Origin of the sequence: Limosilactobacillus rudii (assembly GCF_014145455.1) — a bacterium.
Lineage (GTDB): Bacteria > Bacillota > Bacilli > Lactobacillales > Lactobacillaceae > Limosilactobacillus > Limosilactobacillus rudii.
In genome coordinates, this window is the sequence record NZ_JACIVB010000060.1 from 1 (window position 1) to 57,671 (window position 57,671).

The window sequence follows — 57,671 nt, forward strand, 5'->3', positions numbered from 1 at the left end:
TATCATATGTTGATTTAACTTGTCAAGAAGAAATTTTAAATAATTCAGAATTTCTTTTGATCGATAACTCAATCAGCAACTTTATTAATATATCATGTCATCATCTTCATGTCAACAACTTTTTTAATTTAATTGTTAAACTCTTGGGCAACAATCAATTGCCTTGACAACGATAACTACTATACCGTGTAACATCATACTTGTCAACAATTTCTTTAAGATTTTTTTATTTATAAAAACTGATGCGAATTTATAGTTTAACTTTCTTCTTTGAAGTTCGTATTTAAAACAAAATAAACAATGGATCCCTATCGATATTAGCTACTTATTAAGTAATTCCAAACAATTAATTTTAAAAACTTCGCCTTAAAATTATTACCAAGTCATCAATCGATATTGTAATATCTTGTTTAAAAATTTAGCTGAATACTTCACAACAAAAATTTATCTTGATACACTTTAACAGTATTATCTTATATTTAATATAAAAAGGAGAATTAAATTGGCAACCCTTATTGACTTTATATTACACATCGATGTTCACTTAATTCAAATCGTTAATCAATTTGGTGATGCAACATACTTAATCCTGTTTGCAATCATCTTCATTGAAACCGGAGCAGTAATTTTACCATTTTTACCCGGTGATTCACTTTTATTTGCAGCTAGTGCACTTGCTGCCGATCCTCGTTACAATCTTAATATTTGGCTTTTCATTTTTCTCTTTCTTTGTGCTTGTCTCGGTGGTGACTCCCTTAACTTCCTAATCGGTCATAAAGTAGGAAAGAGCTTATCTAACCATTCCCTATTTGGAAAACTCATCAATAAAGAAAGCTTGGCACGCGCCGAAGCTTTCTTTGAAAAGCATGGTGCACCAGCAATAATTCTTGCTCGATTTATCCCGATTATTCGGACGTTTGCTCCCTTTGCTGCCGCCGGCTCAGGTTTTCCATATCGACAGTTTTTTAAATACAGCATAATTGGTTGTGTAACATGGGTACTACTATGTTGTGGCTCTGGCTTCTTCTTTGGAAATCTGCCATTTGTTCAAGAACACTTTTCAGTAATCATTATCGGAATTATTGTCGTAACACTAATTCCTGCAATCGTTGGGGCAATTAGATCACGATTTGTTAAAGAAAGCGCGTAAAGTTAACTTTACCCATCCCCATATCAATAAGAAGATTAGCAAGGCTATCACAAGCCATAAGCTAAAGAGCAATTCAAAAAAGCTTTCTGGCATCAATTCAATAATTGGATCAGCTGCAGGATTAAATACCCAGTCCATATTAGAAAAAAATAAATAATGAAATTCAATAAAATAGCTACTGAAATTTGTTAATCCAACAAAACCACCAAAAACTAATAAGATAAATAACATTTGAAACGGCAAAATTAAGCGCCATAGCTGATTTTGCCGTTTTTGTAATTTAAACATATAAAATAATAAGGGACCGATAGTAACTATTAACAATTCATTAAATAACACAAGCCTTTTCACGTCTTTAAAGTGATCAATCGCTGTCCCAGTAATAGGAACATACTTCAGTCTCAATGGCTGTATCCCCGGAAGTTGGAGATAAGCAATTATCCTTGAATAATCAGCTAATAAGGCTGGTCGTGAAAGTCCTAATAAATGATTAGGAATTGTTACAAAGAGCGGTGACATATTTATAACAATGAAAAAAGCAATACTAATCGCTATTACTAAACTTAATAATGCTAATAATATTGCTTTTCCTTGTTCAATTACTTCATATTTTCCATTCATCAAGGCTCTTCACCGTATACGTAGGTTGTATTCTTTCTCTTAACACCTCATCAGGACGTGATAATCCGGTATATACCAGCAAGCTATCCATCCCTACATTAATCGCAGCTTGAATGTCCGTATGGTAATTATCTCCAACCATAATTACACTTTCTTTAGGTAATTGAACTTTCTTTAACGCCATTTTCATAATAATTGATTCCGGCTTACCAATCATTATCGGTTGCTGTTGGGTAGCATATTCTACCAATTTTACAATTGACCCGGCGCCAGGAACCATCCCCCGTTCATTAGGGAGGTTACTATCAGCATTAGTTCCAATAAAGGTAGCTCCATTGCGGATTAATAAAACTGCCTTTTCTAATTTCGCGTAGGTAACATCTGTATCTAATCCTACTACTACATAGGCTGGATCATTATCAGTAATGACAAAACCATTATTTACTAATGCTTGCTTCAGCCCCGACTCGCCGACAACATAAACTTTACTCATAGAAGGAGCAACAGACAAAAGATAATCGGCAGTAGCAAGTGCTGTCGTATAAATATTTGCCGCTGTAACGTTTATATTATGATTTTTTCGAAGATTTTCTGCCACAAATTCTGGTGTGCGCGTACTATTATTTGTCACAAATAAAATGTCCTTTTGTGCGTCCTGAAGATGTTTAATAAATCTAGCAGCGGCAGGAATTTGCTGCTTACCCTTATATGTAGTTCCATCGAGGTCAATAAAATACCCTTGATAATCCCTCATCGTTTTACTTCGCTCCTCTTCTTCCGTTGATGAATTACAAATTTTTGATGATGTCCATTCTTTACACGTTCTGCATGTTGGTTATGCCGCTGACGAACACTCGGCTGGCGTACTTTTCGATATCGTTCATGAATTATCGGTGTCCGTCGTCGCGCTGTCCGCTGTCGTCGATTATGCTGACGCGGAATACAAACATCATCATTATGAATAATAAAGTATGCACATCCAAAATTACAATACTCAAATAAGTAATCTTCAATAGTGTCTACACCTTGATCAGGTTCATACAACGGATTATGTTCGTCATAAAAGCCCTTCAACCGTAACTGATCGTATCCCCAGTCTCCTACAATATAGTCATATTTGCTTAAAATACTGCTAAAGCGCTCTGCTAAACTTTCCGAACTAAAACCATCACGATAATTCTTAACTAACTCATATGGATGTCCATTTATTTCAAAATGTGTATCATCAATCTTTTCAACATGATAAATTAAAGTTCGTTGCTCCTCGCGCTGGTCTATATAATCCTGTATTTTTGCTCGATTCATCTACTTACTTTCCTCCTCTAAAATTTTATTTCTGCCGCGGAAACTTAACAGCTTTTTTTGCTGCTATTTCTTCTATCTCGTGAAGATTCAACGGTTCCCCAAACGACGGCTTGGAATTAAGATAATCTAGTTCTGGTGCGTCAATGCCTACATTAATATTTTCCTTTATTGGCACTGAGTAATGATGAATATGTCCATGAAGATTAATTATCTGCGGAGCAATTCCTAACATCATCGGATAATGCGTTAAATAATACTGACAATGGTTGTATTTCATTAGTACACCAACATCATGAAACTGAAATTTAGGTATTCCAGCAAACGTATAATTTTTACTCTCCAAGTATTTAAAAAAAGCCCGACTATCATGATTGCCCTTTACTAAAATTAAATGCCCATTCAACTGGTTAAGTACCTCAAAAATAGCCTGGTAAGCTTTTTTCTGCGGCTTAATAAAATATAGCGCAATATCTCCTAAATGATAGACAATGTCATTTTCATCAACCTTATTGTTCCAATTATTAATTATTGTCTGGTTCATCTCATTAACATTAGCAAACGGGCGCGGTGCAAAATCACTCATTCCTAGCAAGCTATCATGAAAAAAGTGTGTATCAGATGTAACAAATTTCATAAACATGCCTCTTTTTCTTAATACATGTATCAATTATTCTAAATTCTAAAATAAAAAGTGACTAGAGACAAATTTTTATTGCCAACTAGCCACTTAAACTGATAACTACTATGTTTAGTAATTATTACTTGTTTTTCTTTAAACGTTCAATATCCCGAACAATCATTAATTCTTCATTTGTTGGAATTAACAATGTCTTAATCTTAGCATCAGCTGATGATAAGTCACGTTCAACACCATGACAATCATTCTTTTCCTGGTCAATTTTAATGCCAAAGTAACCTAATTTATCAGTAACCATCTTCCGAATTGGCGCACTATTTTCACCAACACCAGCTGTAAATACAATCGCATCTGCACCGCCCATTTCAGCAATGTATGCACCAATATAACGAACAATACGGTTTACATAAATATCAAGTGCTAATTGAGCACGGTCATTCCCTTTTTCTGCAGCCGCAAGAATATCACGCATATCTGGAGAAATTCCGGAAATACCAATTAATCCAGACTTGTGGTTTAAAATGTCAATCATTTCATCCGAAGATAAGTTCAGTTTACCTTGCATAAATGAAACCAATGAAGGATCAACATCCCCTGACCGAGTTGCCATTGTAATCCCTGCAACTGGAGTAAAGCCCATTGATGTATCAAATGATTTACCATTCTTTACGGCAGTAATTGAAGCTCCGGCACCAATATGCATTGTAATTAATTTAAGATCCTTCAATGGCTTACCTAACATTTCAGCAGCACGTCCCGCTACATAACGGTGGCTAGTACCATGGGCACCATATTTCCGCGCACCATATTTTTCATACCAATCAAAGGGTACACTATATAAAGCATTCATCTCTGGCATATCAACGTGGAAAGACGTATCAAATACCGCAACCGCAAACGCATTTGGTAATACTTTTTGGAAGGCCTTAATGCCGATTAATTCAGCTGGTTCATGAAGCGGTGCATACTCTGACAATTCGTCAATTTTCTTAATGACATCATCATCAATAACAGTCGAATCCTTAAAGAACTCTCCACCAGCAACAATCCGGTGACCAACGGCAGTAATTTCATCGTAGTTTGCAACGATATTTAATGCAATTAACTTATCTAGTAAATAATTAACTGCTGCCCCATGATCTTCAAATGGTTGTTCTTCCTCATGCTTTTGTCCATCGCCAAATTTAATCTTAGCATGGCCCATCTTTTCACCGATTCGTTCAATTGTACCTTCAGCGACTACATCTTCATTAGGCATATCAAATAGCTTAAACTTTAGTGTTGAACTTCCGGCATTAACTGCGATTGTTTTTGACATTGAAAATTTCTCCTTTAACGTAAATTCGTTGCTACCCATTGGTTAATATCATCCATAAATGAAGCAAATTTAGGCTTATCTTTGAATGAAGGGAACTCACCCAATAGTACCTTTTTAGCCTGTTTACTATTACCACCTTGACGCTGCAATAGTAATATTGACTTTTGCGCATTAGGGTTGGCAAAAAGCTCAGCCGGTAAATTAATAAGTCCTTGTAAATAGGCAACAGACTGAATCCATTTAACAAATGATTGTGATTCTTTTGTTTGAAAAAGACTACTAGGAACTAAAAATACACCAAAAGCACCAGGCTCAAGATAATTCATTGCTTGCTCAATCAACAAATGATGTACATATGAATGCCCCTCTTTTGCCCTCGTTTGATAATTTTTAGCATTTTCATCTAGTGGATAATAACCAATTGGTAAATCTGAAACTGCTAAGTCACATTGAGGAATATCTAGCGCAGTAATCGCATCCTGGTGATACAACTTAATATCAAGGTGCTGCAATTCAGTACTTACGCTAGCAACTTGAAGCATTGCATCATCATTATCAATACCGAATCCTCTAATATCCTTATCTCCATCAGTTTTTAATTGGTTAATAACCGTAGTCAATAAATTAGCCGTCCCAACTGCTGGATCAAAGATAGTTTTGATTTCCTTGGCCTTAGTAACTTTTTCAATTAAGAAAGCCATAATCAACCCAATAGTATCAGGTGTCATCTGATGATTAGCTTGAATTGCATCTTTACGAATTACTTTCAAAAAACTAAGCTGAATGATTTGCCGGATAATCTCTGGCTTCACATTTTGTAAATCTAATTCTTGATATATTGTTTGCAATTCATGTACAGCTTTTTCATTAGGAATTCCATTATCTACACGGACAGTATTATTATCAATAATATTTTCAGCGTTTTCTAAAAATGCATCTAAATACGAACAGTTTAATGCTGCCTGCAATATTTCGGTTGCCTTATCAAAAAGCTCAAACAATTGCTGTGGTGTTTTCTGTGTCAGTGGTAGTCGCCTCCAAATAATACAATCATTACTTTATTAGTTTAACTATTATTCCAGTCAAATTCAAGGTAACACTCCTATTGGTCTACCTAAGATTATCTTTTATTCTAGTTACATAGACTGATGACAAATCTTTTACCAATTGTTGACTCTCTTGGTAATAATGATACTGATATAAAAGTACTGAGCTTATGATAAGCAGGACTGCAATACTTACAACCAAAACATAACCATCCTTCTTAATGTTTTGATTGAGAATAAAAGTTAACAATTGCGCTATCTGTTTTTCCATTTGTCCGCTCCACCTCTATTAAAACTCTCCGCGAATCTAATTGCGTAAAAGAAAAACTATGAGCTTTTACATTATCTAATAATGGTAAATATCCGCCACTACGTACACACGTTAAAAATAAATTGACGCTACCTTTCAATTCATAATTTCGCTGAGCTACTTGACTATATAAAAATAAATGGCGTTTTTGAACCTGTACTACTTCAAAACGATGATTGGGAGATTCTAATTCTTGAATGAATAAGTACCAATCGATTGATGAATCTAAATCTACCCTATTAGCTTTTTTCACACTAGTCATTACTAAACTAATATTGATAACTACTAGCGAGGCAATTATCAATGCACAAATTCCCTCAACTAATGTAAATGCTGGCTTTTTTATCTTGTTACTTGCCATAAACAATTATCCTTATAATAAACACTTACTTTTTGAGCGGTAGCATTTGCAACTAATCCTTTTCTACTCAAGGATACCTGTTCCTTTTTTATAGCATATAAGTCACTTACTTCTTTTCCTAAGCGAATGACAGCTAATTTTTGCTGACTAACCTGATACTGATGTTGCAATTGCTGCTCACAAATAAAAAACAAATTGACACCTAAGGCAATAACCATCGTAGCTGCCAGACCATCAGCCATCATAAATGCTCCCTGCGTCTTTTTCTTCAACTCGATATCCTCCCCATGCTAATTGAATTTTCATTAAAAATAAATGATGGTTTATAGCCGACTGGAAAACTTGTGTACGTGCCCTAGTATATCCAGTTGGTGAAATTACGACTTCACTAAAAGACCGTACCCGCAATGTAGCGGGAATAACTATTTCATTGCACCCATCACTCCAACGAAAATACATTGTTTCTCCTACCTTGTTGTATCTAATGACCGTAAGTTGCTGGCTGACTTCAGCTCGTAATTGAGCTTGGCGCCATTCACGCCGAAATAATCGCCAAAAACGCTCCTCTGCCATTACTTGTCGACTTCTCGTAAACGACGGAATTGTAACAGTTAAAATTAGCGCCGTTATTCCTAGAACAATAATTGTCTCAAAAAAAGTAAAGCCCGTTCTCTTCCCATTCATCGTTGGATTGCCTTTCCATCCACAATTACTATTCGCTCACGATGAGCTTGTTGAACCTGAGCTGCTGTTAAATAATTTGCATTTTTTAGTTCATCAAGCCCGACATTATCCGTACCATTTTCATTTTCATAAGCATCAATCTGCGTTTGAATTACTGAAACCATTGCTTTTCCATGAATACTGTTAGCATGTTTTCGTTGTTGCGATAGATTTGGCAGTATTATTAGTACTAACAAACTAATAATAAATAATACAATTGACATTTCTAATAACGTAAACCCAGACTGTTTTCTTTTTAAAAATTTCATCAATAAGCTCCTTGAAACGAGTGATAAATTGGTAACAAAATACTTAAATATAAGCAGACAATTATAATTGCAATAATGCAAAAAATAATCGGCTGAACATATATTAATAATCGTTCAATAGAATTGGTCAGTGTCTTAAATCTTAAACTTGCAAAAGCCGTTAAATCTTGTCCCATTTTTTCTAAAGTCATCCCTTTATTCATAAACACAATTAATTCATTAGGTAAAAAAGGATAAGCGGCAACCATATTAGTAAGGTCTCCTCCTTGTTGAAGGATCCTCATTGCTTTTTTGCCAAAAATGTACAGTATCGAATCCTTATGAAATTTTTGTGTTAATTGACAAATTTCAGCGATCGACATCCCCTCTTGAACCATCATTCCCAAAATACTTGTTAAATAGTATTGATAATAATAGCAATAACATTTTCCAATAATCGGTGTCCCACAAATTTTTATTATTTGTTTCTCTTTAGGCAGTCTTCGCCAATGCCACCACCGACAAAATGTCCAGATAAAAATAAAAGTTAATAAATAACTTCCTAAGAATTTGATCCAGTTCAAAAAAGCCAAAGAATCGTTTCCTTCCTGCCACATTTTTAATTCCGGAAATACAAATAAAATTAAACTAATAATCACAATAACTAACATAATTAATAAAATTAACGGATATTGAAGAAGTCCTAATAATTTTCTTCGTTGTCTTTCTTGGGCCGTCATTAATTTTCCTGTTTCTGTCAATGTTTTTGTGAGGTTGCCATGCTTTTCAGCTAATAATAACTGATAATATAAATCTGCTTTAACTTCATTTTGCAGACTCTGCGCAAAACTAGAGCCACCTTTCATTCGTTGATCGATGAGGGTAACCCATGGAGCCATCTTAGAATTTACTGTGCCAATGAATTTTAGGGCGTGGCGAATTGAAAATCCAACCGCCAATAAATCAGCCAATAGTAAAAATACTACTGCTTGTTGGTGTTGATTGAGCTTAGCCTTGGGCAAATTCTTCTGCAACTTTAGGCGATATTTTCCCTTTTGCCACCGCATTCTTAAGATTTTTTGTCCATTCATCTGACATTCCTCTTTCTCCATTATTAATAATGCTATTCATTAAGTGTCCTTGGTATAGCAAATCACATAGAATTGCTTGTTTCCCATTCGTTAAAGGCAGAAGTCGCTGATAAGAAATTGCTGTTAGAACTTGTTGTAGATAATAACGGTCAATTCCTAATTGTTGTAAACGCGCAATAACCCCTTTAGCGTTTTGAGCATGGATTGTCCCTAATACTAGGTGTCCACTCAGCGCTGCCTGAACGGTCATAGCTGCTGTTTGTGCATCCCGGATCTCTCCTATAATAAAAACATTAGGACGATGCCGTAAGCCAACTTTTATCAAGCTTTGATAATCCATTCCTGCTAAATCATTTACCTGTAATTGGATAAATCCTGGTTCTTCTATTTCCACAGGATCTTCAATTGTCAAAACAACTTTATCAGGGAGCAGTGCTCGTGCAAGCTGATACATTGTCGTTGTCTTTCCGGCCCCCATTGGCCCTGCAAATAGTATCAATCCGCGTTGCTGACAGCACTTTTGCAAGGCTTCCCAATGCTGTGGGACTAAGAAATTAAATTGGGTATCAATAAGCTGGTAAATAAAACGAATAACTAGTGATTCGCGACCTCGATAATCACCAACACTAGATAACCTCAAATTTACATTCTGTTCTTCACAAACAAAATTAAATGAGCCTAATTGTGGACGACGATGCTCGCTAACAGCCATATCAGCCTGATATTTTAAGTATGAGATAAAATGTTGACCATATTTTTCTGATACCTTTCGTAAAGCAATAATTTCTCCATTCTTTGCCATCAATAACTGGTAATAATTATCCCTTGGCAATATATATAAGTCGTTAGCAGCTTCTTTAATAACGGTTGTTAATTGTTCTTCAAAACTTGTCATTCTTTAACCTCCCTAATTATTTAAATACGTATAAAAAATAGAAATGCACTAATAAAATCTTAAAAATAATAATTTTTAAACAAAAAAAGGCCCAAAATACTATCAAAATAGTACTTTGAGTCTTTCTAACTTTATTTAACAAAGTCTAACTATAATATTAAGAATTTAATTATTCTTCGTCATCATCATCTGGTAAGATCCCAGTTTCATAAATATCAGCAACATCATCATTTTCTGTTAATTCGTCAATCAAATGACGGTATTGCTTTGCTTTATCAGCAGGTACTTCCGTCCGATTTTGAGGGATCATCGTAACTTCAGCAGTATCTAACTCATATCCTTGTTCTTGAAGGGCATCACGAACTGCTGTCATGTTACTTGGATCAGTAAAGATTTGGAACTTCTCGTCAGTAGCCTTCATATCTTCAGCTCCTGCATCTAAAGCATCCATCAACATATCATCTTCACTCTTATCAAGGCCATCACGAAGGACTTCAATTAATCCTTTCCGATCAAACATGTATGAAACTGATCCGCTAGCACCCAATGAACCACCAGAATGACTAAAGGCTGAACGAACTGCCGATGCTGTCCGATTCTTATTATCGGTAAGAGCAGAAACCATTACGGCCACACCACCTGGAGCATAACCTTCATAAGTAACCTCTTCGAACTTAGCTCCACCAATACCTGAAGCCTTAGCAATAGCACGGTCAATATTCTTCTTAGGCATGTTAGCAGCATGTGCCTTGTCGATTACAAGCCGTAATTGAGCGTTGTTCGCTGGATCAGGATCACCTGCTTTAGCTGCTTGGTACAAATCACGTGAAATTTTTTGGAAAATCTTACCACGCTTAGCATCTTGGGCGTTCTTACGTCCCTGAATGTTATGCCATTTTGAATGTCCTGACATTACTGACTCCTCTTTTCTTTATTAATGTAATACAAACAGATAAATTTTAGCAAATATTTACCGTTAATTCAAGGTCAACGACGTTCTTGCCATCTTCTCTTGCCAAATTGCAAAATAAATAAAACAATTCCAAATCCAATCGTCAACAATGAATAATTAAAGCCACGCTGTTGAAACGCATCCGCAACTTGCACAATAAACGGACTAAGATCAGGCTGTTGCTGACCAACCTGAATGGCAATCCCGTGAATCGCCATTAAAACTCCTGTATAAAGGATTCCACCAATCAGGCATATCCAACTAAAACTTGAAAGAACATGGTGTTGCCAGATACCCTTAATTATCAATATGATCAAGCTAAGCAAACTAATAACCAGCACTGCATTAGCAATACCTTTGGCTAATTTTATTTCAGAAATAACCTGCGTAACTTCTGGTGTATTGAGCTGACTGTTAACCATTGAATTAATATTACTTGTAATGGCTGACGAACCATTAGCAGGAAGCATCGATGTCGATAAACCATACTGTGCTAATTGTGAATTAACAGAATCATTAACACTATTTACTACTGTTGATAAATCCAGATTAATTTTTTCACCAGCATATACTTGATCAACTGCCTGCGTAATTAGCTTATCCGTATCACTCTTTTTCAAAACTGACGTTGAAATTCCATACTGTGTCAAACTGCTATTAATTTGATTCAACATTAATGACTCTAGTGACGAATTAGTTATCTCATCTTTTACAAAACTTGCATTTAATAGCGTTGAATTAAGTAAAATGGATAGCAACATTAAAATTAAACAAATAATCCCCCACAATCGAAAAATAATGTGATGCTGAGGATGATTATTTTGTTCTGCTGAAGTAGCTTGAATTGCTTCTTCACGTTGTGCTCGTAATTCACTACGGGTTGTCACAGCTAATCACAACCTATTTACGTGTCGATTGCCGTTCAACAAAGCCGTGATCGAGGATAACATTCTTCTCATCGTCGTTATTGTCATCGCCATCCATCAACTTTGTTAATAATCGCATTGAAATAGCACCAATATCATAAAGAGGCTGCGTGATTGACGTTAACATTGGCCGAACAAGCTTAGTATAATTCGTATCATTTGAAGACACAATCTCAAAATCTGCCGGAACATTTACACCTGCATCCGTCAATCCATTAAGCAACCCAGCGGCCAAACTATCATCGGTAACGTACACCGCTTTAAGTCCATTAGCTATAATATCCTTTGTCTTAGCATAACCTGCTTGATATGAGCCATCTGTTTCAACGACTAATGACTGTTCAAACTTAACATTATGGTCTGCCAATGCGTCTTTATAACCATTAAGACGTTCTGTACCATTAATTGAATACCGTAGTGGCCCTGTAATATACCCAACCTGTTGATTACCATGCGTTAATAAAAACTCGGTTGCTTCTTTAGCCGCGGCACGATAATCAATTCGGACACTTGGTAAGTTATCATCGTTAGCAATTGATCCGGCAACAACTACCGGGGTATTGGTACTTTCAAACTCGTTACGCAAGTCATCAGAAACATCGTGACCCATAAAGATAATCCCATCAACCTGCTTGGCGAGTAAGTTCCGAACTACCTTTAGGATCTTTTCGTCATCTGAATCGGAGTTAGTTAAAATAATATTATATTTATACATTGATGCAACATCGTCGATCCCTAACGCTAACTCAGCAAAATATGGATCAGTAATGCTTGGAATAACTACGCCGACTGTCGTTGTTCGCTTTGAAGCGAGCCCTCGTGCAACTGCATTAGGGCGGTAATTCAATTGTTTAATTACATCTAGCACTTTTTGTCTAGTTTCGGGTTTAACATTTGGATTGCCATTTACTACTCGTGAAACTGTCGCCATTGAAACACGAGCTTCGCGGGCAACCGTATAAATTGTAACTGATTGTTTTTCCATAAGATAGCCCTTTCTTTATTGATATAATCTGTTTTCATATTTTTTCATAACCTAGTTAATATAGCAGATTTACTTCCAATTGGCAAACGTTCCCACATATTTTTTTATTTTTGTAACAATATGATATAATATTCGCAATCTTTTAAAGGAAGTGAACGTGATGACAAAGCTTGCGCAATTACAAGCAGCCCTCAATGATAAAGGGCTCGATGCTGCTTATATCAGTGATCCCATGACCATCAATTATTTAACCGGCTTCTTCAGTGATCCGGTTGAAAGAGTACTAGCATTGGTTATTTTTGCTAATGATGATCCATTTCTATTTGCTCCCGCACTTGAAGTCGAAGCAATCAAGGATACTGGCTGGACATATCCCGTATATGGTTATCTTGACCACGAAAACCCGTTTGCCATGATTGCTGACCATGTACAACATCACGCTGGCACACTCATTAACTGGGGAATCGAAGGAGAATCATTAACTGTTGACCGTTTGCGTTCTTTGGAAACAGCGCTTCCGCATGCTCGCTTTAATACTGACCTTTCGCCACTTATTGCTCAAATGCGAATGATCAAAAGTCCTGATGAAATAGCAAAATTAAATAAGGCTGGAAAATGGGCTGATTTTGCTTTTAAAATTGGCTTTGAAGCTGTTCAAGTAGGTAAAACTGAACAAGAAGTTGCTGCTGACCTAGAATACGCGCTTAAACAACATGGGATTAATAAAATGAGCTTCGATACTCTTGTTCAAGCTGGACCCCACGCTGCTGAACCGCATGGGGCAACCAGTGATAATAAAATTCAAAATCATCAACTTGTTCTTTTTGATCTTGGAACAATCGTTGATGGTTACATTAGCGATGCCTCTAGGACGATTGCTGTAGGATCCTTAAACGACAAACAAAAAGATATTTATAAAGTTTGTCTTGAAGCCCAGTTAGCTGCTCAAGATGCTGCTAAACCAGGAATCACGGCTGAAGAACTCGATCAAGTTGCTCGTAATATTATTACGGCGGCCGGTTATGGAGAATACTTTATTCACCGCTTAGGACACGGGATGGGTAGCAGCGAGCATGAATTCCCATCCATTATGGAAGGGAACAAATTAGAGTTGCAACCTGGAATGTGCTTTTCAATTGAACCAGGTATTTATATTCCTGGCTTTGCGGGGGTACGAATAGAAGATTGTGTACACATCACGGATACCGGCTGTAAACCATTCACCCATACCACAAAGGAATTACTAACCTTTCCTAAGTAGTTCGAGCAATTTTCTTAAAATACACCTAGAATAATGGGCATCTCGATTGTTAGACTAATCCAACGATTGATTTCGCATTACCTTTGTAATAAAAATAAACACTCCTCTTAAACCATATTGATTTAGGAGGAGTGTTTTTGAATCCTTACGAACCTAGTTTATTACTTATTTTCTTCTTTCTTAGTTTCAGTATCATCCGTCGTGGATTTTTCCTGATCACTCGTTGCATCGATGATAATATCGTTACTATCATCTGCTGTCGCTTTGTCCTTTGCTAATTCTGCACGAATATCAGCAGTTTGCTTATCAAAATCATCGTTAGTCATCCGGTTAACAACCTTGTTGGCACTATCTTTTACTTTGCCAGTAACATTATTAACAGCATCAGCTGCACCACTAACTTTATCATTAATGTTAGAATCACTTACTAAATCATCAACAATATCTAAAGCATCCAAAGTATAATCGGTCACATAATCCGCAACCTTATTGAACTTTTCATCAAGGTTTTGTTTTAATGCTGCCTTTTTAGCTGGAGCCATTTTTTTCCATGCAGCATATGTAGCCGCACCACCTAATAACATTCCAGCAAGTAATTTTTTACTCATTATTTGTCATTCCTTTCTTCTGCTTACGGTGTTGTCTAAACTTATTAAACGCCTCTAAAACAATTGTTTTACCGGCAAACTTAAAAATTCCCCGATCAAATTGTCGTTTTTCACGCCGCATCCGAACCTTTTCTGCCATCTCCTGAAGTGAACTATTTACTTCAGATACGCTTCTACTAACATCAGCAACTGCCTTTACAGCAGGATCCAATTGCTCTGACTTATGATTAATATCATCTAGCAATGTATTCGTATTACTTAATACATCTTCCATTTCCTGACTAAGATAATGAATGTCACGCGTTAAAGTGGTAATACTCTTATTCGTTTCTTTCATCGTCTTACTTAAGTGATTCAACAGGATACATGCAAAAATGACTAAGATTAAAAATGCGATTGCCGCAATTAACCCTGCCAGTTGGCCAAAAGTCATCTGACAATCCCTCCTTTGGTTTCGAAATTACTTATTCAATACTAAGAATATCATAAATTAAAGAAAAACAACAATTTAGTGTAGTCGACAAGAGTTTACTTTCCCTGTTAAAATATTTATTAGTATTTTTTAGGAGGTAAGTAATGATTATTGGCGCAACTTCATTTACATCAAAACAAATGGAACAGGTAAAAAAAGCATTTACCGATTTATCCTGGCATGAAATTTCACAACAAATATTAAGCAAATTCTTGCTAATCATTGTTACATTTATATTATTTCTACTTATCCTGTGGGTTGGGCGGGTCATTATTGTACACTTATTTCAAGAATCAAAAAAATATAATGTCCTTAAAAATAGCAACCGAATGGCAACCGTAAGGACCCTGGTGTTAAATATTTACCGTTATACTTGTTACTTTTTTCTTTTATATGCAATTTTATCTGAAATTGGCGTTCCAGTTGGTACCTTGATCGCTGGAGCCGGTATTTTCAGTTTAGCATTAGGGCTTGGTGCGCAAAGTCTTGTTAGTGACATTGTTACTGGTTTTTTCATTCTGCTTGAACAACAGTTAGATGTTGGTGATACTGTCCAAATTGGGCAAATAAAGGGAACAGTAACAGCTCTTGGCATCCGAACCACTCAAGTCACAAGTTCAGACGGTACACTTAACTATATTCCTAACCGTAACATCGTTATTGTTCAAAATTTTTCGCGAAATAATATGGTTACTAATATTGATATCCATATCACTTCTAAAACGCCGCTTAGCAAGGTCGAACAAGTTATTACTCAGGTCAATAATAAGTTAGTACCACAAATAAATGCCCTTCAACTAAAGCCAGTCATCGTTGGCCCCGTTGTCACACCTGATGGGGCCTTAGTATTTAGGGTTACAATAACTGCCACAAGCGGCAAGCAGTCAACCGTTGCCAGTCGTTTTCTGGCCGCATACCTCAAAGAATTACGAATAAATAATATTCCAATTGCCTGGGAGGGAATGAACAATGAGCATTAAATTAATCGCTACAGATATGGATGGAACGTTTTTAAATGATGATCATACTTATAATCATTCACTATTCAAAAAAGTCTTTCATCAACTTGAACGCCATAACATTTACTTTGTTGCAGCAAGTGGATCAAGTTTTCCTCGTCTCCAACGTGAATTCAAAGATTATGTCAATAAAATGGGCTTCATTTCCCAAAATGGCTCGGTCATCCATCTTGGCAACCAACTATTTAAATCATTTTCTATTAATCAAGAATCATTAGCACGCGTTATCCATGTCCTTGACCGTTTTTATGGGCCTAATGACATCAATCAGTTAGTAATTTCAACTAGTGAAAAGTCCTATGTTGATCAAGGAATGAGTGCTCACGATTTTGCAATTGTTAAAATCTTTTACGAACAAGTTGAACGCGTTCCCGATATCCGAACTATCTTTCGGCAACGACCTAATGAAAACTTTACTAAACTTTCGATTAACTTTGCTAACCACATAAGTCTCAAAAAGGTTGCTACAACCTTAGATGGCTATTTACCCCCTTCATTAATTATGGAAAATTCAGGTTTCAACACGGACCTAATTGGCAATGCTGTCGCTACTAAGCAAAATGCTCTTTCCATTTTGCAAGACCACTTTAATCTACAAGCTAACGAAATCGTTACTTTTGGGGATAACGAAAATGATCTTGGAATGCTTGCAATGACTGAACAAAGTTACGCAATGAAAAATGCTCAACCAATCATTAAAATGCAAGCTGCACATACTACCCAAAACGATAACAATCACGATGGTGTGTTACAAACGATTAACACATTAATTAAAAATAATCACTAATGAAACGGTTGGTAGACGATTGTCAGTCCAATCAGTAATTGAAATTTTATCGCATAGTAACAATTAGGGCCTTAGTGCTCGGCTTTTACCGACTACTGAGGCCCTAATTGTTGTTTATCCAAACTTGACAAATACCTTTTACTATTTACCAAATGTATGAACCGTAAAATTTACCGCTTTTAATATCTCTCGTCGCGTAACAATACCACAAAAATTATTATCTTTGTCTATCACTGGTAAAAAGGACTGATCAATTAGCAAGTGCAAATTTTCTTCAATATCGACCGGATCAGTAATGGCTGGTGCATCGGTCTGCATAACATCTGCTACCGTTAATTTATGAAGCCGGTTAACATTGATTCGCTGAGTGTCTAATAGTCGATCCGTAATCATTGCCAAAGAAATTTGACCACAGTAATGATTCTTATTGTCCACCACAACAATTTTAGCGTACCGATCTTTAGTTAAAACTAAAAAAGCATGGTCTAGACTATTACTTTGATTTACCGTTGCCACTAAGCTTGCCGGAATCATAAACTTATGCTTATTTTTCAGCAATAACGTTTGTAATCGCTGATCAATCACAAAAATACACTCCTTTTTAACGATCAAACTCTCGATGCAACTGGGGAACCGGCTTCATTTGTCGATCATAAAAGTCAACGATAAATTGGGTCGGCTGTGCTTTAATAATTGCAAAAGTACCACCAATCTGTGCATATTCACCACGGGGAAAACTAATACTGCCCGGATTAACAATCAACATCTTATGATCATAAGCTACTCCTAATTGATGAGTGTGACCATAACAAATAATTGAAGCGCCCTTTTCTTCACCGGTAAGCATCAAGGGAGTAAGTGAAAAATTCACTTGCTGTAAATGACCATGTGTAACAAAAACATTTTCCGTTCCTTGATTTATCATTAATTCTGTCGGATACGGAAGACGGTAATCATTATTTCCCTTTACTGCCTTAAATCTATTCATCGGTTCTCTATCAGGCAGCAATTCTGAATCTCCACAATGGACCAGTAAGTCAACTTTGTCTCCTACCTGTTGAATAATCTTTGTTAGTATCTTTTCCTCACGATGATTATCACTCACAACGAGTATTTTCATAAAATTACCACCAATCATTAAAGTTACGCATGAACGACCGCAATGCTTTTCCTCGATGACTAATGTTATTTTTCTGATCAGCAGTTAATTCAGCCATCGACTTTTTTAACTCATCTACATAAAAGAGCGGGTCATAACCAAAGCCATTTTCTCCAGTTGGTCGATGAAGGATGTGGCCGTCAACGCGCCCTTCTGCTACTAACTTTGTTCCATCAGGTTTAACGGCTACAATTGTCGTATGAAAATGTGCAGTTCTTTTAGGGTCGGGAACATTAATTAAATTTTGTAATAGTTTTGCATTATTTGCCGCATCATCATGGTCTCCTGCGTATCTTGCAGAATGAATGCCTGGTGCCCCGTTCAATGCATCCACAACTAACCCCGAATCATCTGCCATCACTGGTAGTTGCAATTTTTTAGCAACGGTCATTGCCTTAATCGTCGCATTTTCTTCAAATGTTTTACCATTCTCATCAATTTTAATTCCCGGAAAGTCAGCAAGAGTTTTAATTTCAATTCCTTGTGGTTCAAGCATCTTCTGGTATTCGCGTGCTTTGCCTTCATTTTTAGTTGCAATCACAATCGTCTTCATCGTTGATCCTCCATATCTAATTGAATATGCTCACATTTCGTGTATCCATTAGGCAACCATTTTTGAGCACCATCAACTAAGTCTTCAACTTCACCGGTTGAATATAATTCAATTCTTGGGCTAGCGTCATCACTTAGTAACCGTTGATTAGTCAAGAATTCTTTTACTTGGCGAACCGTTTCATAAGCTGGGTCAATCAACTGGACATCTTGACCAAGTTTCTGGGCAATTTCTTTTTCTAAAAATGGAAAATGCGTACATCCTAAGATTAAAGCTTGAATTGGTTGATTATCAAATACACTTAATTCCTTATTCACTGTTTTTTGGGCAATTGTTGTACCAGTTTGACCGTGTTCAACAATTGATACAAGCGGTTGTGTAGAATGGCTAATAACCTTAAGCGTTGGATCAACCTTATCCAATGCTTTTTTATATGCATTATTTTTAATTGTGGATTCTGTTCCAATAACACCAACTACTTGATAACCATGTTTTGCAACAGCTGCTGCTCCCGGCTTGATAACGCCAATCACTGGTACTGGCAATTTTTCTTGTAAAAGCTGTAATGCTGCTGCTGTAGCAGTGTTACAGGCAATCACCATTAGCTTTATATCATGAGTTAAAAGGAAATTACCAATTTTTAAAGATAATTGTTGAATTTCTTTTCTGGTCTTTATTCCATATGGAAAGTGTCCTTGGTCACCAACGAATACAATTGACTCATTGGGTAATTGATCGCGAAGTACACGGGTTACAGAAAGTCCACCTAGGCCAGAATCCATAACACCAATTGGTCGCTTATCCATTTTTACACCCCTTTAATCTATTAAAACGTTTAAAGCTTTGAAACTATATTATCCGTTTCTAATCAATATTTTGCAAGTTTTTCAAGTTTACCACTATTAAGATCTTAATTTTTAAGTATAATAATAATGATTGTTAAAAAGGAGCGAGTTGTTTATGAGTCAAAAATTATATAACCAGTTATTAGCAGGCCATCAAGGATTAGCAACGGGAACAATGCGCGATGTTATTCTCCCGGCAATTCTCGGTAAAGAGACAGATGAGATGCTATATTGGATTGGTAAAGACCTTGCCCGCGTATATCCTGTAGCAACTCCAACGGATCTGGTATATTTGACAAATCAACTCGGTTTTGGCCGGTTAGCATTACGTAAAAAAAGTAATACTACTCAGTTGTGGCGGTTGTCTGGAGTAATTGTCAAAGAAAGAATTCAACGTGACGAAGAAGAAACGTCCTTTGGGCTAGAATGCGGTTTTCTTGCTCAAGAAATCGAATTTCAATTAGGGACGGTTGCTGAAGCAAAAATCTTTGATCGTCATCGTGACTATGTTGATATTTTGGTCCAAAACGACCCCCAAAATGCGGCCGACAATGAACGTTCGGAAATGGTTACCTTTATTCATCTTGATCGTCCTAATGAGGAAGACGCGCCTAAAAAAGCAACTCGCCATTCAATACTAAAGCGCAAAAAGAAAGATAAAAATTAAAAATAAAGAGGTTAGTAAGAATAAAACTTTCTTACTAGCCTCTTTTAATTCTCAAATATTTTTACTAGTCAACATATTGTTGCAAGATCTGCTTTAATTGATCCTCGCTATGATAACCAACTATCTGGTCTACAACTTCTCCATCTTTTTTAACCATTAATGTTGGAATACTCATAATCCTAAATTTCTGTGCCGTCTCTGGATTTTGGTCAACATCTAGCTTAAAGAATTTTACATTAGGCATCTTCTCTGATAATGCATCAACAACTGGTGATTGCATTCGACAAGGTCCACACCATGTTGCCCAAAAATCAATTAAAGTGACACCTGTTGCAGTATCCTGTTCAAAAGTTTGATCTGTAGTTACATTTACTGCCATATTCATTCCTCCTCATTACTTCTTATCGTTATTCTAACAAAACAATTCTTAGATGTCATTTAGTTTGCTTACTTTTTTATAGTAAGTGCTATAAATTAACAATTGTTGCGCCATCTCCACCCGCATTAGGGGCTGCATAGGCGAATGACTTAACGCGTGGGTTACTTTGTAGGTACTGTTGGGTTCCCTTTCGTAAAGCTCCTGTTCCTTTTCCATGAATGATCGTCACCGTTGAAAGGTTATTTAAAATGGCATGGTCAATAAAATTACTCAATTCGCTCATTGCTTGTTCATAACGATGACCACGAAGATCAAGCCGTGCTGATGTACGCCGCGTTTGGGTTGTATGAACAGCTGCTCGTGGGCGGCGTTGCGCATCTTTTTCACGCGGTAAGTCCTTTTTAGCTACCTTTTCAAGATTATTCTCATCAATTTCCATCTTAAGAATCCCAATTTGAACTTCCCACTTGTGATTTCCGCGTTTTGCTAATAGTTCACCATATTGTCCATATGATTTAACTAAAACAGCATCCCCTTTATGCAAGTCATGCTTTTGCTTAGCTCGTTGTAAAACAGAGTTATGTTGTAAGCGAGGATTATCTTGGTGAAGAGCGTTAAGCTGCCCCTGTGCGTCAATCAATTCATTTTCTTTTACATTCTGTCCTTGCTGAATTTCAAGCTGCCGTAAATGATGAATTATCCGGTCAGCTTTTTTCTTTGCCATTGACACCTGGTGATTAGCCTTTGAGCGCGCCTGCTCGTACAATTTATCTCGTTGTTCGTTAAATCGTTCCAGCTTTTCATCAAGCTCGCGTTGTGTTCGTTGATTAGTAACTAATAATTTTTCTAATCGTTCACTTTCTTCCCGAGCTTTTTTACGTTGTGCAACTAAATCACCAATCATATTATTAAGGTCTTGACTATCATCACTAACAAGTGACTGGGCCTCATCAATAATTTGCGAATTAATTCCTAACCGCCGTGCAATCTCCAGTCCATTTGAACGCCCCGGAATTCCTAGCAGAAGTTTATACGTTGGTTGTAAAGTCTCTTGATCAAATTCCATACTAGCATTTATCGTCTTTGCCCGGTCATAGCCATAAACCTTAAGCTCTGGATAGTGTGTTGTAATTACTACCATCGTTCCCTTATTACCGATTTCATCTAGGATCGCCATCGCTAATGCTGCCCCTTCTTTGGGGTCTGTCCCTGCTCCTAATTCATCTAATAGGACCAGACTTTGGCTCGTAATTTGATCAAGGATTGCCTTTACCCCGTCCATATGACCAGAAAACGTACTAAGATTTTGCTCCAGCGATTGCTCATCACCGATATCAGCAAATATATTATCAAAAATACCAATCGTACTACCTTCTTCTGCCGGAATAAACAAACCAGATTGGCCCATCAATTGGATAATACCAAGGGTTTTAAGGGTAATTGTTTTCCCACCAGTGTTAGGACCAGTAATGATAATTGCCTGGTAATCCTCACCAATTTTAATATCGTTTGTAACAACTCGGTGCATGTCAATTAATGGATGACGTGCCTTACGTAGCATGACATGATTTTGGCGACTTAACATCGGTAAAGTTGCCTTAATATCATGAGCCCATTTTGCTTTAGCATTAATAAAGTCTAAGTGCCCCAATATTGACTCATTTTGCCCAATATCATGACGGTACGGCGAAATTAATTGCGATAATTCAACTAAAATTCGCTGCATTTCTTGTCGTTCTTCAATTTGTGCTTGCCGTAACCGATTGTTGGTCTCAACGACAGCAGCCGGCTCAATATATAAAGTCTGTCCACTTGCACTCTGGTCATGAACAACGCCACCAAATTTATTCCGATATCTTGCAATTACTGGAACAACATAGCGATCATTTCGTAAGGTTACGATGGGTTCACTCAAATACTTAGCGTTTTTTCCTCGCGTATATTGTTCCATCTGTTGGTGAATCGCACTTTCAGTTTGAACAATTATTTGACGAATTCCATGTAATTTAGCCGAGGCTTCATCATTTATTCGGCCATCTGGATCAATTGAGCGAATTAAGCGCTGAGTAATTGACGGAATAGTTACTAATTGATCTACTTGATTATTTAATACTCGCAATTTAATCTTTTTTTCCCTCATTTGGTCAAAAAAGTTTTTTATACTCATACTGGTTTGCAAGACTTTAACAATTTGTGCTAATTCTGTCCCATTTAAACTTGCTTGTATTTTTAATCGCTTTAACTGGGGTTTAATGTCCGCAAGCTGTGGAATAGGTATCCCATCTTCTAATCTTAAAATATCTGCTCCATCTGTAGTTTCGGTTAGAAGTTCTTGCACTGTTTCATAATCAGTTTGCGGAACGAGACGTTTTAATTCCCGGTGTCCTGCGGCTGATACAAGATATGGGGCTATTTGTTCCTTTACTCGATTAAATTCTAATGTTTCTAAAATTTTATGATTCATATTATCCTCCTTGAGTCAGGGTATCAATCACTAAATGTGCTATTCCTGGAGTTTGATTGATAATAAATCGTGCCAACTCCGAAGTCGCTATCTGCATTTGCCACCAACCAACTGGCCACAACTGCATAACAATTAAAACAACAAAGATTATCATGTAACCAATTAAAAATGAAACAACCCCGCCAGCTAATTTATCAGCAGTACCAATAACGGGAATTTTCTTTATCCAGTTTAACTGGTGAATTCCCCAATGACAAAGAATTGATACAATAGTAAAAATTATCATAAAGGCAATTCCATTATAAAAGAATAGGTTACTATTCACCTCTGTCAATAAGTTAGCTGAAAAAGTTGCCTCAGTTCCAATATTAGGTAATAAAGACTTTAACCAACCACCGATAAGTTGCGCTCCTTGACGCGCTACTAGCCAAGCGATAATATATGTTCCTAACATTAACACCATCGTAAGTAATCCGCGACGATGGCCATTAACAAAGCACCCAATTAAGATAAGAATAATAAAGGTTGTTAAAATCATTCCAGTATTCCCTTCGTTTTTAATAGTAAATAAAAGGGACTGCGACAAGATGTCCACAGCTCCCTTAAGTTAATAATTTAATTATCCTGTCTAAATAGACTCACTAAAATTATCAGGCTTTGAAGTTACCATCGTTATCAAGAAAAGTATTTAATACTTCTTCTACCATGTCCCATTCCTTGTCGTCTTCAATCGGAACAAGGTCCTGCCCGTCACCATCTTCATTATCAGCAACAATGTAGGCTTGAATATCAACGGATTCATCATTTTCCTGTTCGGCAGGGTAAATAAAAATATATGATTTTCCATAATCATCTGAGTCAAATGTAAATAATTCTTTGAATAATTGTTCATTACCATTCTCGTCAATTAACGTAATCATATTTTCGTTGTTTTCTTGTTGTTTGCTCATATTAATTCCTCATTTTAGTTTAGCGACAAGGCGACCATGCCGATCTAAATAACTTTGTAGAATAAATGTCGCTGCCACCTCATCAATTACCTTTTTTTGTTTAGCACGTGAAATATCTGCCTCTTCGACTAGCATTCGATGTGCTTCTACTGTCGTCAACCGTTCATCTTGAAAGTCTATTGGAATATCTGGAAAACGTTGCTGTAATAGCTTGCCATAGTGTTGAGAAGCCTCAACGCGGGGACCTTCAGTATTATTCATGTTCTTAGGAAGACCAATTACAAAACCAGCAACTTGTTCTTTCTTTACTAGTTGCGCGACACGTTCAATGCCAAAAACTTCATTTTCTTCGTCAATTGGAATAATCTCAACTGCCTGAGCTGTCCAGCCGAGAGGATCGCTAACAGAAATACCAACTGTCTTGGACCCAACATCTAATCCCATTAATCTCATTTAGTTTCTCCATTATTCTTTAGATACGACCGCACAAGCTCTTCAATTATTTCGTCACGTTCATGTTGACGAATCAAGTTACGTGCATCATTTAAGCGGGGAATATACGCAGGATCACCAGATAAAAGGTAACCCACAATTTGGTTAATCGGATTATACCCCTTCTCTTCTAGTGATTCATAAACTGTCTTTAGTGTCTGCTTAATATCTTCCTGACGTTCTTGATCAAAGTCAAAAAACATCGTCTTATCATTTGTAGCCATCAATCGTCACCTCCAGACATTCTCTTCAAACACCCATTTTACTATATTATCGCTAAAAGCACAATTTACATTTGTCAATTGTAAGTAAACAGTAATATGAAAATAGACCTAGCAGGCAACACCTACTAAGTCTAGTTAACTTAATACTATTTATCTAAATATTCTTTTGCTTGGCTTAAAGCATCTTTAATTCCAGCAGGGTTCTTTCCGCCGGCTTGTGCGAGATTAGGACGGCCGCCTCCGCCACCATTAATAGCCGGCGCGATTGCCTTAATTAAGTCACCAGCCTTTAAGCCGGCCTTTACCTTATCATCACTAACAGCAACTAGTAAGTTTACCTTACCATCATTAGCTGTTGCTAAAACTAAAACATCAGATAGGTTCTTTGCACGCCAAGTATCCGCTAATTGACGTAATTGACCCATTCCTGCTACTTGAACTTCTGCAGCAATCAAGTTACCAGCTTTAGTTTGCAGAATATTATCAAAGACGTTATTAGCTTGTTGAGCAGCAATCTTTGCTTGAAGTGCTTCATTTTGTTTTTGAGCTTCTTTTAATTCTGCTTGTAGTGTTTCGACTTGGTGAGGAACCTCTTTAATTTGTGAAACTTTCAAGCTAGCTGCACTCTGGGTTAGCAAGTCATCCCGATCTTGAAGGAACTTGAAAGCATCGCTTGAAGTTACGGCTTCAATCCGCCGAACACCGGCACCAACGCCCCCTTCAGATACGATCTTGAAGAGACCAAGTTCATTAGTATTCTTAACGTGATCACCACCGCAGAATTCGGTATTGAAGTCACCGATTTTAACAACGCGTACTTTATCCCCATACTTATCAGAGAAGAGGGCAATTGCACCCATTTCCTTAGCTGAATCAATATCCGTTTCAACAGTCTTTACTGGGATTTCTTTCCAAATTTGCTCATTAACCATCTTCTCAACTGCTTTCAAGTCTTTAGCGGTTACTTGACCAAAGTGGTTAAAGTCAAAACGAAGATAATGCTCCTCAACTAATGAACCAGCTTGTTGGGTATGACCACCGAGGACATTGCGCAAGGCTTGGTCAAGAAGGTGAGTTGCCGTATGGTTCTTTTCAATCTTTAAGTGCCGAATTCGGTCAACAACCAACTTATAACGGGCACCCTTTTTAATTGGTGCTGTTAATTCTACCCGATGAAGATTTTGTTGGTTTGGAGCGTGTTGAACGTCAACTACCCGTCCAACTTTTTTACCATAGTTGTCGATAATATCACCAGTATCAGCAACTTGACCTCCCATTTCAGCGTAGAATGGCGTCTTGTCAAAAATTAATTCAATATTTTGATCACCCGGCTGAGCTTCATCTGCCTGCTTTCCGTCATGGGCTAAACCAATAACCTTAGCATTATCAACTGTCAAGTCAGTATAACCAACGTATTCGCTAGCTTCTTTAAAGTCAGTCCACAAGTCGGTCTGAACACCCATTCCGTTATCCATGTCACGTGCATTTCGTGCCCGATTTTGTTGTTCCGTCATTGCAGCCTGGAAGCCTTGCTCGTCAACCGTTAGCCCTTCATCAGCAGCATATTCTTTAGTTAATTCAATTGGGAAGCCATACGTATCATAAAGCTTGAATGCCGTGCGACCATCAATTTCATTAGTCTTATTTTCCTTTGCTTCTGCAATCACATTATTCAAGAGGTTTAATCCACCGTTTAAGGTTGCACTAAACCGGTCTTCTTCAGACTTGATAACCGAAGCAATATAATCAGCATTTTTCAAAACATCTGGATAGTAATCTTCCATAATCTTACCAACAGTTGGAACCATCTTGGCTAGGAATGGATCATCAATACCTAACTTCTTACCGGCAACAACGGCCCGCCGAAGTAACCGACGAATAACGTAGCCACGACCAACATTAGATGGTAAAGCTCCGTCTCCAATTGCAAAGGTAATTGTCCGAATATGGTCCGCGATAATCTTAAATTGGATATCGTCTTCCTTATCCTCACCATATTTCTTTGTGCCGCTAAATGCTTCTGCTTGTTTAATTAACGGCATAAATAAGTCGGTTTCAAAGTTTGTCGGTGCATTTTCAAAAATTGAAACAACCCGTTCAAGGCCCATTCCCGTATCAATATTTTTATGTGGTAATGGTTCATAAGTATCTTCGGGGGTGTGGTTGAATTGACTAAACACGATATTCCAGATTTCAAGGTACCGTTCATTTTCACCACCAGGGTAATTTTCTGGATCATCATCAGCTAAATTATTGAACTCTTGTCCCCGATCGTAGAAAATTTCCGTATCTGGACCAGACGGACCTTGACCAATATCCCAGAAGTTATCTTCATCAGCAATTAAGTGGTCCTTAGCTACTCCCACTTCACGCCAACGATTATAGGCATCATGATCTTTAGGGTAATAAGTAATATAGAGCCGTTCCGGATCAAAGCCAAACCAATCATCACTTGTTAATAGCTCCCATGCCCATGGAATAACTTCATTTTTAAAATAGTCACCTACTGAAAAGTTACCAAGCATTTCAAACATGGTATGGTGCCGTGCTGTTTTACCAACATTTTCAATATCATTTGTCCGAATACTCTTTTGCGAACTAGTCATCCGTGGATTATCCGGCACGACTTTTCCATCAAAATACTTTTTCATCGTGGCAACTCCAGAATTGATCCACAGTAATGTCGGGTCATTAACTGGAACTAGGGATGCACTCGGCATAATTTTATGACCATGTTCTTCGAAGAACTTTAAGTACATTCGCCGAATTTGTGCACTATTTAGCTTTTTTAACTCTTTCATCAAATCGCCCTTTCTAAAACAAAAACCACCATTGCGATCAGAGACGCCAAACTGACGCGGTACCACTCTGCTTGCAACGATGGAATTCGTTTACCTCTTTTATTCTTGGTTGCCCAAGGTTAATTATCTAATTGTCCGAATGGGGAGCACTATTACCGAAAAATCAGCCATCACACTAACCTGACTGTCTCTGAAATCTTTTAGTGGTATTAGCATGTCCCAAACGTGTCATATTATAGCGAACAATTACTTTAAAATCAACGGGAATTTCGCTCACGGCGATGTTGACGTTGGCGAGCACGTTTGGCCTTTCGAATTTTATGGCGTACCTCAAGTTTTCGCTTTTGCTGCTCGTCTTCTTTGATTGCTTTCTTAATCCGTTTCTTGTATCCCGGTTTAACCTTTTTCTTCGTCTTTTTTACATACCCCTTCATTGATGGGTCAAGTTCATTTTGACGGCGTTTATAGTGTTTCCGCCGGTTACGGTCATGGGTTGTAACGATTTGTCCATTACGAAGTTCCTTTGGTACAAACTTAACGCCCCGTTCTTCTAACTTTGCAATTAAATCATCTTCCGCTGGTTCATACAGGGTAATAGCAGTACCCTTCATCCCATTGCGCCCTGTCCGGCCAACACGGTGAATAAAGTATTCTAAATCAGTTGGTAAATCATCATTAATTACCAATGATACCCCATCAATATCAATTCCCCGTGCTGCCAAGTCAGTTGCTACGACATACTGGTAGTCAAGATCGCGAATCTGTCGCATTGTCCGCTTTCGGCGCCGCGCCTCAAGCCCACCATGAATCAATGCTACTTTCAAGCCTTGGCTCTCAAGATATTGAGTTAACTCAACCGCTCGTTCCTTAGTATTAGCAAATACTAAGGCAAGGTACGGCTCACCAAGGGTCAATAACCGATAAATTAATTGATTCCTATCTTGTCCCTTCGTCGACATCAGCCAGTTATCAACATCTGGGTTAATTACTGCCTCTGTTGGGATTTCTTCAACAACCGGGTTTTCCATATATTTTTTCAAAAATGGCCGCAGCTTTTGAGGAATCGTTGCTGAAAAGACCATCATTTGTAAATTTTCTGGAAAATGGCTGGCAATCTGGTCTACTTCATGCAAGAAACCCATATCAAGGGTCATATCAGCTTCATCTACAACAAACATCGTTGCAGTATGGATATCAAGTGCTTGACTCTTAATCAAGTCTAAAACCCTCCCCGGTGTCCCGATAACTAACTGGGGTTGCTTTCGGTTTAATTGTTCAATCTGGTGCTGCTTATCTGTACCACCTACATAATTATGAATTGTTAACGGATGGGAGGCATATTTATTTAATTGTTTTGCTGCACTATAAATTTGATATGCTAGCTCCCGACTAGGGGTTGTAATTACCGCTTGGACTGATTGACTAGCCGGATCAATCTTCGAAAAAAGCGGCAATAAAAAGGCATGTGTCTTCCCACTACCTGTTGCCGACTGACCAACGACACTTCGGCCAGCCATGATTACAGGAATCACCCGTTGTTGCACTGGTGTTGGCTGCCGGAAATTTATTTTGTGAATTGCTGTCAGCAAGTACGGCTGTAGCTGAAAATCAGCAAAAGTTTTATTACTCATTGTCTTTTCCTTTCACTTTTACAAACTTACTCTTGGGCTAACTGATCTAATTCCTTAATCACTTGTTTAATTTCTGCCTCATCTTGCGCCTTCGCTCCACTAGCAAGTGGGTGACCGCCCCCATCATGCTTCTTAGCCAATTCGTTAATCGTTGGTCCCTTAGAACGAAGTCGTATCCGATAGTGGCCATCTTCTTGTTCAACAAAGATTGCCCATGCAGTAACGTCATGGATTCGGCCAGGTAAAGAAACGATTGCCGAAGTACCTGCTTCTGTCAAACCAAACTCTGCCAAAATTTCATTAGTCAAAACAACATAGGCAGCTCCACTATCAAGAATGGTTAAGTTTTGATAGACATATGCAGATAAACGGGCCACCGGAAGGGTAATTTCATTTTCATGCTGGCTAATCTCAGCAGCATTAGCACCCGCTGCCATTAGTGCCCCCGCTACCAGCATCGTCCGCGGAGTAGTCGCTGGATAGAGGAAACGACCCGTATCACCAATAATTCCAGCATAAAGTGCATGAGCAGCCTTTTTCGGCAAGGTCAAATCCTGCGAAAAACGTTGGTAAAAATCATAAATCATTTCTGAACAACTAGATGCATCCGGCTTTACCCACATAATATCGCCGAATGGCTCATCGTTAGGGTGATGATCGATCTTAATTAATTCATCCCCATTATCAAAACGACGGTCGTCTATCCGCGGAGCATTAGCAGTATCAGTCACAATAACTAGAGCATCATCAAACGTTTCATTATCAACTTCATTCATCTCACCAATCCAGTCAAAGCCCGGAATGTGCTTTCCGACTACATATATCTGCTTATAGGGAAATGATGCACGTAAAATCTCCGCAAGTCCGATTTGTGAACCAATGGCATCCGGATCAGGCCGCTGATGCCGATGAATTATTATCTTATTATATTTTTTGATTTGTTCAAAAATTGCTATTAATGGATCTGCCATTATGCTATTCTCCTTACCCGAATAAAATTTAACATTAATTTCTAGTATAGCAATAAAAGGGATTAACAACCAAGATTTATACAACAAAAAAGATGAAAATATTCGCCTACTCTGCGATTATCTTCATCTGCTTTAAATAAATTATTTTTCTTCGCTATCCTTAGGTTCACTAGCAGTTGAGGCAGCCTCGTCAGCACTTGATTCAGCTACACTGCTTGCAGGGTCAGCTGTACTCTCAGCAGCTGTGCTAACTGGTGCGGCTGTACTCTGTGCCGCGTCGCTAGCGCTAGCTACTGTCTCACTACCAGCACGTTTAATAACACGGGCAATTGCTACCATGTCAAAGGTAAGGTAAATTCCCTCACAATCCAGCGTTACAGTCCGGTCTGCCTTATTAATCGAATCAATCTTACCATGCATCCGTCCAATTGTAACAACTTCATCACCTGGATGTAATTCATTCATCATTTCCTGGTGTTCTTTCCGTTGTTTCTGTTGTGGACGAATCATAAAGAAATACATTAACGCAACCATTAAGATAATTAAAATAATGCCTGAGTAGCCACTTGCATTATTAGAAGCAGCACCGAGGACAAAACCATTTAAGCTATTCACAGTCTATCCATCCCTTCAAAAAGATAACTAACATTAACTTTAACAAACTTTAGTTTAAAAAGCCATATCCTCTAATGATTCTATAACAATTCTTGAATAAAACTTTTAATTTGTTGACTTGCGATTGCTTGTCGAAAGTTAGTCATCATTTTATTTAATGCAAAAAGATTATGTCGAAGAAGTAGTTGTTCACCCCAAAACTTACCATCAATTATTAAGCTATGGATTAATGCCCGCGAATATCCACTCTGACAAACGGGACAATCACATCCAGGTTCAATTGGCTGTTTATCAAAGCTAAAATGTTGCCGGCCTAAATGAAGCGATTCTAAATTTTCACCAACTAACGCTATTCCCTTTGCTGCCTTTTTTGCTGCCAAATTACTATCAATCAAATCAACTCCCGCTAAAACAGCAATTATCAGCTGCGCAAGGGTCGTTGATGTCGGGAGGTATCGTGGTTGATTACTAGGTAGCATTGTAAGAACTTCATTAATAATCCGGATGAATTCCTGATTACTAAGTGTCGCAGGAATTCCACTAATTTGATAGCCAGCAAGGTTATTAGCAGCAACTGCCTTAATACTATTCTTTCGTAGTTTTTTCAAGCCGCCGCCTACAACAGTCCCCAAGGTCATCCCTGCAACGCTTCTATTTATTTCTAACCATGCCTGTGTTTGATCAACTCCCACGGCCAGGTCATCAACTGGAGCGTAATAATCATCCGCACGATTAAAACTCTGTAATATATCAGCACCAAGTATTTCTTGAACCCTTAAGGCTGTTTCAGGCTGCCAAAACTTTAATTGCCCTGTTTTAGGATCATGAAAGCGAACACCATCCTGCTTTTTACCACGAGGCTTGGCTAATTGATAGGCATAATCAGTCTGTAAATCTACCAATAATAAACCATTCCATTGGTATAAACGGTGAAGGTCGCCAATTTCAGAAAGCTTTTCTCCATACTTTAGCCACCACGCCAACCCATTAATTTTAACAATTGTAGTACCTGCTTGACTTACTTCAAAAGGTGTTAATTTAGTCAGTTCAGCTCCTGTTTGAACAAGAGCAGGTGTTTTTACCAAGTGACCATTAATCTTTAGCGTCCCCGTCCGGGCATTTTCGGCCATGTCATTAATAAAGAATTCTAAAGTACTCATCATATTCCCCTATTGTTTTTTATCTGTTGGATAGGCAATACCTAAATGATCGTAAGCAGCCGGGGTCACAAGGCGTCCACGTGGAGTTCGGCTAATAAACCCAATTTGTAGTAGGTATGGTTCATACATTTCTTCAATTGTATTAGTCTCTTCACCAATATTTGCGGCAATTGTTTTTAAGCCAACCGGTCCTCCATGGTAAAAGTTAATCATAGTCAATAACATTTTCCGATCAATTTCATCCAGTCCATGATCATCAACTTGGAGAAGGGTTAATGCTTGTTTTACAATTGCGGAATCAATACTTTGTTTACCGGCCACCTGAGCAAAATCGCGAACTCGTTTTAACAGCCGATTGGCGATTCGCGGCGTTCCTCGTGAACGTAAGGATAATTCATGTGCTCCCTCGTCTTGAATGTTAGTACGAAAAATTTTGGCAGAACGGAAAATAATCTTGGTTAATTCATCCTGGGTATAGTAATTCATATGTTCAACAATTCCAAAACGATCGCGTAACGGTGCTGACAGCATTCCAGCACGGGTTGTTGCGCCAATCAACGTAAAAGGTGGTAACGGGAAATGAACCGGGTGGGCGGTTGGCCCTTCCCCAATGACAATATCAATATAATAATCTTCCATTGCCGAGTAAAGCATTTCTTCCACGACTTTCGGCAAACGATGAATTTCATCAATAAATAATACATCACCTGGTTTTAACTCGTTAAGTAATGCAACAAGATCGCCAGGCTTTTCAATCGCGGGGCCGCTGGTTGTTTTGATATTTACCCCCATTTCATTTGCAATTACCATCGCTAAAGTCGTTTTTCCCAATCCGGGAGGCCCATAAAGCAAGACATGGTCTAGTGCTTCTTCACGCGCTTGGGCTGCCTTGATATAAACTTCTAATTCATGTTTAATCTTCGGTTGACCAATATACTCGCTTAACCGTTGTGGACGAAGAGTCGTTTCAATTTCGTGCTCTTCTATCCCGGCTGAGTGGTCAGATAAAACCCCATGATCTTTTTCCACGACTACTACACCTCCTAGTTAAGCAAACGTAATGCATGACGTAAGTATTCGTCCGTCGCCATTTGATCTTCTTTAATCAAACTTTTCTGTACCTTTTTAATATCACGTTCCTTATAGCCTAAAGCAGCTAATGCATCCAGTGCATCTTTTAATTCATCATTAACTGTTGCGTCCTGACCCGCAGCAAATAATGTCCCGGTCGATTCTTTTGCTAATTTATCACGAAGATCGAGGACAATCTGTGAGGCGGTTTTCTTACCAATCCCAGGGAATTTTGTCAAATAAGCAATATTATTATTAGTTATTGCATCAACAAGTCCTTGATGATCAGGATTAGCTAAAATTGCCAGCGCACTCTTAGGCCCAATTCCCGAAACATTAATAAGTTTCATAAATAATTGCTTTTCTTCTTGATCGATAAAGCCAAACAATGAAATATCATCATCCCGCACTGCCTGATAAACATACACTTTAACTGTCTGTTCAGTATTTTCTTGGTACCGATAAGGATTAGCAACTAATAATTTATAGCCAACTCCATTTACATCAACAACAATATATTGGGGGGTAACAACTGTAATAGTCCCGGTTAAATATTCGTACAAGACTGTTCCTCCTTAAATTAAAAATCATGATCATCAAAATCATCAGCATATGGTTCATGAGAATCTTGAATTCGCTTAAACATTTTTTCCAGATCTTGGTCATTAAAATGAACGGTCACAGGACGGCCATGAGGACAATTAAATGGATTTTCACATTGTGGTAACCTCGCTAATAAAGCCTTAGCCTCCCGTTGATCTAGGTGATGGTTGGCCTTAATTGCTCTTTTACAGCTCATCATAATAGCTGTTTTCATCCGAAATTCCCGAACCGTCAATTTACCATTTTTAATTAACCAATCAATCATTTCCTTTGCGGTATCCTCTTCTTGTCCCTCCTTAAACCAAGTCGGGTGCGAGCGAAGAATAAAGCTATTTTGTCCAAAAGGTTCTAAGTTGATCCCTACCGCTGTTAATATATCCAAGTGTTGTGTGATTGTTAGTGCATCAACCGTTGAATAATTTAATACTAGTGGTACTAAAAAATTTTGCTGGTCTGCACTAACCTCCCCAATCTTCTTTCGGTAATACTCATAATTTATCCGTTCTTGGGCAGCATGTTGGTCAACAATATAAAGGCCATCACCCGCTTGAGCAAGCAAAAAGGTTCCTTGAAGCTGACCAATGTATTGAAGCTCAGGGAAGCGGCGCGTTGCTTTGTCAGACTTGTCATGAACATCTAATTCAATATTCTTCGCTTTTTTTACTTTACCTGTACTTGCGGGTTCCGTTGAAAATAATGAAACACCACTTTCATTTTGATATCGCTTATCAAACTCCTGCATTAAAGAGTTATTTAAATCGGTAACATCATGAATCACAATTGGTGCAACTAATTCGCTGTCATTAGCGTCGGCTTGGGCTGGACTCTGAGCGCCTAAGTTATTATTATTTGCAGCCACTTCTTCTTTTGCTGCCACCGCTGACTCAGGAGCAGCGTGATAAGTTGGTGCCGCTTCTTTTAAACGGCGGTCTAAATTGGCAATGTCATCTTCATTAGGAATAAACTGATTTGCATCTACTTCTGGAATTAAATTTTCAACTGAAATACGTTTACGAATAGTTTGTGAAAGCAGGTGAGTTAATTGTTGTTCCTTACTTAAACGAACTTCACGCTTCGCAGGATGAACATTAACATCAACTAATACGGGATCCAAATCAATATTAACCACTGCCAAGGGATAACGACCAACCATTAATTTTGATTCATAGCCTTGAATAATTGCCTTTGTCAGTTCAAAATTCCGAATATACCGGTGATTGATAGTTATTGTAATATATTGACGTGACGCACGGGTTAATTCAGGTAAAGATACATACCCGTTAATCCTAAAATCATTATCTTCACCTTGTATCGCTAGCATTTTTCGCCCTGCTTTCACCCCATAAATAGCAGCTACTACCTGTTGAAGATTATCATTTCCAGCTGATCGAAATAATTCACGACCATTGTGTGTAAAACTAAACGCTACTGCTGGATTAGCAAGCGCAAGTCGGTTAACAATATCTGTTATTCGCGCTAATTCGGTTTGTGGAGACTTAAGGTACTTTAACCGCGCAGGCGTATTGAAGAAAAGGTCGGTCACCTTAATATCTGTTCCTTGTCGTGCGGGCGCCGGCTTGGTTACTAGCGTTTTACCACCACGGATGTGAATCATTGTACCTTCATTTTGTTCAGCCTGTGCCGTTGTCAACGTTACATCTGCAACTGAAGCAATACTTGGTAATGCTTCTCCACGAAACCCCATCGTCTGAACCTTAAATAAATCGTGTTGCGAACTAATTTTACTGGTTGCGTGGCGACGAAAGGCAACGGCGACATCTTCTTTAGCAATTCCGTCACCATCATCAATTACCCGAACACTATCTAGGCCAGCATTTTCAACAATAATATCAATTCGGTGACTATGAGCATCAAGTGAATTTTCGACTAGCTCCTTAACAATAGAGGCTGGACGTTCAATTACTTCACCAGCAGCTATTTGATTCGCCAGTACATTATCCAATTCATGGATTTTTCCCATTGATTCTCACTCCTATTTCAATTTTTGCTGCCACTTATATATTTGGTTCATTACATCCATTGGCGTCATCCCCATCAAATTGAGTTCTTTTAATTGATGAATAATCCGCCGGTCAACACTGGACTTGCTCTTAGCAACTGGTGGTTCAAATAATTCAAGCTGTCCATTCTGCTCGACTTTTGGAGCATCTTCTTCCTCATTCTTAACCGGTTCACTTACCTTTGCTGAAATTGGTTCTGCATGGTAATTACTAGGTTTTTGTTCTGATAGTGATGGCAATTTAACATCTTTTTGTTCTAATTTTTGTAAAATAACATCAGCTCGTTTTAGTAATGATGTTGGCATCCCCGCCAATTTTGCCACATGAATACCATAAGATTTGTCAGCTGGACCAGCGCTTACTTTATGCAAAAATACTAATTCACCATTTTTTTCAGTTGCACCAACATGCACATTTTTTAAGTGTTCAAGACTATTTTCTAATGCTGTTAACTCATGGTAGTGCGTAGAGAATAATGTTTTTGCCCGAACATGACTGTGAACATATTCAATTATTGCTTGAGCAAGTGCCATTCCATCATAAGTAGCGGTTCCACGTCCAATTTCATCAAATAAAATTAAACTCCGATCGGTCGCATGCATCAATGCATTATTAGCTTCCATCATTTCAACCATAAACGTACTCTCACCAGAAATTAAATCATCGGCAGCACCAATTCTAGTAAATACCTGGTCAAAAATTGGTAATTCCGCAGACTGTGCTGGAACAAAACATCCAATTTGTGCCATTACTGCAATTAAAGCTAGCTGACGCATATAAGTACTCTTACCGGACATATTAGGCCCAGTAATAAGAAGAATATCAGTCTTATCATCCATCATAACATCATTAGGGACGTATTCTTGGTGGCCCATAAATTTTTCAACAACTGGGTGACGCCCATCCTTTATCTTTAGTGAGTGTCCCGTATTCATTTTTGGACGAACAAAATGGTAATCTTCACTAACAACTGCAAAACTTTGCAAAACGTCTAATTCAGCCAGTTGCTGAGCAAGATTTTGCAATCGCTTAATCTGTGCTTTAACCTGTTCACGAATCTTTACAAAGAGATCGTACTCTAATGCGGTCGATTTCTCTTGGGCGCCCATTATCAATGCTTCTTTTTCCTTTAATTCAGGAGTAGAAAAACGTTCGGCATTAACTAATGTCTGTTTCCGTTCGTAACGATCCTGTGGCAATTTATCAAGGTTTACCTTTGTTACCTCAATATAATAGCCAAAAACATGGTTATAACCAATTTTAAGATTATTTATACCAGTTAACTTCCGTTCGCGTTCTTGCATATCTGCAATCCATTGCTTTCCATTGTTCATTGCATCGCGGTACTGGTCAAGCTGGTCATTATACCCATCCTTAATTACACCACCATCCGTGATAGCAATTGGCGGCTCTTCAACAATTGACCGCTCAATCAGTTCAGCAACATCGCTTAACGGGTCAAGTTTTCCTTGTAATTCTTCAAACACCGGCGAATCAAGCGTTTCTAAAACATATTTTATTTTAGGTACCTGTTGCAGAGAAGTTTTTAATTGAATTAGGTCACGACCACTAACACTTCCGTAGGCAACACGACCTGCTAAACGTTCAAGATCATATACTTTGATTAACTCTTGTTGTAAATTACTCCGTTCAAAATAATGATCTAGTAATTCCTGTACCTTGTCTTGTCGTTCACCAATTGCTGTTGGATCGATCAACGGACGGTCAATCCACCGTTTTAGTAACCTGCTTCCCATTGCGGTCTTTGTTTCATCTAAGAGCCATGCTAATGTCCCTTGACGCTTGCCACTCCGCATATTTGTCATTAATTCGAGGTTTGTTTTAGAGTAATGGTCGATCTTCATAAAAGAGCTTGGCTGATATGAGATTGCCTTTTGCATATGCGCAAGTGAACGTTTCTGGGTTGTTAATAAGTATGATACTAATAGTGCAACTACATGTTGTTGGGCGCTTGCTTCAAGATCTTGCGTAAGATAGCTTATTTCTGCATTTTTTAAGATTGTTGGCTGATGTGATTGAAGAATATTTCGCTGCTTGAATTGTGTGGTCAACTGTGACGACAGATCACCATCAACAACGACTTCTTTACTCTGCAGGTTCACTAACTCATTGATTAGTTCGTTAGTACTTGCAAGTGTGGTAGTCTTCAATTCTCCCGTTGATAAGTCGGTGTAAGCAAGGTTAAATTTTCCTTCTTGCTGACTCACTGCCGCTAAATAGTTATTATCACGCGCTTGTTCTCCATTAAGATCCATTTGCGTTCCCGGGGTTATCAGTCTAGTAACCGCTCGCTTTACCATCCCTTTGGCCTTTTTAGGATCTTCCATTTGCTCACAGATTGCAACTTTATATCCCTTATCAATTAAAATATCGATATAGTTATTAACTGCTCGATGGGGAACTCCGCACATTGGAATCGGATTTTTAGCACTGTGGTTTCTAGTAGTTAACGTTAATTCTAATAGTTGTGCTCCTTTAACTGCATCATCATTAAATAGCTCATAAAAATCACCAAGACGGTAAAATAAAAAAGCATCTGGATACTGATCCTTTACTTTTTGATATTGTTCCATCATTGGTGTTGTTTTTTTTGCCACTAATTTCACCCCGTTAGTAATTTTGATCTATTCGTTCTAAAAATTGCATAAACTAATTATATTTTCTGTATTAGTTTCACGCAAGTTTCTTAATTTTAAAATAATAAAGAGACTGTAGTGCGTACCCAGCCTCTTTATGGAAACTAAAAATTCAGCTTATTTAGCATAATCAACCGCCCGAACTTCTCGTATAACAGTAACTTTAATATGACCTGGATATTCTAATTGCTTTTCAATTTTGTGCTTAATATCATGCGACAAAGTTGATGCTTGCAGATCAGAAATCTTCTTTGGCTTTACAATTACACGAAGTTCTCGACCAGCCTGAATTGCGTAACTATGGTCGACACCATCGTAACTGTTTGCTATGCCTTCTAGTTTCTTTAAACGTTGAATATACTGCTCTAATGATTCACTCCGCGCACCAGGCCGTGCACCAGAAATTGCATCTGCAGCTTGAACTAAGACAGCAATAACAGAAGTAGCCGGAACATCACCATGGTGAGAAGCAATTGTGTTAATAACTACTTTATTTTCTTTGTACTTCCGCGTTAATTCAACACCAAGCTCAACGTGCGAACCGTCAACCTCATGATCAATTGCTTTGCCAATATCATGCAAAAGTCCTGCACGCTTTGCTAATGTCACATCTTCACCGAGTTCAGCAGCCATAATTCCAGCTAATTTAGCAACTTCAATTGAATGATCTAAAACATTTTGACCATAACTTGTCCGATATTTCATTCGCCCAACCGTCTTAATAAGGTCAGGATGCATCGAATGAATTCCCAAATCAAATAACGCTTGTTCCCCAGTTTCACGCAATTGCGTATCCATTTGTTTGCGTGCTTTATCAACTGCCTCTTCAATCCGCGCAGGATGAATCCGACCATCTTGAATTAACTTTTCAAGCGCGATCTTTGCAATTTCACGACGAACAGGATCAAAGCCACTCAACACAACCGCTTCAGGAGTATCATCAATGATTAAATCAATTCCGGTTAATGTCTCTAGAGTCCTAATATTACGACCTTCACGACCAATAATACGACCCTTCATCTCATCATTAGGAAGATTTACAACCGAAACTGTTGTCTCTGAAACAACATCTGCAGCACTCCGCTGAATTGCCTCAACAATTAGTTTTTTAGCATTACGTTCTGCTGCAAGTTCAGCCTCTTGTTCACTATCACGAATCATCACTGCTCGTTCAGTCTTTAATTGTTCTTTTACTTCAGATAATAATAACTGTTTAGCATCTTCTTGAGACATCTGAGCAACCTTTTCAACTTCTTGTTTTCGTTGATCAATTAACTCTTTTGCTTGTTTCTTTGACTGTTGTAATTGCTCTTTTTCTTGATCTAGTTTTCTTTCACGAACTCCAACAGCACTTTCACGTTTTTCGAGTGCACTATCCTTATGGTCTAAAGAACTCTCACGTTGTAATAAGCGATCTTCTTGCCGTTGAACCTCATTTCGGCGTTGCTTAAGTTCATCTTCAACTCGTTCCCGATATTGATGGCTCTCTTCTTTTGCCTCAAGGATTGCCTCTTTTTTCGCCGTTGCTGCATCTTGTTTTGCTTTAGAAATAATACCTTTAGCATCATTATGTGCTTCTGCAACTTGTTTTTCATATGAAACCTTACGAATTACATAGCCAACAATAATTCCGATAACCATAGCAAGCGCGGCGAATATTAATAAGTTCATTATTTCACCTCCGCTTCAACTATCATGTTGTTGGTATGAGTAAATTAATTTTACCGTGTCATGCAAAAACATCACACAAGTTAAATTTTAAGCTTGCCACACTATGGTGTCAACTGTTGAATTTAGCAATTCGTATAATTTACTAAACAAATGAAAAGTGTTAACTTATAAGACTTTATCATTAAAACTGTTACAGTCTTGTATATAAACGAGCCCAAATACTTGAAAAACTCCAAATACTTGGGCCCTTGTTTACATCTAACTATCTAAATAAGCTAGTTTTTGTTCATACCTAATAGTTTCAACGCATAAATTAGCTATTTTTTACTTGCCTCTTCAATTGTTTCTTGTTTACTTTCGCCTTTTTCTTTCTTTTCTTCGGCGGTTGTTTTGGCATTCTTATTTAATGGTTCCATCCCATTAGCAACGCGAACCTTATCCATTAATTCGTTCATGCTATCAGGGTGTTCTTTTAACCATTTCTTAGCATTTTCACGTCCCTGACCAATTCGTTCGCTACCATATGAATACCAAGCACCACTCTTATCAACTAGGTCATTTTCAACGGCCATATCTAATAACTCACCAGTCTTAGAAATTCCTTCGCCGTACATAATGTCAACTTCACACCGTTTAAATGGTGGCGCAACCTTGTTTTTTACAATTTTTACTTTTGCCTTATTTCCAACAACATCCGTTCCATTTTTGATTTGTTCAGCACGGCGAATCTCCATCCGAATAGTGGAATAAAACTTAAGTGCCCGTCCACCAGTAGTAGTCTCAGGGTTACCAAACATTACCCCAACTTTTTCCCGAATCTGGTTAATAAAAATGGCAATTGTCTTTGTTTTATTAATCTCACCAGATAGTTTACGAAGTGCTTGAGACATCAAACGAGCTTGCAAACCAACATGGGCATCACCCATATCACCATCAATTTCTGCTCGAGGAACCAATGCTGCCACTGAATCAACAATTACTAGGTCAACAGCTCCACTAGAAATCAAGGCATCGGCGATTTCTAGTCCTTCTTCACCACTATCAGGCTGAGAGAGAAGTAAGTCATCAATATTAACTCCTAATGCTTCAGCATATTGGGGATCTAAAGCATTTTCAGCATCAATATAAGCAGCTGTCCCCCCTTGCCGCTGCACCTCAGCAACAGCATGTAAGGCAACTGTCGTCTTACCAGAACTTTCTGGGCCATAAATCTCAACAATCCGTCCACGTGGGTACCCACCGATACCAAGTGCCTTGTCAATCGCTAATGATCCACTAGAGATCGAAGCAATCTTCATATCTGTCGCATCACCCATACGCATAATCGAACCTTTTCCAAAGTTCTTTTCGATCTTTCTGATTGCAACGTCCAATGCTGCTTTTCGTTGGTCAGCCAAATCAAATTCCTCCTTTTTTACGGAATATCCGATAACTAATAATAACAGTTTTAACAAAAAAAACAAGAAAAAACTGAACAAAAGTTCGTTTTAGTTTTTTAATTCACGATAAATCATCTGTAACCCATATTGAACACTCAATGTTCGAATTGCTTGGCGTCCAATATATGCTGCAAGATGAAGCTGACGGGTGACAGTCGGTCGGCCTTTAATTGCTAAGCCAATCCAAACCGTTCCTGCAGGTTGCCCCTCAAGCGAATCAGGACCGGCAACACCTGTAAAGCCAATTCCAATATCAGCGTGGAACTTTTCCCGGCAGCCCTCGCCCATTGCAGCGGCAGTTTCTGAACTTACCACCCCATGTTTACTAATAAGCATAGCAGGAATATCCAATAGTTTCTCTTTCGCACTTGCTGCGTATGTAACAAAGCCCCCGTCGAAAACATTAGATGCTCCTGGAACTGAGCAAACAGTACTCTGGAATAAGCCACCCGTTAAACTCTCCGCAGCTGTTAATTTTAAGTGCCGCGCTCTTAATAAATTAACAACTACTTCTGCAAGTGTAAGATTATCGCCAACCCCAAAAAAGTATGGTTCTTCAACCTGCAAAATTGCTGCTTGTACACGGTCAATTCGTTGGTTGGCCTCTTCAAATGGAAGGTCACGAACAGTTAGTCGTACCTGAATGGCCGTTGGCTGAACGTATGACGTAATGACAACTGCCTTTTCATTTTTTGTTACCGTTGCGATTTCATCCATTAATTGTGATTCTGGTCGTCCTAAAAAATTTAACGTCCTGCTAATTATTTGCTTTTCAGTATGATAATAATCCTGAAGTTTTGGCAGTAAACTTTTGTCGACCATTGCCTTAAATTCTGCTGGTGGCCCTGGCAAGACAACAATTACTTTTCCACCCGTCTCATACCAGCATCCTAGTGCAAGGCCAACCGGATTTGCTAATGGTTCACCTCCTACAAGGTATTTTGCCTGACGGATATTTTCCGGTTCCATACTTATTTGACGCTGGTTAAACTTTTCTTGTATCCATTTCCAATGTCGCTGATCTGTCTGGAGACTTACTCCCATAGTTGCAGCAACAGTGGGCATCGTAATATCATCAGTCGTCGGTCCTAATCCACCACAAACAAATACTAACTGCGACCGCGTCAACGCATGATTGATTACTCGCTCCAGTCGAATCCGGTCATCATCAACTGTTGTCTGGTATGTTGCAGTAAGATCTAACTGAGTAAGCTTAGCCGCTAAATAAGCCACATTGGTATTAGTAATTTGACCTAAGACTAGTTCGTTTCCAACCGAAATGATTTCTGCATCCATCAAATTTCACCCCTATTAATATATATACGTAAATTATAGCGATTTTCACTAAAATAAAAAAATTTGGAATAAAAAACTTGTAGTCAGATATCACCCAACTACAAGCATCATTAAACTATTTAAATCCGTCAGAAAAAACACTACGACCTTGAATAAAGTAATCTACACCAGAATAAATTGTGAAGAACAGACAAATATATAACATAATTTGACCAAACGGAATATTCCACATTGCAAAAACAACATTGTTTAGTAGTAAGAAAATAATCGCAATAAATTGAGTAGTCGTTTTTATCTTACCCGGCATCTTTGCCGCAAGAACAACCCCATTTTGTTCAACTAACAACAGCCGAAGACCTGTAACAGATAATTCACGCCAAATAATAATTGCCGTTACCCATGATGGCACCACACCGTTACCAGTTAAAACAATAAAAGCAGTCATTACTAATAATTTATCTGCTAGCGGATCCGTAAACTTACCAAAATTAGTTACTAAATGGTCACGACGGGCAATTCGTCCATCAAGGTTATCGGTAATTGTAGCTGCAATAAATAAAATAGCTGCAATTAATTGCGCAACCGGGATTGTCGCCCCAAGAAAGCTTACGGCTCCCCAGCCCTGTAATGGTAACACCATCAACAATAGAAAGAAAGGAATGATAATCAAACGAACAACTGTTAATTTATTAGGTAAATTCAAAATCTACAACTCCTTTAACAAAGCAGACTAGCGAGCAGGCTGACTGCTTGCCCGACTAGCATTAGTCTGTGGCCGTGCATTGTTTGCATTTGAAGGCCGCGTAGCATTATTGGATTGACTAGCCTGTGATGAAGATTGGTTATTTGGTTCACTTGACGACTGGCTCGAAGTACTGCTGCTTGATTGATTCTTACCAAAATTGATTGTTACATTTCGTGTATTTTGGTAACGTCCATTACCAGTAAAATCAATATTTTGATTGCCGATCTTCATCTTAGTTGCACGTGCATTACCAATTGTAATTACTAATGAAGTCGTATCGCGACCAATCTTTAAATCAGTCTTTTCATTGTTATTAAGCGTTCTATTCAATAGGGTATTATTATTTGCCCGTACCTGCATCCATGAACGATCACTCGTCTCAATATGTAAACTTGTGTCTGCGTTTAATTGGTCAGCAGTATAGGTAACACTAGTATCATTACGGTTTGGTGCTTCTTGGAGTTTAATTGCTTTAGATTTGCTTTGCTTAGTGTTCTTCTTTTTTGAAGATGCCGATGCTTTCTTACGACTTTCTCCAGAAACAGAAACCGAGCTATTATCAATTCTTGTAGAAGAGTCACGATGGTTACGGGCGATCGCTGTAAGCCAAATAGCTGCTAACACTAACACAATTACACAGGCAATAATAATTGTCGGCATGTAGTTACGAACCTTATCAACACTACCACTAACAGTCTTTCGTTGACTTGCACGTGTTTCTACTGCCTGTGCTAAATGATCAGAGTATTCTTCAGTTTTAGTCTTTGGTAATTGATCATCATATTTTTGTAGAAGTTCATTACCATCTAACCCAACCATGTTAGCATACTGCTTAATGAATGCCCGAACATAAAAGTCACCAGGAAGTTCATCAAAATTTTCATCTTCAATAGCAATTAAATATCGCTTTTGAATCTTTGTTACCTGTTGAAGGTCATCAAGAGTATACCCTTTCTCTTCACGCGCTTTTCGTAAAATCTTACCAATTTCAAGTTTTTTTTGATCGTTCTCGTTCTCACTCATTATTCTATCTCCATTTTCGTTCTTCTTTTCTTTACCCTTGGATATTATATCATGCTCACTTCTATAAATTAGCTAATAATTATTAATCCATAAGAAAAGTTAAGTTTATTGGTGTTGAGGAACCACTTGATACACTGAGATACCTTGAGGAATAATAAACTTTTGGGCAACCTGATAAAGGTCTTCGATTGTGATTGTTTCAAGCATCTGAATCTCATCCATTAAATTAGCACCAGCAAAAAGATCTCCTGCATACCGGTTAGCAATTGCCTCTGGTGAGTCAAGCAGGCCGATCAGCCGTCCTAATTCAGCATTTTTGATCCCTTCAAATCTTGTCCGTGCTGCTTCAATCTGCTGATCAGCACTTTCTAGGATCTCAATTACCTCATCTGCAAAGCGTTCCATCTGATCAGTATCAGAGCTAAAGTATGCAAAATGGAATCCGCGTTGCATTTCAAAATTATAACTAAATGTATCATCAAGCGTCTCATTATTATACAAGCGCAGGTAATTATCTGACGTATCATCAAATAAAACATCTAATAGTAAATCAATTGCTAATTTATAATGTAAACGATCTTTCCCGTTATCAAATTGTTCAGTTCCTCGCAAGCCGACCATAACTTTAGGACGAACAATATCCATCGTAAGCGACCTAAAAGGAATGACATCATGAGCAGTTGGGTCGTTTAATTTAAACAACCGTTGCGGTTTTTCTGCAGGTGCAAAGTTTTTTTGCTGCTGGTTTTGTTTTATCCATGCCATCGTTTCTTCCGGGTCCAACCGACCGACCAAGAAGAGGTTCATATTGGAAGGCTGGTAAAAAGTCTTGTAAGTATCCATTAAGATTTCAGGAGTAATTTGACTAATCGATTCAACAGTCCCAGCAATATCAATCCGCATTGGGTCTTTAGGATATAAATTACCCAAGACACCCAGATACAGCCGCCAGCTTGGATCATCTTCATACATTTGAATTTCCTGGCCAATAATTCCCTGTTCTTTTTTCACAGTTTTTGATGTGAAATACGGATCTTGAACGAAATCTAATAGGACATCCAGATTTTCATGGAGGTTACTCGTTGTAGAAAAAAGATAACTTGTTTGCGTAAAACTAGTAAAAGCATTAGAATCAGCTCCTAGCTTACCAAAAAGATCAAATGCATCATGATCTTTTTTTTCAAACATTTTATGTTCAAGAAAATGGGCAACTCCATCCGGTACCGTAATTGCATCTTTTTGTTGATAGGGAATAAAGTGATTATCAATTGAACCAAAATCGGTTGTCATAATTGCATACGTCTTATGATAACTCTCCATTGGTAACAATTGCACCTTTAACCCATTTGCCAATTCCTCACGATAAATGGATTGGTTAAATTTTTGATAAACTTGTCTATCCATGTAATTATCTCTCACCACTTAATAAATAAACTGCTTGAAGCTTCATTAGCTTTGCAACACGTGCTACGTCCGCAGAAGTAACTTTCTTTACTTCCGCAATAAAATCATTATTTGATTCGTTAACTAATTTTGCCACTAACCGCTGTTCTAATATATTACTTGCCAAATCATGTCCAGCTTGGTATTGGTTAATTAAACTATCCTGAACCTCTTTTAAAACTTCTGTTGAGAAATCTCCTTGTTGGATCTCCCGTAATTGCTGCTGGATCAACTCTTGCACTTTTTCTTGATTACTTGATTGAATACCGGTTTGAACACTTACTATTCCGGTAAATGGCAGTAAACGACTAGCTGCATAATAAGCTAAACTAGCTTTTTCTCGAACGTTAGTAAATAGTTTTGAGTATGGTGTTCCTCCAAAAAGGCCATTGAATACCAACCCGGCATAATAGTCCTGGTCATGATAGTAAATCGGTAGTGAATATGCCAAGTTTAGTTTTGCCTGACTAACTTGTTGGTATTCCGTTTTTCTCTGCACTTGGTCATATGGTAACTGGTGATATAATGGTGAACCACTAGTAATCGCCCTATCCTTAAATGGTAATTTTCCAAATACATCCTGTACTAATTGGGGATCAATGTCTCCTAACACAAAAATATCTACTTTATCTTGATCAATCATCGACCGGTATGTCGAAACAAGACTCTTCGCAGTTAACTTATCAAGATCGGCTATCTGTCCGAAACTTGGTATCCGCATAACTGAATCATCCTGATAATATAAACTCATCAACCGTTGATTAGCTAAAAATTGCTTATCATCATACAATGATTTGATGGTGCTTTTTAGATTATTAGATTGAATCCGAAAAGTCGGACCATCAAACTCACCATCATCAATTAGTGGGTGAAATAGCATCTCACTTATTAAGTCACTTATCTTTTTAAATAAATCTTCGTTAACAAAACGATTATTAACGAAACTTGCACGTAAACGCACCGTATGCATTTTTCCGAGGCGATTAACGTATAAGTTAACATACGCTCCATATAAGGCAGCCAACTGACGCGCTAAGGCTGTCTGTGTCGGATAGCGATGCGTACTAGTCTCTAATAGGTTTGCCAATAAATTTCGTGCTGTAGCATTTGTTGGTGTTTGCGGAGTCGCAAAATCTATTAAGACGTGATTCATCTTAAATTGTTTTGTGGGTATAATGTGCAAATCCACGCCACGGGCAAGATTAAAATCCACGTTCTCTTTCTCCCTTCAATATAAAGTGCAGCAAGCAATTAGTTACTAACTGCGCCCTTGTTTCGTTCGCATTATCGTACTGAATAATGATACGTTAAATATGAACAAATTACAAACCGATTGCGAAAATTCATCATATTTTTGGCAAATAATCGCAAAACAAGTTTAAAATTATTCTTTTTTTACTATTTGCCAGAAAATACCCATGCATATCTAGATTGCCCTGTATTGTTCAAGGGCTAACTAGAAAATCAGGCTGGGAGAAAGTCACATTTTCACCCAGCCTGTAAAACATTTATCAATTATTATCCGGTCCAAGGTAATTACTATCCTGACCAAACCACTTCTCGTTAAGTTTTCGTAACTCGCCATTCTTTTGAAGATTGCCAAGTCCATCATTAATTTTTCTTTTTAGTGTTTTATCACCTTTTCTCATCCCCACCGCAAAATGTTCTACTGGTAGTTCTTTACTAACATACGTCCGATAAGAACTACTATTAGGTTGGTGCTTTATGTAGTAGTTAGCGTATACCTCATCCATAAGTATCCCCTGAATTCGATTAGCATTTAAGTCAATGAACGCATTGGGGAATGTATCATATAGAACTGGAGTATGATTTTTTATCTTATCTTTTAAAAGCTTAGGTTTTTCATCCAAAACAGTTACCCCTGTTGAACCATTTTGTACCCCAAGTGTTTTCCCTGTCATGTCGTTTAAATTTTTTATGTTACTTTTCTTCTTCGTAACTAGGATTTGCCGATTCTCTAAATAATAACGACTAAAGGCAACCTTTTTAGCACGACTTGGGTTAACAGAATAACCATTCCAAAGGAGGTCAATCGTTCCATTTTTCAACTCCGTCTCTTTCATTGACCAGTCAATTGGCTGAAAATCAACTTTTATGCCGTACTGCTTAAAAACAGCACGGGCAAGGTCAACATCATAACCCACTAACTTGCCATTTTTCTGGCGGAAACCCATTGGAACAAAACTGTCATCTAATCCCACAATTACACGTTTACGTTTTTCAATCCGATTCCATGTATCTTGAGTATCAGCACGCTTAGTGACACTTTCACAACCACTAAGAAGCATTGCGGGAACTAGTAACAGAAAAAGCAACCAAATTATTTTAGTTTTTTTCATTTCTGCTACCTCCTTTATTATTCGCCTTGTCGTTGGTCAATCGGTTGAACCTTTAAAATATCATCAGCAATATTCTGGGCGAAGTCTAAATCGTGAGTAACAATCAATTGTGTCATCCCGTCCTTCTTTAAGCCAAGAATAATATTTGCAACATCTTTTCGTAAATTCGGGTCCAGTGCTGACGTAGGTTCATCATAACAGAGAATTTTAGGCTTCATTGCTAATGCACGGGCAATTGCTACCCGTTGTTTCTGCCCACCGGATAATTGATACGGGTATAAATTTCCTTTTGTACTAAGGCCTAATTCTTCTAGTAATTTCTGGGCCTCTGCTATTGCTGCTTGTTTATCCTTTTTTAATACCAGTATCGGTGCTAAGGTAATATTTTCCATTACTGAAAGGTTGGGGAAAAGTTTATAATCCTGAAAAACGACTCCAATTACCCGATCTGTTGCATCAGTTCCTTGAGGATCAAATTGACGACCATTAATAAAAAACTCACCGCTATCAGGAGTTTCTAAGCCGGTTATACACCGCAAAAGGGTTGTTTTACCAGCACCAGAGGGACCAACAATACAAAGGATTTCGCCATCTTTAACTGTTAAATTAACGCCATCTAAAATTTGACGATTTCCAAAACTCTTTTTTAAATCTCGAACTTCTAACATTTGCAATTCCTCCTTTACTTAAAGTATGCGTAACACTTCTCAACTTGTCGTAAAATCAAAGTACAAATACCAACTAAGATAAGATAAATTAGACCAACAAGCATTAACGGAACTAAGGTAACATCCCGTGAAGTGGCAACATTTCCTGCCCGTAATAAGTCACCTAAACCGATAACATATACTAATGAGGAATCTTTTACTAAGTTAATAACTTCATTTCCAATTGATGGAATAACTATTTTTATTACCTGGGGAATAATTATTTTACGAAGGGTCTGCCAGTAACTCAACCGTAGAACACGAGCTGCTTCAAATTGGCCTTGATCCACTGACTGAAAACCGCCACGAAAAATTTCTGCAAAGTATGCTGCATAATTAAGAATGAAGGCAACTAAAGCAGCATCATACCGTTCAAATACAATTCCAATAATTGGCAAACCATAAAAAACAAAAATTAATTGTAATAGCAGCGGGGTCCCACGCATTAACCAAACGTAAATCTCTAAGATCCACTTGAGCGGTTTAATCTTAGAGGTTAGCCCTAAACTCACTAGGATACCTAGCGGAAGTGAACCAACTAGCGTCCAAAAGAAAATCTGAAGAGTGAGAAGCGCTCCTTGAAACAATGAAGGTAAAATTTCACTTATATATTGCAATGACATTTATAACTGCCTCCTTAAATAATCGCCTAATTAAATAACAGCTAAAAAAATCCTCTAGGGAATATTCCCTAGAGGACGAGTAAGTCGTGGTTCCACCTCACGTTTGCAAACACTTCGCAATGCTTGCCTTATTAAGTTCACCTAATATGAAATCAAAAAACGCCCTCGAGCCAAATGGCTACGAGGGCGTTTCCGCGGTTCCACCTCATAATGCTATCTTCTCACGAAAAATAGCCTCAGCGAGTTCATTAGATAAACTCCGTGCTATAACGGGCTTCCCCGGGTCTTCCTACTATGGGCTTCAGAAAACCAACTCACAGATGTGATTCAAATTCTGGTACAGGCCTATTTCCACCCTTCAAAGCTCTCTTTACTGTACTTAAAATTCTACTAGTCTGTTCACTGTCATTTATGATGTTGTAAATATCCTATACTGTAATATCATTCATGTCAAGCATTATTTTAAATTTGACGATCATCTAATGACCAGCGATATAACGCTCGAATTGGCCAAAATAGCACGACAAAATAAATTAAATTTAATGCTAGTGTTGGTGCTAATGTATAGACAAGATAATCACCAAAACTGACGTTTGTAATATCAATAAGATAATAAGCCCAATAGTTAAGAGTCTCAAACACAACAATATCGACAAAGAAAATCATAATCATCGAAAGGAATGATGAACTAAAATAGCGCGATAAAACTTTCGTCATTTCTACTACAAGCGGGTATAAAAATATATATAGCCCCAGAATACCGGAAAAATATAAATCATACACCGCACCTGCTGCAATTGCAAACGGAATAAGTGGTATTTCAATATCATCTTGAAAGAAATATGACAATACTAACCATAGTAAAACAAGTTCGCTAACCATCGAATATGGATAACTAAAGAACAATGGCGCCCATACATGGCTCAACGCACCGTCTAAAAACAAACAAACAAATAGCCCAATTGGAAATATATATTTTAAACGTGATAATCGGTACATATTTATCACTCCTGTGAAGCAGCTTCAGCAACCGTAACAATATTAATATCATTAAAATCAGTTGCCGGAGTAATATAGATCTTTTGAGCAAGACCATAATCATCCTTGCCGACATGTGATACTCGGCCAACATAAAGTCCTTTAGGTGTAATACCACCCATTCCACTTGTAACTACTTTAGTCCCTTTCTTAACCTTTGCTTTCGAAGTTACTTGACCTATTTCTAGTTCATTGTTTGCTGCATCATAGCCAGTAATAATACCATTAATAACCTTACCATTTTGAGCATTTACCGTAATAGCAAATCGATTTGAGGACTCACTAGTATCACTTAGTAATTCAACTTTGCTATTGGTCTTGTTAACTTCGGTAATCCGACCAATCAGACCACTTCCGCTCATTACAGGCATGTTCTTTTTTATTCCACTTGATTGACCCTTATTAATCACTAACTGCCGTTGCCATGATGATGGCGTACGCATTAAAACCGCGGCAGTCACTGTATTATAATCGGTCATTGAATTATTTAACTTTAATTGCTGTTTTAATTGCTTATTTTCGTGTGCTAAGGTCTGATCACGGACCTTAGTTTGTGCTAATTCTGTTACCTGTTGTTTTAATTCACGGTTCTCAGAATAAGTATTCATTAATCCATTTATTGAACTAACACTCGTCTGTGCCCAATTTACAGGGAGGGCAACTGCACTATCAACAAAACCAACAATATCATTCCCAAATTGTTGGATAATTGGTGGTGTATTTCGTCTATTCCGTAAAGAGACAGAACCTGCCATTAACCCAAAGCAAACAACTAGAATTATCACAGCAATAACTAATCGGCGATTGGAAAAAAATTTCTGCATTATGTCCCTCCAATGCATACACAAATAATTAAGACGGGGCTTGCCAAACACTATTGCTTGGCGATTAGCCCCGTTAACCATTAGTTAGTACCGATGATGATTTAGTGATGACCTCTTAGATCATGATCATTTTTTCTTCATTACATCAATACTCTTTAATGACTCACCAGTACCAATAGCAACACAATCCAACGGATCATTAGCAATAAAGACTGGTACTTTAGTAGCATCAGCAATCACATCTGGCAGATGCTTTAATAAAGCTCCACCACCAGTTAGGACAATACCATGGTCAATAACATCTGCGGCGATTTCAGGAGATGTCTCTTCTAGCGTCCCCTTAATTGCGGTAATAATACTATCAACAACATCTTGCAAGGCCGTTGATACATCTGTTGCAGATACCTGCATTGTCTTTGGCAAACCGGTAACAAGATCACGCCCACGGACTTGGGTTGTTCCCATTTCTTCTGCTGCTTCAACTGATGCAGAACCAATATCCCACTTAAGCTTTTCCGCAGTTCGTTCACCAATCAGCAAATTCATATGTTGACGAACATATTGAACAATTGCATCATTCATCTTATCCCCAGCCATTCGAATTGATCGACTGGATACAATACCACCTAAAGAAATAGTCGCAACATCAGTAGTACCGCCACCAATATCAACAACCATACTTCCTGTAGGGTCCATTACCGGTAAACCAGCACCGATAGCAGCCGCAAATGGTTCTTCAATAACGTAAGCATCGCGAGCACCAGCCACACGAGTAGCATCAATAACTGCGCGTTTTTCAACTTCCGTAATGCCGCTTGGTACACATACCATTACATATGGCTTGCCATTATTTCCTAATGTCTTATCAATATAATACTTCATCATTGCAACGGTTGTGTCGTAATCTGCAATGACACCATCCTTCATCGGGCGGATAGCAACAATACTTTCTGGTGTTCGTCCAATCATGTCACGGGCATCACTGCCAACGGAAATTACTTCGTTGGTCTTAGCATTCCGGGCAACGACTGATGGTTCACGCAACACAATTCCCTTTCCTTCAAGGTAGACAATTGTATTTGCAGTACCAAGGTCAATGCCAAGATTTTTTGTTCCGATTCCTAGCAATCTGCTTCTTCCCTTCATCTTAAAAATCAAATTAATATCGTGCATATTATACCATAGCCTCTCGGTACATACGAACATTAATATACATTAATACTGATAAAGAGACTCTATCTTCCACAGAAATTAAATATTTCTTTACTTTTTGAAAATAGACTTATCTTCACGCCAACTGTAATAAGAATCCCGACCAACAATCATAAAATCAAGCAGGTGTATTCCAATAATCTCGCATCCCCGTTCCAAGCGACGAGTAAAAGAGTCGTCTTGATTTGATGGACGAATGTCTCCAGTAGGGTGATTATGAATCATTACGATCCCATGAGCAGAACACTGAAGTGCATACTGAAAAATCTTGTCAGGATATGTAACACATTCACACCCACCACCAATAAACAGTACCTTCCAGTCAATAATCTCATTATGAATATCAGTACATGCAATACAGATACTTTCTTGTTCTTCTCCTTGAAATTGTGCAACCATACTTCGACCAAGTTCTACACTCGAATATGCATGGCCGATAATTTCTTCGTGGCTTTTGGCTACTAGTCGTCCTAATTCTATTGCTGCAAATAAGCTTGCCATTTCTGGTGCCCACTCTCGCATCTCTTCCCTTTCTGAGCGTGATAATCGTTTAACTGCTAATGGGGTAGGACATTTTCGCAAAAAACGTTGACATAATTGCTGCTCTTTAACTTCTGCATCCTTAGAAAACACATCAGATACTAACTTAACGTAGTGATTAATCATTTCATTTTTCATAAATAAATATTCTCCTTTTAGCCCTCTATATATTTAAATACGAAAAAATCCTGACTTTGCACTTTTTATTTCGTAAATAATTTACGGACATCTGAAATAAAGTAGAGTGAACCTGTAATAATCATTACATCCTCCGTACTCATTTGACGTGCAATTTCACTAATTCCTAGCTGCCACTCATTTACTACTTGAACTGGGTATTTAGTTGGGATGTCTTTAACGGCCTCTTCAAGATCCGCACTCGGTCGCTTTGGTCCTGGTCCTGCAAAGCGTGTTACTACTAAGTGAACATTTCCTAAACTTGCAAGCTCACCAAGCATTAGCTTATATTGCTTGTCGGCTAAAATTGCTACAAGAATATAAACTTCTTTTTCGGCAAAATCATCTTTAATTGTCTTAACTAATGCCTGTATTCCCGGTAAATTATGGGCGCCATCAAGTAAAACTAACGGTAGCTCATTAATCTCTTCAAGACGCCCTGGCCAGGTAGTTTCCTTAAGCCCTTTAATTAAGACCTGGCGATCAATTGTCAACCCTTGCTGGCGCATAAAAACTTCAACCGTTGCAATCGCAAGGGCTGCATTTTCAACTTGGTAATCCCCACCTAAGCCTAAAATGGCTTCTAGATGATACATTCTAGTACTTTGATACTTTATTTTGGCATAAAATTGGTGGTTATTTAGTTTTTGCCCAGAGAATTCAACACCTAGTCGATATACAGGAGCATCTTTTTGGTCAGCATCATCTAGAATTACCCGCCGCGCTTCCTGTGGTAGATTACCAATTACAACTGGAACATGTCTTTTGATTATTCCCGCCTTTTGGGTAGCAATCTTTGCTAAGGTATCACCAAGGTATTTCATATGATCCCAGCCAACAGTTGTAATCACACTAACAACCGGAGTAATTACATTAGTAGAATCATAAAGGCCCCCGATTCCGACTTCTAGTAAGACAACATCAGGCCTTTTTTCAGCCATGTAGCAAAACATTAATGCTGTATCAATCTCAAATTCAGTTGGCCCTCCCGTTGCTAACTCACAATCTAACTTTTCTACAATTGGTTCAACCTTTTGTACTAAGCGCAGCAGATCATCATTACTAATCTGAACACCGTTATACTCAATTCGTTCATTGAAACGGGTAATAAACGGGGAAGTAAAGCTACCAACTGTAAGGCCGTTTTCTAGTAGGATAGACCGCATCATTGCAACTACTGATCCTTTTCCATTTGTTCCTGTTATATGAATGTAGTTTAATCCCTCTTGCGGATTACCTAATTCCTTAAGAAACCTCTTCATTCGCGCTAATGTTGGTATCTTTTTAAATTGCGTTCTTCCATGAATAAAAGATAACGCCTCTTCATAAGTTTTTATCATTTTTTCACCTACTACCTAGTCTTATCGCTAAGTCCCTCAACAACATAATTAATATAGCAAATTACAAAAAAAGAGGCGAAGAAATTTTCCTTGCCTCACAATACTAGATTCTAATGATAAAGGTCAAAACGTCCTTTTGCTAGTAATTCTTTCAAACCGCCAGTCTCCATTAACGACCGATCGGCAATAATCTTTTTCATAACGGATGCTGGATACCCACGAAGTTCATGTCCTAACGCAGTACCATAGGCTTTAGTATTCCCGTATGATGCCACGGTTCCTAAAGATTTGTATACGAATGCTTTTTCTTCATGCTTACCGGTCTTAATTCTTGTAGCAATATCATCTGCAGCATAGTCAGCCATTGCAAGAGCAATTTGAGCAGTCGTCGGGTATGGGCGTTTACCATCAGGTGGCATAACAGCAGCCACGTCTCCTAAAATGTAAACATCATCATGCTTAGGAGCGGTTAAGTGTGGTGTTACCATTACTCGGCCACGTTTTTCATCAAAGCCGCTTTCTTTCATCAAAGGACTACCACTAACACCGGTTGTCCAAATAATTGTTCCAGCATCCATTGACTGGTCTTGACTTTCATCAGCGTGCTTATAGTAAACCGTGCCTGGATCAATCTTAGAAATTCGTGACCCATCTAATAATTGTACATTAGATTCTTTAATAAGGTCTACGCCATAGTCCGCAAGCTTTTCATTAAACATCGGTAGTAATCGTGTTGCAGCTTCAACCAATGTTATTTTAATCTTATCTGGCGTAACACCCGCAATCTTTGCATAACTTGGGCGTGCCTCAACTAAGGCTCCCGCTAACTCAATACCTGTAAAACCACCACCGCAAATAATGATATGCAAATCATCTGGATTTTGTGTCTTTCGGTAATCACGCATCTTACTAATAATATGGTTATAAATTGCAGAAGCTTCTTTAAGGTTAGTCATTGGAAAGGCATTTTCTTCTGCGCCAGGAACACCAAATGTTTCTGAAACAAAGCCCAATCCAATTACACAATAGTCATAATGAAGCAAGTCATCATGTCCTGCCAGCTTAACCGCTCGTTGTTCAGGATCAATTTTAACTACTTTTGCCTGAATAAAGGTGGTAATCCGCGGTTTAATCACATCCCTGATATGGTAAGAAATCCGTGAAACACCTTGCGTCCCTGCTGCAACTTCGTGTAAATCAGTAGCTTCATAGTGATAGTCATTTTGATCAACTAGAGTAATGTGAATACTGTCCTTAAGTTTTTTTTGTAATAAGACAACTGTTTTTAGGCCAGCATAGCCAGCCCCGAGTACAACAATCTCTTTCATCGTTACTCATCCCTTCATTATGTGTTCTCTATAATATTATTATAACGTATCTTTCTACTAAAAAAAGTTAATTACCCTCATCTGCTAATTTAAGCAAACGATAATGCGAATTTGTCTTTTGTAAATCATCTGGGCTTCCTTGCATAGAAATTTGTCCATTTTCAATAAAGACTACTTGGTCCATCATTTCAATTCCCTGTAAGTGGTGAGTTATCCAAATCAATGTCTTTCCTTTTAGCTGTTCCATAAAGGTCTCAATAACTTGCTCTTCTGTAAGGGGATCAAGGCCGACTGTTGGTTCATCTAAAAGGATAATTGGTGCATCTTTTAAAAGAATTCGGGCAAGTGACAAACGGTGTCGTTCTCCGCCTGAAAAGCGCAACCCGGCCTCGTCTACCATCGTATGAAGTCCCTTAGGCAAACGCTGAATCATCGACGCTAATCCAACCCTTTCAAGTACTTGCCACACTTGTTCTTCACTAGCATCTTCATTTCCTAAACGGACATTATTTAAAATTGTTGTATTAAAAAGATATGGCGACTGGTGAACAATTCCAATATATTTTGAGATTTGGTCACCAAATTCATCTGTTGGAACACCATTTAATGTTACAGACCCGGCAGTTGGTTTTCGATCACCCCGAATCAGACTGGCTAATGTACTCTTTCCGGCACCACTACGACCCAGAATTGCTAATTTTTCACCTGGCTTTACGTTAAGACTGAGTCCTTGTAACACCATTTTGTCAGTTTGTGGATACCGATACTTCAGATCATCAATTTTTAACTGATAAGGAGCCGTAATATTAATTTTCTCAGCAGTAACTGATTGAGGCTGCGGCAATTTATTTAACCGGTTTAACGAATCGGTATAGACATTCGTTTGCTGGGCGGCAGTTGGCAAACTAGACAGCACCTCATCAAGAGGAAAAACGCAAAGAACAAATGCTGCAATCCAATTGGCGCTTCCACCCCAGTGTCCACCAAAGCGAGCTGCTCCCCACAAAATCAAACTAACAACAACCAGTAAAATCATCACCTGTAAAACAAAGTCCCGCCAATGTTCAAATCGTTTCATCGCCTTTTGCGAAGCTAGTAAATGTTGCTCACTTTGATCATAATAGCTTAAATACTCAGCACTACGTCCAGCAAAAACCCAGTCGGTAATCCCCATAATATTATCGGTTAAGTCTGCGTAAAGGGTATTAGTATATTGTTTTTCTAACTGTTGGCGCGCGCCATTTACTAATATTGACCAAACAGGGATTGCAATGATAATTAAGCCAAATAGTATTAGCATTAATATTCCCATTAACGGTGAAATAATTCCCATTCCGATAACAATTATTGCATACAATCCAAAAGCAACAAGGGTCGGAAAAATCGTCCGTAGATATAAGTTTTGAATGTGAGCAACATCTTCAGACAAAAGCCCCAAAATATCACCAATACGGTACTTACTATTAAAGAAAACAGCATCCTGTTCTAATGAATCATAAAGTTTCTTTCGAAAAGCTGATGTCATTTTAAAAACCCAATTATGACTTGCTAATCGCTCAAAATAGTTAGTTACTGGGCGAAAAATCCCAAAAGCACGGGTCAAAACAATTGGAACATACACCAACAAGATATTAAATGGCATTGTTGCAGATTTACTAATTAAGTAACCGGCAGTAAACATCAAGCCGCCTGCACAAATAAAAGTAATTATTCCAAGCGTAATCGCTAAAACAAGCGTCCACTTATAGCGTTTGAGAAACGGTTTTACCCACCGATCATGTTTCATTGCTTTTAATAATGGTATTTTACCCATGGGCAACCTCCTTTCCCTGTGTTTGTTGCATCAACTCATTAAAGTAGCCTTGTTGATCTAATAGTTGCTGATATGTTCCTTGCTCAATTAGTTTTCCATCCTTTAGCACAATAA

At 38.1% G+C, this 57,671-nt stretch carries 59 protein-coding genes and 1 other annotated feature (1 of these 60 running past the window's edge); of the genes, 5 read left to right on the forward strand and 54 right to left on the reverse strand.

Annotated elements, in window-relative coordinates; all coding sequences use genetic code 11:
* The first annotated feature begins 502 nt into the window (after nucleotides 1–502).
* Nucleotides 503–1,150, forward strand: a complete 648-nt coding sequence (locus tag H5S39_RS08190; RefSeq protein WP_182596624.1) for a VTT domain-containing protein — start codon at nucleotides 503–505, stop codon at nucleotides 1,148–1,150.
* On the opposite strand, the gene H5S39_RS08195 is transcribed toward H5S39_RS08190, so the two are convergent.
* The 15 genes from H5S39_RS08195 to ccpA form a co-directional block, all read right to left on the reverse strand.
* Nucleotides 1,124–1,771, reverse strand: a complete 648-nt coding sequence (locus tag H5S39_RS08195) for a TIGR01906 family membrane protein (protein ID WP_182596625.1) — start codon at nucleotides 1,769–1,771, stop codon at nucleotides 1,124–1,126. The two genes, H5S39_RS08190 and H5S39_RS08195, sit on opposite strands and share 27 nt — an antisense overlap.
* Nucleotides 1,755–2,525: a TIGR01457 family HAD-type hydrolase gene (locus H5S39_RS08200; protein ID WP_182596626.1), complete on the reverse strand. Its 771-nt coding sequence runs from the start codon at nucleotides 2,523–2,525 to the stop codon at nucleotides 1,755–1,757. The genes H5S39_RS08195 and H5S39_RS08200 overlap by 17 nt, the downstream gene beginning before the upstream one ends.
* The gene (locus H5S39_RS08205) at nucleotides 2,522–3,076 is read right to left on the reverse strand and encodes a YutD family protein (RefSeq protein WP_182596627.1); all 555 of its coding nucleotides are present in this window, start codon (nucleotides 3,074–3,076) and stop codon (nucleotides 2,522–2,524) included. Before H5S39_RS08205 ends, H5S39_RS08200 begins: the two co-directional genes overlap by 4 nt.
* 25 nt (nucleotides 3,077–3,101) lie before the next feature.
* Complete coding sequence (locus H5S39_RS08210) at nucleotides 3,102–3,710, reverse strand: metallophosphoesterase (RefSeq protein WP_182596628.1); 609 nt, start codon at nucleotides 3,708–3,710, stop codon at nucleotides 3,102–3,104.
* Between the two features lie 124 nt (nucleotides 3,711–3,834).
* A complete protein-coding gene (locus H5S39_RS08215; RefSeq protein ID WP_182596629.1) occupies nucleotides 3,835–5,031 on the reverse strand; it encodes an acetate/propionate family kinase in 1,197 nt (398 codons plus the stop codon).
* Between the two features lie 14 nt (nucleotides 5,032–5,045).
* Nucleotides 5,046–5,999 (reverse strand): class I SAM-dependent methyltransferase, encoded by a 954-nt coding sequence (locus H5S39_RS08220; RefSeq protein WP_375139117.1) that lies wholly within the window; start codon nucleotides 5,997–5,999, stop codon nucleotides 5,046–5,048.
* Between the two features lie 296 nt (nucleotides 6,000–6,295).
* Nucleotides 6,296–6,748, reverse strand: a complete 453-nt coding sequence (locus H5S39_RS08225) for a ComGF family competence protein (RefSeq protein WP_220477097.1) — start codon at nucleotides 6,746–6,748, stop codon at nucleotides 6,296–6,298.
* A complete protein-coding gene (locus H5S39_RS08230; protein WP_231832875.1) occupies nucleotides 6,730–7,020 on the reverse strand; it encodes a hypothetical protein in 291 nt (96 codons plus the stop codon). The genes H5S39_RS08225 and H5S39_RS08230 overlap by 19 nt, the downstream gene beginning before the upstream one ends.
* On the reverse strand, nucleotides 6,983–7,432 hold the full coding sequence (locus tag H5S39_RS08235; RefSeq protein ID WP_182596630.1) for a type II secretion system protein: 450 nt from the start codon (nucleotides 7,430–7,432) through the stop codon (nucleotides 6,983–6,985). The genes H5S39_RS08230 and H5S39_RS08235 overlap by 38 nt, the downstream gene beginning before the upstream one ends.
* Nucleotides 7,429–7,740 carry a competence type IV pilus major pilin ComGC gene (comGC, locus tag H5S39_RS08240; protein ID WP_182596631.1) on the reverse strand — a complete coding sequence of 104 codons (312 nt, stop codon included), beginning with the start codon at nucleotides 7,738–7,740 and terminating at the stop codon, nucleotides 7,429–7,431. Before comGC ends, H5S39_RS08235 begins: the two co-directional genes overlap by 4 nt.
* Entirely contained in the window at nucleotides 7,740–8,810 is a 1,071-nt protein-coding gene (locus H5S39_RS08245) for a type II secretion system F family protein (RefSeq protein ID WP_182596632.1), read from the reverse strand. Before H5S39_RS08245 ends, comGC begins: the two co-directional genes overlap by 1 nt.
* On the reverse strand, nucleotides 8,728–9,705 hold the full coding sequence (gene comGA / locus H5S39_RS08250) for a competence type IV pilus ATPase ComGA (RefSeq protein WP_182596633.1): 978 nt from the start codon (nucleotides 9,703–9,705) through the stop codon (nucleotides 8,728–8,730). The genes H5S39_RS08245 and comGA overlap by 83 nt, the downstream gene beginning before the upstream one ends.
* Before the next feature lie 169 nt (nucleotides 9,706–9,874).
* Nucleotides 9,875–10,618: a YebC/PmpR family DNA-binding transcriptional regulator gene (locus H5S39_RS08255; RefSeq protein ID WP_153931321.1), complete on the reverse strand. Its 744-nt coding sequence runs from the start codon at nucleotides 10,616–10,618 to the stop codon at nucleotides 9,875–9,877.
* A gap of 74 nt (nucleotides 10,619–10,692) precedes the next feature.
* A complete protein-coding gene (locus H5S39_RS08260; RefSeq protein WP_182596634.1) occupies nucleotides 10,693–11,544 on the reverse strand; it encodes a hypothetical protein in 852 nt (283 codons plus the stop codon).
* Nucleotides 11,545–11,557: 13 nt separating this feature from the next.
* Nucleotides 11,558–12,568 carry a catabolite control protein A gene (ccpA, locus tag H5S39_RS08265; RefSeq protein ID WP_182596635.1) on the reverse strand — a complete coding sequence of 337 codons (1,011 nt, stop codon included), beginning with the start codon at nucleotides 12,566–12,568 and terminating at the stop codon, nucleotides 11,558–11,560.
* Nucleotides 12,569–12,728: 160 nt separating this feature from the next.
* Here ccpA and H5S39_RS08270 point away from each other — a divergent pair, with 160 nt between their 5' ends.
* Nucleotides 12,729–13,829, forward strand: coding sequence for a M24 family metallopeptidase (locus H5S39_RS08270; protein ID WP_182596636.1), 1,101 nt, complete (start codon nucleotides 12,729–12,731; stop codon nucleotides 13,827–13,829).
* 161 nt (nucleotides 13,830–13,990) lie between these two features.
* Here the strand turns inward: H5S39_RS08270 and H5S39_RS08275 are convergent, their stop codons facing one another.
* Together H5S39_RS08275 and H5S39_RS08280 are read right to left on the reverse strand one after the other, a co-directional pair.
* Nucleotides 13,991–14,437 (reverse strand): hypothetical protein, encoded by a 447-nt coding sequence (locus H5S39_RS08275; RefSeq protein ID WP_182596637.1) that lies wholly within the window; start codon nucleotides 14,435–14,437, stop codon nucleotides 13,991–13,993.
* Nucleotides 14,430–14,870, reverse strand: a complete 441-nt coding sequence (locus H5S39_RS08280) for a DUF948 domain-containing protein (protein ID WP_182596638.1) — start codon at nucleotides 14,868–14,870, stop codon at nucleotides 14,430–14,432. The genes H5S39_RS08275 and H5S39_RS08280 overlap by 8 nt, the downstream gene beginning before the upstream one ends.
* Nucleotides 14,871–15,013: 143 nt before the next feature.
* On the opposite strand from H5S39_RS08280, the gene H5S39_RS08285 reads away from it, so the two are divergent.
* Complete coding sequence (locus H5S39_RS08285) at nucleotides 15,014–15,889, forward strand: mechanosensitive ion channel family protein (RefSeq protein ID WP_182596639.1); 876 nt, start codon at nucleotides 15,014–15,016, stop codon at nucleotides 15,887–15,889.
* Nucleotides 15,879–16,715, forward strand: coding sequence for an HAD-IIB family hydrolase (locus H5S39_RS08290; RefSeq protein WP_182596640.1), 837 nt, complete (start codon nucleotides 15,879–15,881; stop codon nucleotides 16,713–16,715). The genes H5S39_RS08285 and H5S39_RS08290 overlap by 11 nt, the downstream gene beginning before the upstream one ends.
* A gap of 141 nt (nucleotides 16,716–16,856) precedes the next feature.
* Here H5S39_RS08290 and cbpB read toward each other — a convergent pair whose 3' ends face one another.
* The 4 genes from cbpB to murI are packed head-to-tail and all read right to left on the reverse strand — an operon-like array spanning nucleotide 16,857 to nucleotide 19,233.
* On the reverse strand, nucleotides 16,857–17,300 hold the full coding sequence (gene cbpB, locus H5S39_RS08295) for a cyclic-di-AMP-binding protein CbpB (protein WP_182596641.1): 444 nt from the start codon (nucleotides 17,298–17,300) through the stop codon (nucleotides 16,857–16,859).
* 16 nt (nucleotides 17,301–17,316) lie between these two features.
* Nucleotides 17,317–17,835 (reverse strand): metallophosphoesterase, encoded by a 519-nt coding sequence (locus H5S39_RS08300; RefSeq protein WP_182596642.1) that lies wholly within the window; start codon nucleotides 17,833–17,835, stop codon nucleotides 17,317–17,319.
* A 4-nt stretch (nucleotides 17,836–17,839) separates the two neighbouring features.
* The gene (locus H5S39_RS08305; RefSeq protein ID WP_182596643.1) at nucleotides 17,840–18,427 is read right to left on the reverse strand and encodes an XTP/dITP diphosphatase; all 588 of its coding nucleotides are present in this window, start codon (nucleotides 18,425–18,427) and stop codon (nucleotides 17,840–17,842) included.
* On the reverse strand, nucleotides 18,424–19,233 hold the full coding sequence (murI, locus tag H5S39_RS08310) for a glutamate racemase (protein WP_182596644.1): 810 nt from the start codon (nucleotides 19,231–19,233) through the stop codon (nucleotides 18,424–18,426). The genes H5S39_RS08305 and murI overlap by 4 nt, the downstream gene beginning before the upstream one ends.
* Before the next feature lie 154 nt (nucleotides 19,234–19,387).
* Between murI and H5S39_RS08315 the strand changes: the two genes are divergently transcribed.
* Nucleotides 19,388–19,939, forward strand: a complete 552-nt coding sequence (locus tag H5S39_RS08315; protein ID WP_182596645.1) for a YslB family protein — start codon at nucleotides 19,388–19,390, stop codon at nucleotides 19,937–19,939.
* A gap of 64 nt (nucleotides 19,940–20,003) precedes the next feature.
* On the opposite strand, the gene trxA is transcribed toward H5S39_RS08315, so the two are convergent.
* The 33 genes from trxA to cydD form a co-directional block, all read right to left on the reverse strand.
* Entirely contained in the window at nucleotides 20,004–20,318 is a 315-nt protein-coding gene (gene trxA / locus H5S39_RS08320; RefSeq protein WP_182596646.1) for a thioredoxin, read from the reverse strand.
* Between the two features lie 88 nt (nucleotides 20,319–20,406).
* Nucleotides 20,407–22,782, reverse strand: a complete 2,376-nt coding sequence (locus H5S39_RS08325; protein WP_182596647.1) for an endonuclease MutS2 — start codon at nucleotides 22,780–22,782, stop codon at nucleotides 20,407–20,409.
* 1 nt (nucleotide 22,783) lies between these two features.
* On the reverse strand, nucleotides 22,784–23,320 hold the full coding sequence (locus tag H5S39_RS08330; protein WP_182596648.1) for a CvpA family protein: 537 nt from the start codon (nucleotides 23,318–23,320) through the stop codon (nucleotides 22,784–22,786).
* Between the two features lie 112 nt (nucleotides 23,321–23,432).
* Nucleotides 23,433–23,732: a DUF1292 domain-containing protein gene (locus H5S39_RS08335; protein ID WP_153931248.1), complete on the reverse strand. Its 300-nt coding sequence runs from the start codon at nucleotides 23,730–23,732 to the stop codon at nucleotides 23,433–23,435.
* A gap of 9 nt (nucleotides 23,733–23,741) precedes the next feature.
* Nucleotides 23,742–24,185, reverse strand: coding sequence for a Holliday junction resolvase RuvX (ruvX, locus tag H5S39_RS08340; RefSeq protein WP_182596649.1), 444 nt, complete (start codon nucleotides 24,183–24,185; stop codon nucleotides 23,742–23,744).
* Nucleotides 24,182–24,448 (reverse strand): IreB family regulatory phosphoprotein, encoded by a 267-nt coding sequence (locus H5S39_RS08345; RefSeq protein ID WP_182596650.1) that lies wholly within the window; start codon nucleotides 24,446–24,448, stop codon nucleotides 24,182–24,184. Before H5S39_RS08345 ends, ruvX begins: the two co-directional genes overlap by 4 nt.
* Nucleotides 24,449–24,594: 146 nt before the next feature.
* A complete protein-coding gene (gene alaS, locus H5S39_RS08350; protein WP_182596651.1) occupies nucleotides 24,595–27,249 on the reverse strand; it encodes an alanine--tRNA ligase in 2,655 nt (884 codons plus the stop codon).
* 257 nt (nucleotides 27,250–27,506) lie between these two features.
* A complete protein-coding gene (locus tag H5S39_RS08355; RefSeq protein WP_182596652.1) occupies nucleotides 27,507–28,880 on the reverse strand; it encodes a DEAD/DEAH box helicase in 1,374 nt (457 codons plus the stop codon).
* A gap of 26 nt (nucleotides 28,881–28,906) precedes the next feature.
* Entirely contained in the window at nucleotides 28,907–29,851 is a 945-nt protein-coding gene (locus tag H5S39_RS08360; protein ID WP_182596653.1) for a DHH family phosphoesterase, read from the reverse strand.
* 141 nt (nucleotides 29,852–29,992) lie between these two features.
* The gene (gene yajC / locus H5S39_RS08365; protein ID WP_182596654.1) at nucleotides 29,993–30,466 is read right to left on the reverse strand and encodes a preprotein translocase subunit YajC; all 474 of its coding nucleotides are present in this window, start codon (nucleotides 30,464–30,466) and stop codon (nucleotides 29,993–29,995) included.
* 80 nt (nucleotides 30,467–30,546) lie between these two features.
* Nucleotides 30,547–31,626, reverse strand: a complete 1,080-nt coding sequence (locus H5S39_RS08370) for a tRNA-ribosyltransferase family protein (RefSeq protein ID WP_182596655.1) — start codon at nucleotides 31,624–31,626, stop codon at nucleotides 30,547–30,549.
* Nucleotides 31,627–31,635: 9 nt separating this feature from the next.
* Nucleotides 31,636–32,655, reverse strand: a complete 1,020-nt coding sequence (gene ruvB / locus H5S39_RS08375; RefSeq protein ID WP_182596656.1) for a Holliday junction branch migration DNA helicase RuvB — start codon at nucleotides 32,653–32,655, stop codon at nucleotides 31,636–31,638.
* Between the two features lie 14 nt (nucleotides 32,656–32,669).
* Nucleotides 32,670–33,260 (reverse strand): Holliday junction branch migration protein RuvA, encoded by a 591-nt coding sequence (ruvA, locus tag H5S39_RS08380; protein WP_182596657.1) that lies wholly within the window; start codon nucleotides 33,258–33,260, stop codon nucleotides 32,670–32,672.
* A gap of 17 nt (nucleotides 33,261–33,277) precedes the next feature.
* On the reverse strand, nucleotides 33,278–35,281 hold the full coding sequence (gene mutL / locus H5S39_RS08385; protein ID WP_182596658.1) for a DNA mismatch repair endonuclease MutL: 2,004 nt from the start codon (nucleotides 35,279–35,281) through the stop codon (nucleotides 33,278–33,280).
* Nucleotides 35,282–35,293: 12 nt separating this feature from the next.
* A complete protein-coding gene (mutS, locus tag H5S39_RS08390; protein WP_182596659.1) occupies nucleotides 35,294–37,939 on the reverse strand; it encodes a DNA mismatch repair protein MutS in 2,646 nt (881 codons plus the stop codon).
* Nucleotides 37,940–38,095: 156 nt separating this feature from the next.
* The gene (rny, locus tag H5S39_RS08395; RefSeq protein ID WP_182596660.1) at nucleotides 38,096–39,649 is read right to left on the reverse strand and encodes a ribonuclease Y; all 1,554 of its coding nucleotides are present in this window, start codon (nucleotides 39,647–39,649) and stop codon (nucleotides 38,096–38,098) included.
* 317 nt (nucleotides 39,650–39,966) lie between these two features.
* Entirely contained in the window at nucleotides 39,967–41,046 is a 1,080-nt protein-coding gene (gene recA / locus H5S39_RS08400; RefSeq protein ID WP_182596661.1) for a recombinase RecA, read from the reverse strand.
* Nucleotides 41,047–41,136: 90 nt separating this feature from the next.
* A complete protein-coding gene (locus H5S39_RS08405; RefSeq protein ID WP_182596662.1) occupies nucleotides 41,137–42,384 on the reverse strand; it encodes a competence/damage-inducible protein A in 1,248 nt (415 codons plus the stop codon).
* A 115-nt stretch (nucleotides 42,385–42,499) separates the two neighbouring features.
* Nucleotides 42,500–43,087 carry a CDP-diacylglycerol--glycerol-3-phosphate 3-phosphatidyltransferase gene (gene pgsA / locus H5S39_RS08410; RefSeq protein WP_182596663.1) on the reverse strand — a complete coding sequence of 196 codons (588 nt, stop codon included), beginning with the start codon at nucleotides 43,085–43,087 and terminating at the stop codon, nucleotides 42,500–42,502.
* A 27-nt stretch (nucleotides 43,088–43,114) separates the two neighbouring features.
* A complete protein-coding gene (locus H5S39_RS08415) occupies nucleotides 43,115–44,152 on the reverse strand; it encodes a helix-turn-helix domain-containing protein (RefSeq protein WP_182596664.1) in 1,038 nt (345 codons plus the stop codon).
* Nucleotides 44,153–44,257: 105 nt separating this feature from the next.
* Entirely contained in the window at nucleotides 44,258–45,556 is a 1,299-nt protein-coding gene (yfmH, locus tag H5S39_RS08420) for an EF-P 5-aminopentanol modification-associated protein YfmH (protein ID WP_182596665.1), read from the reverse strand.
* Nucleotides 45,557–45,560: 4 nt separating this feature from the next.
* Nucleotides 45,561–46,808 (reverse strand): EF-P 5-aminopentanol modification-associated protein YfmF, encoded by a 1,248-nt coding sequence (yfmF, locus tag H5S39_RS08425; RefSeq protein WP_182596666.1) that lies wholly within the window; start codon nucleotides 46,806–46,808, stop codon nucleotides 45,561–45,563.
* Nucleotides 46,809–47,106: 298 nt separating this feature from the next.
* Nucleotides 47,107–47,955: an amino acid ABC transporter substrate-binding protein gene (locus H5S39_RS08430; protein WP_182596667.1), complete on the reverse strand. Its 849-nt coding sequence runs from the start codon at nucleotides 47,953–47,955 to the stop codon at nucleotides 47,107–47,109.
* A 17-nt stretch (nucleotides 47,956–47,972) separates the two neighbouring features.
* Entirely contained in the window at nucleotides 47,973–48,623 is a 651-nt protein-coding gene (locus H5S39_RS08435) for an amino acid ABC transporter ATP-binding protein (protein ID WP_182596668.1), read from the reverse strand.
* A 14-nt stretch (nucleotides 48,624–48,637) separates the two neighbouring features.
* Entirely contained in the window at nucleotides 48,638–49,285 is a 648-nt protein-coding gene (locus H5S39_RS08440) for an amino acid ABC transporter permease (RefSeq protein WP_182596669.1), read from the reverse strand.
* A 179-nt stretch (nucleotides 49,286–49,464) separates the two neighbouring features.
* Nucleotides 49,465–49,697, reverse strand: a binding site (T-box leader).
* Between the two features lie 50 nt (nucleotides 49,698–49,747).
* The gene (gene mreD, locus H5S39_RS08445) at nucleotides 49,748–50,284 is read right to left on the reverse strand and encodes a rod shape-determining protein MreD (RefSeq protein WP_182596670.1); all 537 of its coding nucleotides are present in this window, start codon (nucleotides 50,282–50,284) and stop codon (nucleotides 49,748–49,750) included.
* A gap of 5 nt (nucleotides 50,285–50,289) precedes the next feature.
* The gene (gene mreC, locus H5S39_RS08450; RefSeq protein WP_182596671.1) at nucleotides 50,290–51,147 is read right to left on the reverse strand and encodes a rod shape-determining protein MreC; all 858 of its coding nucleotides are present in this window, start codon (nucleotides 51,145–51,147) and stop codon (nucleotides 50,290–50,292) included.
* Nucleotides 51,148–51,273: 126 nt separating this feature from the next.
* Complete coding sequence (locus tag H5S39_RS08455; RefSeq protein ID WP_269448327.1) at nucleotides 51,274–52,275, reverse strand: rod shape-determining protein; 1,002 nt, start codon at nucleotides 52,273–52,275, stop codon at nucleotides 51,274–51,276.
* A 135-nt stretch (nucleotides 52,276–52,410) separates the two neighbouring features.
* Nucleotides 52,411–53,037, reverse strand: coding sequence for a JAB domain-containing protein (locus H5S39_RS08460; RefSeq protein ID WP_182596672.1), 627 nt, complete (start codon nucleotides 53,035–53,037; stop codon nucleotides 52,411–52,413).
* Nucleotides 53,038–53,102: 65 nt separating this feature from the next.
* A complete protein-coding gene (locus tag H5S39_RS08465; protein ID WP_182596673.1) occupies nucleotides 53,103–54,416 on the reverse strand; it encodes a bifunctional folylpolyglutamate synthase/dihydrofolate synthase in 1,314 nt (437 codons plus the stop codon).
* A gap of 110 nt (nucleotides 54,417–54,526) precedes the next feature.
* A complete protein-coding gene (locus H5S39_RS08470; RefSeq protein WP_182596674.1) occupies nucleotides 54,527–55,744 on the reverse strand; it encodes an NAD(P)/FAD-dependent oxidoreductase in 1,218 nt (405 codons plus the stop codon).
* A 67-nt stretch (nucleotides 55,745–55,811) separates the two neighbouring features.
* Nucleotides 55,812–57,557: a thiol reductant ABC exporter subunit CydC gene (cydC, locus tag H5S39_RS08475; protein ID WP_182596675.1), complete on the reverse strand. Its 1,746-nt coding sequence runs from the start codon at nucleotides 57,555–57,557 to the stop codon at nucleotides 55,812–55,814.
* A protein-coding gene (gene cydD / locus H5S39_RS08480) for a thiol reductant ABC exporter subunit CydD (RefSeq protein WP_182596676.1) crosses the window boundary here: on the reverse strand, nucleotides 57,550–57,671 show its end. It continues 1,609 nt past the right edge of the window; 122 of the gene's 1,731 nt are visible here — the last part of the coding sequence; its start codon lies beyond the right edge, outside the window; it ends in the stop codon at nucleotides 57,550–57,552. The genes cydC and cydD overlap by 8 nt, the downstream gene beginning before the upstream one ends.

Bases quoted from the DNA above. Each gene is read 5' to 3' on its own strand.
- H5S39_RS08195 (WP_182596625.1), bottom strand. From the start codon at position 1,771: ATGAATGGAAAATATGAAGTAATTGAACAAGGAAAAGCAATATTATTA.
- H5S39_RS08200 (WP_182596626.1), bottom strand. From the start codon at position 2,525: ATGAGGGATTATCAAGGGTATTTTATTGACCTCGATGGAACTACATAT.
- H5S39_RS08205 (WP_182596627.1), bottom strand. From the start codon at position 3,076: ATGAATCGAGCAAAAATACAGGATTATATAGACCAGCGCGAGGAGCAA.
- H5S39_RS08210 (WP_182596628.1), bottom strand. From the start codon at position 3,710: ATGAAATTTGTTACATCTGATACACACTTTTTTCATGATAGCTTGCTA.
- H5S39_RS08215 (WP_182596629.1), bottom strand. From the start codon at position 5,031: ATGTCAAAAACAATCGCAGTTAATGCCGGAAGTTCAACACTAAAGTTT.
- H5S39_RS08225 (WP_220477097.1), bottom strand. From the start codon at position 6,748: ATGGCAAGTAACAAGATAAAAAAGCCAGCATTTACATTAGTTGAGGGA.
- H5S39_RS08235 (WP_182596630.1), bottom strand. From the start codon at position 7,432: ATGAATGGGAAGAGAACGGGCTTTACTTTTTTTGAGACAATTATTGTT.
- comGC (WP_182596631.1), bottom strand. From the start codon at position 7,740: ATGAAATTTTTAAAAAGAAAACAGTCTGGGTTTACGTTATTAGAAATG.
- H5S39_RS08245 (WP_182596632.1), bottom strand. From the start codon at position 8,810: ATGAATGGACAAAAAATCTTAAGAATGCGGTGGCAAAAGGGAAAATAT.
- comGA (WP_182596633.1), bottom strand. From the start codon at position 9,705: ATGACAAGTTTTGAAGAACAATTAACAACCGTTATTAAAGAAGCTGCT.
- H5S39_RS08255 (WP_153931321.1), bottom strand. From the start codon at position 10,618: ATGTCAGGACATTCAAAATGGCATAACATTCAGGGACGTAAGAACGCC.
- ccpA (WP_182596635.1), bottom strand. From the start codon at position 12,568: ATGGAAAAACAATCAGTTACAATTTATACGGTTGCCCGCGAAGCTCGT.
- H5S39_RS08270 (WP_182596636.1), top strand. From the start codon at position 12,729: ATGACAAAGCTTGCGCAATTACAAGCAGCCCTCAATGATAAAGGGCTC.
- H5S39_RS08275 (WP_182596637.1), bottom strand. From the start codon at position 14,437: ATGAGTAAAAAATTACTTGCTGGAATGTTATTAGGTGGTGCGGCTACA.
- H5S39_RS08280 (WP_182596638.1), bottom strand. From the start codon at position 14,870: ATGACTTTTGGCCAACTGGCAGGGTTAATTGCGGCAATCGCATTTTTA.
- H5S39_RS08285 (WP_182596639.1), top strand. From the start codon at position 15,014: ATGATTATTGGCGCAACTTCATTTACATCAAAACAAATGGAACAGGTA.
- H5S39_RS08290 (WP_182596640.1), top strand. From the start codon at position 15,879: ATGAGCATTAAATTAATCGCTACAGATATGGATGGAACGTTTTTAAAT.
- H5S39_RS08300 (WP_182596642.1), bottom strand. From the start codon at position 17,835: ATGAAAATACTCGTTGTGAGTGATAATCATCGTGAGGAAAAGATACTA.
- H5S39_RS08305 (WP_182596643.1), bottom strand. From the start codon at position 18,427: ATGAAGACGATTGTGATTGCAACTAAAAATGAAGGCAAAGCACGCGAA.
- murI (WP_182596644.1), bottom strand. From the start codon at position 19,233: ATGGATAAGCGACCAATTGGTGTTATGGATTCTGGCCTAGGTGGACTT.
- H5S39_RS08315 (WP_182596645.1), top strand. From the start codon at position 19,388: ATGAGTCAAAAATTATATAACCAGTTATTAGCAGGCCATCAAGGATTA.
- trxA (WP_182596646.1), bottom strand. From the start codon at position 20,318: ATGGCAGTAAATGTAACTACAGATCAAACTTTTGAACAGGATACTGCA.
- H5S39_RS08325 (WP_182596647.1), bottom strand. From the start codon at position 22,782: ATGAATCATAAAATTTTAGAAACATTAGAATTTAATCGAGTAAAGGAA.
- H5S39_RS08330 (WP_182596648.1), bottom strand. From the start codon at position 23,320: ATGATTTTAACAACCTTTATTATTCTTATCTTAATTGGGTGCTTTGTT.
- H5S39_RS08335 (WP_153931248.1), bottom strand. From the start codon at position 23,732: ATGAGCAAACAACAAGAAAACAACGAAAATATGATTACGTTAATTGAC.
- ruvX (WP_182596649.1), bottom strand. From the start codon at position 24,185: ATGAGATTAATGGGATTAGATGTTGGGTCCAAGACAGTTGGTATTTCT.
- H5S39_RS08345 (WP_182596650.1), bottom strand. From the start codon at position 24,448: ATGGCTACAAATGATAAGACGATGTTTTTTGACTTTGATCAAGAACGT.
- alaS (WP_182596651.1), bottom strand. From the start codon at position 27,249: ATGAAAGAGTTAAAAAAGCTAAATAGTGCACAAATTCGGCGAATGTAC.
- H5S39_RS08355 (WP_182596652.1), bottom strand. From the start codon at position 28,880: ATGAGTAATAAAACTTTTGCTGATTTTCAGCTACAGCCGTACTTGCTG.
- H5S39_RS08360 (WP_182596653.1), bottom strand. From the start codon at position 29,851: ATGGCAGATCCATTAATAGCAATTTTTGAACAAATCAAAAAATATAAT.
- H5S39_RS08370 (WP_182596655.1), bottom strand. From the start codon at position 31,626: ATGAGTACTTTAGAATTCTTTATTAATGACATGGCCGAAAATGCCCGG.
- mutL (WP_182596658.1), bottom strand. From the start codon at position 35,281: ATGGGAAAAATCCATGAATTGGATAATGTACTGGCGAATCAAATAGCT.
- rny (WP_182596660.1), bottom strand. From the start codon at position 39,649: ATGAACTTATTAATATTCGCCGCGCTTGCTATGGTTATCGGAATTATT.
- H5S39_RS08405 (WP_182596662.1), bottom strand. From the start codon at position 42,384: ATGGATGCAGAAATCATTTCGGTTGGAAACGAACTAGTCTTAGGTCAA.
- H5S39_RS08415 (WP_182596664.1), bottom strand. From the start codon at position 44,152: ATGAGTGAGAACGAGAACGATCAAAAAAAACTTGAAATTGGTAAGATT.
- yfmH (WP_182596665.1), bottom strand. From the start codon at position 45,556: ATGGATAGACAAGTTTATCAAAAATTTAACCAATCCATTTATCGTGAG.
- H5S39_RS08430 (WP_182596667.1), bottom strand. From the start codon at position 47,955: ATGAAAAAAACTAAAATAATTTGGTTGCTTTTTCTGTTACTAGTTCCC.
- H5S39_RS08435 (WP_182596668.1), bottom strand. From the start codon at position 48,623: ATGTTAGAAGTTCGAGATTTAAAAAAGAGTTTTGGAAATCGTCAAATT.
- H5S39_RS08440 (WP_182596669.1), bottom strand. From the start codon at position 49,285: ATGTCATTGCAATATATAAGTGAAATTTTACCTTCATTGTTTCAAGGA.
- mreD (WP_182596670.1), bottom strand. From the start codon at position 50,284: ATGTACCGATTATCACGTTTAAAATATATATTTCCAATTGGGCTATTT.
- mreC (WP_182596671.1), bottom strand. From the start codon at position 51,147: ATGCAGAAATTTTTTTCCAATCGCCGATTAGTTATTGCTGTGATAATT.
- H5S39_RS08460 (WP_182596672.1), bottom strand. From the start codon at position 53,037: ATGAAAAATGAAATGATTAATCACTACGTTAAGTTAGTATCTGATGTG.
- H5S39_RS08465 (WP_182596673.1), bottom strand. From the start codon at position 54,416: ATGATAAAAACTTATGAAGAGGCGTTATCTTTTATTCATGGAAGAACG.
- H5S39_RS08470 (WP_182596674.1), bottom strand. From the start codon at position 55,744: ATGAAAGAGATTGTTGTACTCGGGGCTGGCTATGCTGGCCTAAAAACA.
- cydC (WP_182596675.1), bottom strand. From the start codon at position 57,557: ATGGGTAAAATACCATTATTAAAAGCAATGAAACATGATCGGTGGGTA.